This is a genomic window from Aquirufa rosea, from assembly GCF_004118285.1.
Taxonomy (GTDB): Bacteria; Bacteroidota; Bacteroidia; order Cytophagales; family Spirosomataceae; genus Aquirufa; species Aquirufa rosea.
Window position 1 is genome coordinate 173,015 of sequence record NZ_SDHY01000003.1, and the last position, 57,671, is coordinate 230,685.

Below are 57,671 nucleotides of genomic sequence, written 5' to 3' on the forward strand. Positions count from 1 at the left end.
ACCATGGATAGGTCTTTTGCCTCCAATGATTTCAAATAGCGCAACATGCCATGCTCGGAATGATAACGATTGAATACATCATGGGTTAAAAAAGCACTTTGACGAGTCAATTTAGCCGGTATTTTCCAGCTAATACTCATTTCCTCGCCTAAAATACCTTGCATTTTCACGCGTTGGAAGAAACTTAAAATTTCTACCACATCCTCTTCTTGAGTAGTCTCATCTAAGGAGATACTCAATTTGGAGTTGTCGTTTCTAAAGTAACGGAAGTTTCTTTCTGCCGCCTCAGCCATTTCTCTAATCTCTTCCGTGTATTCACCTGTGATAACAGTGATGGTATCAAAGTGCTGGGTATTTTCTAGGTTAAAACCAAGTTTTTGTACACCCGCCGCCAAAAGTTCTGTCAAACCGTAAATTTTGGTGGCTTTCTTTTTCAATTCTTCTGGACCATGATAAATCGCATATGCGGCCGCCATAATCGATAAAAGTACTTGGGCTGTACAAATGTTGGAAGTAGCTTTCTCTCTTCTAATATGTTGTTCACGGGTTTGAAGTGCCATACGTAAAGCCCTATTGCCTTCCGCATCTACGGACACCCCGATGATTCTACCTGGAATATTTCTTTTGTATTTTTCTTTAGTAGCAAAGAAAGCAGCATGTGGACCACCAAAACCCATGGGTACGCCAAAACGTTGAGAGCTTCCCACGACTACATCTGCACCCATCTCGCCCGGAGGAGTCAATAAGGTCAAGGCTAATAAATCTGCCGCCACTACTACCTGAAGTCCATTCTCTTTAGCAGCTTCAATCAGTGATGTATAATCAAATACCTCTCCATTGCTGGCAGGGTACTGTAAAACGATGGCATAGTATTTGGGATCCGTTACGTCCATTTGTGCATGATCTCCTACTACTACTTCTATGCCTAGAGGTTCCGCCCTCGTTTTGATTACATCAATAGTTTGAGGTAAACAAAGTTCAGAAACGAAGATGGATTCTGCCTCATTTTTCTCCGCAGGTCTTTGGCCATGTAGCATGGTCATGGCTTCAGCCGCTGCAGTACCTTCATCTAATAGAGAAGCATTGGCAATTTCCATTCCTGTCAAGTCAATGATCATGGTCTGGTAATTCAATAGCATCTCCAATCTACCCTGAGCAATTTCCGCCTGGTAGGGTGTATAAGCAGTATACCAAGCTGGATTTTCTAGAATATTTCTTAAAATGACAGATGGAACTATCGTATCATAGTATCCTAATCCAATATGGCTTTTGAACAGTTTATTTTGACCCATGATTTGTTTGAAATCGCGTAGAAATTCAAACTCGGTTTTTGGGTTAGGTAAACGTAATCCTTGAGCTAATCGAATTTTTTCAGGAACAGTTTGTTGAATTAAAGTAGGAAGACTGTCTGCGCCAATAGTCTGTAACATGGCAGCAATATCAGCTGGATTTGAATTGTTGTGACGCAATGAAAAATCCTCCCTGTACTTAAAATTGGGGATCATAGGATGAAGGCGAAAATTGTGTAAAAAAACGCTGTAAAATTAATCTTTTTATGGGATTTATTTTTCAATTCTTATCTTGCAAGCTCAATTTTTTCCTCAACAAAATGAAAAAGACTTACTATTCGGTTTTAGCACTTTTTTTGGTCGCTAAACTTATTCCTTTGAGCTTATTAGCTCAGTCTAATCCAGTCCCTTATGCCTATACGATTAAGGCAGAAGAATTAAAAAAACATTTGACATTTATAGCTTCGGATAGTCTGAAGGGTAGAAATACAGGTTCAGCTGAACAAAAAGTGGCTGCCAATTATATCGCGAATCATTTTAAGGCTGTAGGCCTAGCTCCTGTTCAGGGTAGTTATTTCCAAAAAGTGGATTTAGTCAATCGTGCATGGACTACCGTACAAGCACAGATCAAAGGTAAGAGCTATGCTTACATGACGGACTTTATGGCTTATGCCCTTGCCCCAGTAGCCGCTGGTACCAAATCTCCTGCTGTTTTTGCGGGATATGGTGTTCAGCAAGGTGCCTTCAATGATTTTGATAAATTGAAAGCCAAAGGTGCTATGGTGGTGGTATTTGACGGAGAAGTAAAAGACCAAGCAGGCAATTATGTGTTATCTGGTTCTAAAGATCCTTCCGCTTTTGGTAAAGCTACTGGCTGGAGAGAGAAAGTGAAATTGGCTAAAGCAGCTGGAGCCAAAGGTTTAATCGTGATTACTGATAAAGACGAGAAGTCATTCAGCACGCAGCTTAGTCAGCGCCAAGCTATGATGAAGCGTTTTGGAAATGAGCGCATGGTTTTCAAAGAAGATACTCAAAATAAAGATGCTGAATTCCCTGTTTTGTTGGTTTCTGCTTCCATGGCCGCTCAATTATTAGGTACTGATGTAGCGGCTTTAGAAGCTTACAAATTAAAAGTTTCTACTGAGAAAAAGTCGGTAGCTACTAAATTCAAACCAGGCATAATCGACTTGAAAATTGAGAGTACCGAAACTCCAGTGGATACTTACAATGTGGTGGGTTATTTGGAAGGTACTGATAAAAAATCGGAGGTAGTGATTATTACTGCTCACTACGATCACATTGGGGTTTCATCAGATGGCCGAATCAATAATGGAGCGAATGATGATGGTTCAGGTACAGTAATAGTGATGGAATTAGCGGAGGCATTTGGAAAGGCGGCTGCTGAGGGACATCGTCCACGCAGAAGTATTTTGTTTATGACCGTGACTGGTGAAGAAAAAGGATTGTTAGGATCTGAGTATTATTCCAACCATCCTTTATTCCCATTGGAAAACACGGTGTGTGACTTGAATATTGATATGGTGGGTCGTCACGATGATGACCATATTGGCAAGCCTGATTACATTTATGAAATTGGTTCAGATAAATTGTCCTCTCATTTGAGAGCAATTTTGGAAGATCAAAATAAGAAGCACATTGGTTTAGAGTTGGATTATAAATACAATGATCCAAATGATCCTAACCGTTTTTATTATCGTTCTGACCATTACAATTTTGCAAAGCATAAAATTCCGGTGGCATTTTTCTTTAATGGTGTACACGAAGATTACCACCAGCCAGGTGATGATGTAGAGAAAATAGAATTTGATCAAATTCAAAAGGTGGGTCGTTTAGTATTCTATATGGCCTGGGAGATTTCCAACAGAGAGCAACGTTTACCTGTTGATTCAAACAAACCTTAATAAAACTTAGACCATGAAAAAGCCCCGATTTTGGGGCTTTTTTGTTGGCAAGTATTCTTATAGCATATTGGAAATTTTCTCCACAAAGGCCTCATGTTTTTTTTGAGCCTGAAGAATGAAGTCATTTTCTTTCCAATTTCCGATAACCTGCTCCATTTCTTTTTGATTATGGTACATGGCTTGTCGGAATGGATCTTGGAAATCTTTTGCTCTAGATTGGGCAATACCCTCCGAAATCCAAGCCGATACTTCCAGCGCTTTGGATTTCCATGTTTTTATAAATGTAGGTTCCTCCAGATTTTCTGGATGAATCATGCTAAGAGTAGATAAAGCATTTTGGAATTTAAGTTCAGGGTAAAGAATCGCCTGATCTGAATAAAACTGATGCACCTTACTCCAGCTCTTAATTTTACCTTGACGAATCTGATCTTTTAAATCATTGACCGCTTCGGTCGGAATGAGTTGTCCGCCTAGATTTTCCCAGGAAGAAATGCGTTGCTTAGGCATTTGATGAAGTAGCTCCTTTGGAGATTTCTCTGGATTTCTTTCATGAGCAAGTACCCATTCATGGAATGCGTGGTAATAAATCAAATCCTTGAAAATATGGTAAGCACGATAGGTCTTAGCAATTTTACTTTTACGTTTAGAATTTTCGATTCCACTAACCCAAACATCCAATGCGACATGTTCATTCGCAGGATTATTCAACCATATTTTCCCAGCTGCTCTTGTCTTTTCAGGCAATGCATCGCCCACCCAGGTTTCCAACAGGGCTAGAGCATTGATGATTTCATCCATTGTATCAGGTGCTAAGAAATCATATTCCAACAACATGTTTTTGTCGATTCGCTGGTCACGATTGGCAAACTTCCAGGCATTTCGGGCTAAGGCATACATGTTGTAATGAAACCAATAGGCCGCAATGATTAAAAGTCCACCCGAAGTATCATCATTTCCAATCAGAGAAAAGGGGAGGGGATTATGGATTTCTGCCGGATAATTTCCCTTGGAAATCAGGTTGAAACTGGCAAACTTGGAGTTGTGCTTTAAACTAATGGAAAGACCAGGCCAAAAACCCCGACCGGCTTGTAGTTCACCATCTGCCCCCCGGCTGTTATGATTGGAACCAAGGGTTGCACCTGCTGCCATATTGCTTTGGCCTTTGATGATGGCGGCACAGAGGAAGGAATTGTTGTGGTGCTGCTCATGAGCAGGAAATATCAGTGCATTTAGTACTTCACAACAAGAAATAGTGGAATTACTTCCCAAAAATGAGTTAATTAATCGGGCTCCATATTTTAATTGTGAGTGGGAGGCCAAGATAAATCTGACGGCTTTAACCCCGTAAAAAATGCGACATCCTTCATGTATGATTCCATTGACCAATTCACAGCCTTCGCCTATTTGAGTGTTGGCACCTGGGTAGGAGATGATGGTCAGGTTTTTTAGCTTATTAGCTCCTTTGATATAGGTATCGGTGCCCATATTGACATCCTTGATGATGCCAGTATTTTTAATGACGGTTCTATCGCCAATTTGCCCGTAATACCCTCTTTTGGTAGAAAACTCGGCTTGGGTAAGGGCTTTATATTGAGATTGTAGTACTGCATCATCCCTGTCCTGCGTCCATAAATAGGCGTCCGCTGGGCGCATTCCCACAAAGGGGATAACTTTTCTGCCCCCGTTTTCATTGCCTAATTCCAACCAAATTCGAATTCGCTCTTCTTCTCCTTCTTTTACTAGTCCATTACCAAATTTAGCAGTAGGTGTGGTAGCTAGCTCGTTCACCTGTAATATCATGACCTCATTACCTATTTGGTAATGTGATAATAAATTGACTCGGTCAATACTTACATTATCGCCAATATCCGAACTAATGATAGTACTGTTGTAAATACCTACGGGCATTCTCAAGTTTTTGAATTCCAAATAGACATGTTCCAATACCCCAATTCTATTGAGGCCAAAAAAACGGCAGTTTTTAATTAGGTGGGGGTTAAAGCCAGGTTTAACTAGCACATTTTTCCAGTTTTCTGCTTCATTGAAATTGGCTTCTAGAATTTCAATTTCTCGGGTAGTTAAAGATCGATATTCTGCCACATTGATGACTTGATTCCGTAAATCAAATTCGCTTTCCTCGGGGCCTAAATAGGCAGTAGTCACAAATTCGAATCCCAAAGAGGCGATGGGTTTTTTCTCTATTCGATTCATCTTTCGTAAAATTCTATGGGTAGATCATCTGGGTCTGAAGTGAAGGTAAAGCGTTTTTGGGTAAACTCATCTATGCGGATTTCTTCACATTCAAGCCCTCTCTCTCGTAAAATAGCAACAGTTTCATCTAAATTGCTTACTTCAAATGCCAAATGCCTCAATCCACAAGCCTCTGGACGAGAAACTCGGGCAGGAGTTTCAGGGAAGGAAAATAATTCCAAATAGTAAATACCATTAAATTGTAAATCAAGCTTGTAGGAATCCCGCTCCTTGCGATATACTTCTCGAAGGATTTCAAAGCCCAAAATTTCGGTGTAGAATTGTTTGGAATGAGCGTAATTGGAGCAAATTATTGCTACGTGATGTATACCAATTAAGGGGATTTTATTTTGCATTATTTTTGAGGACTAATGGCCACAGCAATCTTGGAATCGGCGGTGCCATAATATAAAAACCATTGAGATCGAAAAGGAACCAAGCCTTCTACAAAACATACTTCATTCACTTCTCCAACCTGCTCATACTCCTTATTGGGCCAAATAAAAGGTTGTTGAGATCGCTGAATGAGCTGATAAGGTTTCTCCAGATGAAATAGCGCCTGAGCTGCGCTATAAGTAAATTTGGGGAATTTGGAATCATTAAAATTTGCCGCATTACTACTATTATAAAGTAGCAAAATACCTGATTTCCGTAGGAGGGCGTAGGGGCCAGGTTCCACTAATCGACTGTCAAAATAGCCTTTTCTTGGATGAAGCACGGAAATCCTTTGTTGGTTTTCAGCATCCTCCAGCACTGTCCAGTGGATCAGGTCTTTGGATTGCGCCATAAATAAATCAGTATCTCCAAAATACAACCAATAATAGCTATTGATTTTCGTAGCAATCAAGGAAGTACCGGATTGTTTCACCACGATAGCCCCTGATTTCGACCAAAGATCTACGTATTTTGGTTCCTTTAACATAGGACCTAATTTTTTCCAATGCAATAAATCACTCGAAATAGCTGAGCATAATCTGGCTGTTTTTCCATCATATGAAGTATAGGTAATGAGATAATGACCATCTTCCGTTTGAACGATTCTAGGATCCTCAATACCACCCGGCCATTCGTATTTTTTAAACTCATCTTGTGCTGGGTAAAGAATAGGTTGAGGCATTTTTTTGAAATGAATACCGTCCTCACTGGTGGCTAAACCAATGCGAGATGTACCTAAAGAGTCTTGAGCCCGATACAGTAGATGCACCTGGCCGTTTTTAACCAAGGCGGTAGGATTCAGTACATTTTTATTTTCCCAAGCCACGGTTTTTCCTTGGATCGGACAAAAAAATGCTTGCTGTAGACTAGGTTTTAGAATAGGATTAACCGCATCTTGTTTAGTGAAAGGTAAGATTTGCCAGGAATCTCTGTTTATATGCTGTCCTTGTGAGCAAAAAGAACTTAAATAAATGGACGAAGCCAAGAGGCAGTGAAAGATTTTTATTTGTAGATTCATGGCGTACGGAACGAGTTTAAATTTACTAAAATGCTTGTGGAAACGCATATCAAATGGTCATTTTCGGCAAATTATTGCCGAATTGTTTATTTGCTATCCCATACTGATTAGTATCCTGCTATAATTTTATCTAAGAATCCTGTATTTGATCAATAGAAAATTTTAAATTGAAACATAATACATCCAAAACAACCTATGGAAAGACGTGATTTTTTACAATCCTCCCTATTGACTTGCCTAGCTGCTGGCGTGCCCAGTATTCAAGAAAAAATAGCTGCACCCCAATTGCAGCCAAAAATCAAATTAAGTGTATCCAGTTATTCGTATTGGCATTTCAAAGGGGACAAGTTTCCGATTGAAAAAGTCATAGATGATGCGGCAGCATTAGGATTGGAAGGGATAGATGTGTTGCATCGACAGATGGAAAGCGAGGACAATGCTTATTTGCAGAAATTGAAGAAGCATGCGTTTGTAAACGGAATAGCCATGACCTGTTTGTCCATTCATCAGGGATTCGTTACTCCAGACAAAGAGGAACTGAAGAAACATGTGGATCATACCATTCATTGCATTGAATTAGCCTATAAAATGGGAATACCTTGCTTGCGACTAAATACGGGTCGTTGGAATACGATTAAGTCATTCGATGATTTGATGAAAAACAGAGGAATTGAGCCTATTTTGCCAGGTTATACAGAGGATGACGGCTATAAATGGTGTGTGGATGGTATTCAACAATGCCTTGCCAAAGCAGAAGAATGCGGGGTTTTATTAGCATTAGAAAATCACTGGGGATTGGGTTCCACGCCTGAAGGTATGTTGCGTATTCATGATACGGTGAATTCTCCTTGGTTGGGTTTACTGATGGATACGGGTAATTTCTTAGAGGATCCTTACGACAAATTAGAGAAAATTGCTCCCAAAGCTAGCTTTGTGCAAGCGAAGACATATTATGGCGGAGGCGAATGGTATTCTTTGGAATTGGACTATAAAAGAATAATCAATATTTTGAAAAAGGTCAATTACCATGGTTATGTCTCCATTGAGTTTGAAGGTAAGGAGAATGCCTATTCTGGGGTAAGAAAAAGTGTGGAATTACTCAGAAAGGCCTTGGCTTAATATCAAATTCTTGGACAACAAATCGTTTTTTAAATCGTTCGCTCAGGTATGACGCAACGCTGTCAAGGTTTTAAACCTTAACAGCGTTAGGCCGGAGCGAGTATTTATTTTTTCGCTACCAAGGCATAAGAATCGCTAATCATCTGTTTTAATTGGGAAAAGGGCAATTGCCCATTGACCACCACGGTGTTCCAATGTTTTTTGTTCATATGATAACCCGGTAAGACACTGTCAGGATATTCTTCCCGCAGCTCTATGGCACGACTTGGGTCACATTTGACATTGAACCGAATAGGAATTTCATCCAAGGAAAGTAACAAATACATCTTGTTGTGAACTTTGAATACTAAATTGTCTGGTCCAAAGGGAAGGCTTTCTTCAGTCTCCGGGAGACTTAAAGCAAAATCACGAATTTCTTCTAGGTTCATGGGATGCATCTGCCGATACCTTGGCATAAGGGAATTGGGCTACTTTATTTAATTGGTAATAGCTGTCCAATCCTCCTGCACTGACACTCTGGGCTTTTTCCAAATCAATATGTCCATCTGGCAGAAGTATGGAATCTTCTACGGAAATATATTGGATTTTGCCCACTATTAAAATGGTTTGGTTGGTTTTGATTACATGTTCTTCCTCCCAAATCAAGCCCATTTTAACCAAACTATTTTTAACAAAGGGTCCCTCAAATTCGGGAATGATTTCCTCTTCAATACCACAAGCCTCAAATTCAGAGGTATTCGATGGGTAGCGCGCCGAAGTCTGGTGGGCTGCTTGCACCATGGACGCAGGTATTTGATTCAGGGTAAAACGTTTGTTTGCTTGAATGTTTTTGTAGCTATGACTGTCGTTTAACACGGGTCTGAATAAAATCCCTATCATGGCAGGGTTGGCTCCTACATGGATCACATTACTGAAAATGGCCAAATTTGACTGACCATGTTTATTAAACGTTCCCAACAAATGCACCGCCTTCCCTCCAGATAAATGATTGATTAAATTCGTTCGGAAGGATTTCTCCATGGACTCAATGTCGGAAAGCGTGGCTATCATCAGCTTAATTTTTAAAAATGGAGGGGTCGATTCCCTGGTTAATTTTATAGTGGCTAAACTTAACCATAATTGTTCCAGTTTTAGCCACGGGTTTTTGACTATCTACCGTTTGGGTTTTGTTGATATCCACCACGACCCCTTTCGGAACTTTGAATTTTTTTACATCCACCGTGAAAATCAATTGTTCTGGTAAACCCCATTTGGCTTCATCGGAATATTGGTATTCAGTACTGACAGTTCCGTTACTGCGAGAAGTAATTTGGGATTTTAAGATCAGGTTATTGCTTTTGTCGACCCATAATTTGGCCAAAATTACATCCTCACTCTCTCCATTGGGTAACAAATTGATAACCTCCGTTTCCTTATTTTTCAACATTTCTTTGCCTGTACTAATGGGATTGAATTGATCTGAATGTGCCAATAATTGAGCTAAATCGCCAAATCCTTTCTTGGGCAAAATGGCAATCCCTTTTGATTTTAAATGAAACTGATCTTTTTGTTTAAAATATAAGGTGGCATTGACGGGAAGAATCTTAATCAATGGAATGTTGGATTTGATATTCAAATCCACCGAATAATCTTTCACTTGACTCCACTTTTGTTGCAGCGACCGCATGATTTTTTCGGCATCTTGTCCGAAAGAGGGGAAAAGACTACTGAGTATAAAAATTAGGGATAGGAGTAATCTCATCAGGCACTAATATCTTTTTTGTTAAACGTATATATGGAAATCCCCAGAAACACCAAGTTATGAACCACCAAGATAACAATTGATTGAATGATGGAGGATTTTGGGATAGGCTCTTCAAAAAAGTTTCTCCAGGAAGCCATGTGGGTAGTAAATAAATAGGGTCTAATGTGGTCAAAAACGGAAACTTCTAAGGTGCCAATGATCGTAAATAGGATGATGATGGACATGGTGGCGACAATTGGTCCAATCGAGTTTTCGGAGAAACAAGACAAGCAAATGGACAATGAAGCGACCGTCAACAGTGCCAAAAAGGCGACTAAAAATCCACTCAGGTAGCGCCATAAAATATCGGGCTCTTGTAAAATCACTAGCCCGTCGGTATTTAATACGATTAAATCACCAGTTCCAAAAAAGATTCGACCGAACACCAAGGCCATGATTCCTAACCAAATGATGATGCAAGCCGTGTATACCGCTCCAGCAATGAATTTAGAAAGCAGTAGGGTAGTTCTGGAAATGGGCTTGGTCATGACCATGCGAATGGTTCCCATGGCAAACTCTCCGGAAATCAGGTCGCCTGTCACAAGTGCTACCAATAATGGGATTTGAACCAACAACATTTGAAGGATGATGAAGGCAATCAGATTGCCGTTTAATAGGTTACCTTCAAAGCTTAATGTCTGTTCGAAGGAGGAGGTGACAAAGGAAAGAATCGACAAGCCATCGGATTTTAATGCGAATAAAATAACGCCCACCAATACCGTGATGGCTCCAATACCTAAATAACTTCTAGGCTTGGCCACGATTTTGATGAACTCATTTATTACGCTTTTAAATAGCATCTTGTTGAACAATTTTGATGAAATAATCTTCTAAACTACGTTTGGCCTCCAGAGAATATATGTCTACTTCCTGGGCGTTTAGGATCTGACTGATTTGTGGAACCAATGACCTATTCAAATGAAACTCCAGTAGGTTTCCGCTTTTTAATTCAATCGCAATATCTGGGAATGCATTGCTCAATACTTGGATGGCTTTTTCCACAGGTTCAGCCTCCAATCGAATCAATAAATGCTCGGTCGACATTAATTCCTTCACAGACCCTTCTACGATGGATTTACCTTGGTTGATGATAACCATTCGATTGGCAATCATTTCAATTTCACTCAAATCATGCGAGGAAAGGATGATGGTCTTTTGCTGCTCTTCTTTGAGTCGGATAATGAGGTTTCTGACGTCTATGATGCCTTGCGGATCTAAGCCCGTGGTAGGTTCATCCAACACAATTAAATCAGGATTGTGCAACAGAGTTTGTGCAATGCCCAGTCGCTGTTTCATTCCGTGCGAGAAATTCCCCACTTTATCATGCTCTCGACCATGCAATCCCACAAAATCCAACATGGCATAGATATCTCTTTTGCTGGAATAGGTTCCTGAAATACGCGCAAAAATATCTAGGTTTCGGTAGGCCGACAGGTATTTGTAAAAATCAGGCTTTTCAATGATACTGCCAGTCCGGCGAAGAATCTCATTCCGATGCGTTTTGATGGGTAGGTCAAATAATCTGATTTCTCCCGCATCTGCTTGAATTAGCGAAAGCATGCAACGCATACTGGTACTTTTACCTGCGCCATTGGGTCCTAAAAAACCGAATACATCTCCTTTATTTACCTGAAAGCTGACATCTTTGACAGCTTGAAAAGAGCCAAAGCTTTTGGAAAGGTGTTGTATGGATATGATGGACTCAGGCATGTCGTATTCGATATGGTTAGCTAACTAGCTATCCCTTCAGATTGTTTTAAGCCTACATGGTGACCACAGCCTTGATCACCGACTGGGCGGGATCCAGGTAGGAGGCAAAGTTGCTCGCCACCTCCTTGAATGGAGTACGATGAGTGATGAAATCTTGCGTATGTATCCATCCCTTTTTCATGCATTCCATCACCCATTCAAAATCCTGTCGAGTGGCATTTCGACTACTCATCAGGGTTCCTTCGCGTTTGTGAAATTCCGGATGGGAAAACTGAATGGAGTCTAATTGTAAACCTACTAATACATATTTTCCCCCATGTGCCATATATTGAAAACTTTGGTCAATGGCCTTTTTATTACCTGTAGCATCGATGATGACTTGGGGCATATCGCCTTGGGTAATCTCCTTTAAACGAGCGAGGATATCTTCTTGGCCTACTTGAATGCCATATTCTATGCCTAAAACCTCCTGACTAAATGCCAATCGTCCGGCATTGACATCCAAAGCAATGACTTGTCCACCCGCTATCCTTGCCATTTCCATGACTCCTAAACCAATGGGACCCGCACCCACGACCAAGACCCAATCATTCTTTTGGATGTCGGCCCGACGAACGCCATGGGCACCAATGGACAAAGGTTCTAAGAGTGTGTATTCATCTAAACTGAGTTGTTCATCATAGATCAAAGCATTTACTGGCACTTGTAAATACTCCCGCATGGCACCATCTTCATGAACGCCTAGCACGCTTAATGTCTGACAACAATTGGTTTTGCCTTGTCGGCAAGCGACACATTTTCCACATGAAAAATAGGGAATGACACTAACCAAGGCTCCAATGGGGATATTTGAACCAGAACTAATTTCAACGATTTCTCCTACAAATTCATGACCAAGGATTCTCGGATAAGAGAAAAAGGGTTGTGTACCTTCAAAGGCGTGCAGATCAGTTCCACAAATACCCACTTGTTTAATCTTAAGAATCGCCATGTCCTCTTGTAAGGAGGGTTTTTCTGATTCTTGGTATTTCCATTCAAATGGGGTGGTACAAACAAGTTCCTGCATGGGATTATTTGATATTGGGTTGATTCCAACGTTTTTCTAACATTTTAATAAAATATCCACCCACGACACTGCGTGCCTGGAAACCCACCTGTTTTCCATTGGTGGTTTCATGCCAGTCACTCAGAGGGACACGAGTCGGACTTTCCTGCATGAATTGGTAGACAGGGTGTACTAAAGCCTTGAAGTCGGAGGCTTTATCGGACAGGGTGGCAGTCCACAAAATCCAATCACTTTTGGTATAGGTTTTTCTACTATCCAACGGCAATCCGTAGGTGTTTTGTTTCTTCAAATAGTAGGCCATTTCCTTTTCGTACACATATCTAGGGAATAAATTAAGACCTAATAATTTATCCCAAACCAAATTGTATTTCTGACTCCAGGTATTGTTTTTGTTAAAAGTTAAGGCATAATGATCGCCTTCATCGGCCATTTCCATCCATTTTAAGGCATATTTTTTGGCAATGTTTTGCATAGAATCTGCTGTGCTCTTTAATCCCATTTGTCGGGCCATCTGCGCATAAGCCCCAATTCCAACGATGGCCTTGATGGAAAGATTCGCATTGCGGTCTAGGTGACCCGCAAAATCATCCGTACACAATTGATTGGCGGGGTCTAGTCCATCTTTCACTAAAAAATCTACCCAGCGAGTGAGTGTCGGCCAATGCGCTTTGGCAAGTTGGTTGCTTTTTTCCGCCTTACATATCGCCGCCGATAAAATAATCATATTGCCCGCTTCTTCTACTGGCATATCTTCCGGATAGGTTTGTCCGTTGGCCAATGGATAGGTGCCAATATCATGCGCCGGAAAAGGCTTTTTCCATTGTCCGCTTTCACTGTAATAAATCAGTGGTTCCACCATCCCGCGAAGTAGTTTAGGGTTATACCTTAAACTCAAAGGAGCCGATGGATAGGTTACATCTACTGTCCAAATGGAGCCATTACTGAAGTTCTCTTTTTGAGGGAAAAGTACCTCATTTTTTTCTCCCCGTACCAATTTATGCGCAGCCAGAGATTGTCGGTAGGCCATAACACAAAGTTCCGCATATTCTTTACCACCAGCTTGTAGCGCCTCTTGATAAAGTTGTTTGTCAAAGTTTTTACATTGACTCAAAATACTTGGATATTCTTGAGCCGCCTTGACTAGTAGATCATCCATGCTGGCAAAATTCTTTTTCCACCAGGCTTGTAGGTTTTTTTGGAAGTATTGTATGGCATATAAATCATCGTAGGCGAGCATGAGACTGGATTGTTGAGGAGCCTTACTGGCATTCATTTCCCAAGAAGCACTGAGGAAATCTTGACTTCCGGATTCAGTAGAAGGTTTTTTGCCTTCAACTAAATTCATGAGTTGTGCTTGGGAAAGAGTTTTTAATTGATGTTTACTCTGGTTAGTAGCTAAGTAAGCATAACCCCAATCGATGCGTACATCGTCACCCACTTTATTCAAGACTTTTTGAGCACTAAGTCCCGTTTTCAAATAGCGGATATTGCCTTTTTTCCCAGCCACTTCATCAACCATTTGTGCTTTTTCATTTTTAGCGATGTCAGTAGAAAGGCCAAAAGTGATTTTTGTTTTATGGATTTTATTGTCGGTAGATTGTATGCCAAAGCTGATATAAGAAACAGGCCTAGAAAGTAGGTCGAGGTTGGAGGCGAGGAGGGGAGAGAGGAAATTCACCTGCAATTTAACAGGACCACAACTAAACTGATAGCTAGTCTGAGTGGCGCTTATTTGAACGGAGTTTTGTATGGCTAGGTTCGATTGCGAGGAACGAGTTTGTTTGGCGAAACCAGCATCTAGCCAAGAATTTCCGACAGGGTTCTGGCAATGCAAGGCCAGGATATTTTTGCCTTTTTTGAGCTTACTTTTAATCAGGTCGGTCAATGGATATTCCTTCAATTGCTTGGTATGGCAGTTTTCGCAGAAATAGACAGGGTAGCCATTAAGGTAGACTTCCACGTCATCATCGTGGCGCAGTTGGAGAATAAGTTGGTCGATGTCCAAGTCCTCCAAATCAAAGGTACGTCTTACCCAGATGTTTTTGCTATTCCAGGCCGTGTTCCATTTGTTGTCCCAGCCTTTCCCAAAGGGCAATTTGCCTTTATTCCAATAGACATCATTGAAATGCGGGACCATCCAATCTTCGGCAGGTTTGGTCTCGGTATATTGTACCTCGATGGGCTGATTATTTTCTGCGTGGGCAACAATGCTAGTGGAGGGGTATTGTAAGGCACCCAGGAATTGATAGGTTTTTCCGTCTACTTCCAATAATCCCACTAAGGATTGTTCCGAGCCTGTCCAGTGCCTCGTGACCGATTGGTTGAGTTGATCCGTAAATGACCAAACACTAAAATAGGGGTCATGTGTGATGAGCGGATAGGCAGGGGCTTTGGTGACTTGAGCCTGGGCAAAATGGCCCATGAGCACTAAGCCTGCGAACAGAAAAAATGATTTCATAGTTTTGGTTTAGTGAATTAAAGATAGGAAGATTCCAAGTATCCACAAAAGACACAGAAATAATCAAGTTACTGATTATTTGCAGTAAGATGATGTAGTTTTAGCCTGAAAAAAGCTAGGTTTACCACTAACGCTGTCAAGGTTTCAAACCTTGACAGCGTTGGGATTTTCAGCGGTTAAAACATATCCTACTCCACCGTCACGCTCTTCGCTAAATTCCTTGGTTTATCCACATCCAAGCCTCGTAATACTCCTATGTAGTAGGACATTAGTTGGGTAGGGATAACCGTTAATAGTGGGGCTAATAATTCGTCCGTTTCTGGAACTTCCATCACATGATCTGATACACCTCGAATAGCACTATCATCTGGGTTCACTATGGCAATTACCTTGCCTTTTCTTGCTTTAATTTCCTGGATATTGCTGACAATCTTATCGTAATATTTGTCCTTGGTAGCTATGAACATCGTCGGTAAGGTCTCGTCCACCAAGGCGATAGGCCCATGTTTTACCTCTCCTGATGGATAACCCGAGCAAGGAATATAACTTACCTCTTTTAGTTTCAAGGCTGCCTCCAAGGCCACAGGGAAATTGTATCCACGGCCTAAAAACAAGAAGTTGTTGGCTTCCGCATAAACTTGGGCCACTTCTCGAATGGATTCATGACCTGATAATATCACCTGCACTTTTTCTGGAATTTGAGATAATTCCGTCAAATAATGCTTATATGCCTCTTCCGAGATACTTTGTTTGGCTTTACCTATTTTCAAGGCCATCATGGCCAATACAGTCAACTGCGCTGTAAAGGCTTTAGTACTAGCTACCCCAATCTCCGGCCCTGCATGGGTATAAGCTCCCGCATGGGATAAGCGTGCGATGGATGAACCCACCGCATTCACCACTCCAAAAATAAAGGCACCCTGTTCTTTGGCTCGTTCAATCGCCACTAAGGTATCTGCCGTTTCCCCACTTTGAGAAATAGCAATAATCACATCGCCTGGGTGAATGATGGGATCACGGTATCGGAATTCAGAGGCATATTCTACTTCTACTGGAATCCGACAAATCGTTTCAATCATGTATTCAGCAATGAGCCCAGCATGCCAACTAGTACCACAGGCTACCATGATGATGCGCTTGGCTTGGGTGAAAACAGATAAATGTTGGTCTACTCCTGCCAGCGTTAGTGTTAAATTAGAAACGTCTAGTCGACCACGTAAACAATCCGTCAAACTAGCAGGCTGATCAAAGATTTCTTTCAACATGAAATGATCAAAACCACCTTTTTCAATTTGGGCCAACTCCATATCCAATTGTTGGATATAGGGTGTTACCGGCTCATTTCCCAGATTCTTTAAGATGATATCATCTTTGGAAATAATAGCCAATTCATAATCGTTGACATAGATGACACTCTTGGTATATTCGATGATCGGGGAGGCGTCAGAGGCTAAAAAGTGTTCCCCTTCTCCCACTCCAATCACCAAAGGACTACCTTTTCGCGCAGCAATTAATCTGTCGGGATAACCCTCTTCCAACACGATGATGACATAGGCCCCCACTACCCTTTTCAAGGCAATGCGCATGGCTTCCTCCAAGGTAGAATTATTATTGATTTGAATGTCTTCGATGAAATTGACTAATACCTCTGTATCGGTCTCAGATTTGAACGTATAGCCTTTTTGAATTAATTCGGCTTTTAAAGAGGCATAATTTTCAATGATTCCATTGTGTACCAAGGTGATTTTTCCACTATTGGATTGGTGTGGATGGGCGTTAGCATCAGTGGGTTCGCCGTGGGTAGCCCAACGAGTATGACCAATTCCAGCATGAGCTTCTTGAAGAATAGGGGAGTCCCAGCTTTCTAATTCACTTACTCTTCCTTTTTTTTTATAGGATTCAATTTGATTACCGTATAAGGCGATTCCCGAGCTGTCATATCCTCTGTATTCTAACCTTTTTAGACCTTTTAAAATAATGGGATAGGCCGCTTGATGACCAATATATGCTACAATTCCACACATGTGCGATTTGATTTAATATTCAATAGATTAGATTGAGATGACAGGATGTTTAATTTTCTGAACGTCCAAATTAGCCAAATTTCGTTTATTTAAATACAATTGCCTGCATTAAATTACCGATTTAGCTTTCTTAGAATCTTTGAAAAGGAGGAAATTGTGTGGTAGTAGAGTGGAATAAAGATTCCTTTTGGAGATGTTTCTTGGATATGTTTTTGAAGAAAACGAATCGGGATGCCTTATTCATCAGGCATCCCGATTGCATTTATTTTTTCTTTTTCCGTTTAAATTGACAAGCCTCAGGTTTAGATTTTACATAATAGGTCTTGTAATTCAAGGCCTCTGGATTCAGACAGCCTTCCAAGTTTAAAATCTCAATGTTCTTGAATTCTACGGGATGACTTTCACTTTGTAATGAAATACTACCTTCTTTAATCAGCTCACCTGATTTTCCGAAAATCACATCTTGACCACTGACATTGCCACCACCTACTTGTGGTTTTTGGTAAGACAATACCTCCTTGCCATTAGAATAATGACGAATCAATGAATCCCCTAAAACGAGCACTTCGGCTTGCACCCATTGGTCGCCATGAAATGTGTCCGACTGTGAATTGATGCAATGCGGAGTGAACAGCTTTCCATTCATTTCTACGTTGGTCCCCGGAGTACATAAATTACAAGTGGTTCTTTTGTCTTTGCCATTGCCCCCCAATAATTGAACCTCAATGGAAACAGGAAAGTCTTGCTTCAAGCCCATGCTTTCAGCCGTTTGTCCATGCACCATGATGCCACTATTTCGAAATGCCCAACCCGGTCCTTTATTGGCCTGTTCTCCCACAAAGCGGTAATTCAAACGAATGCGGTAATAGCCAAATTTCTTTTTATAAAATAGGTGTCCAAATTGCTCGTTGAAAGTTGGATAAGCCGCTGAATCATAGCGCACGACTAACTTACCATCTTCCACCCGAAAGGTATTTCCAAAATTCATTCCGGCAGGATAATTTCGGATTTTCGGTGTCCAATTGGTCAGGTCTTTTCCATTAAACATAGACTCCCATTCCTCTTTTGAGATTTTTTGTGCGATTGCATTTCCGCATAACAGAAATAGCGCAACGATTATGATGTTAATTTTCATGTTTCAATAAGGTTAAAAAGTTTTTTCCAATCATTTGTCCTTGCAGCTGACCAGCTTGAATACCATCCATGTAATGTATACCACCATAAAAGCGAGAAATACTGGCTTCTTGGGCGGCAGCCTCAAATGATTTAAAGGAACGGTCATCTATGCCATATCGTTTCTCCACGGTATCAGTATAGGCAAAATTTGGTCCAAAAAAATGAGTAAGTACTATGGCAGCCGTCGTAGAGACCGTGGAATGGCCACTAGGATATTCGGGGAAAGGGGGAGTTTGTAAAAACGGTTTCCAGCCTGGGTCTATCAATTTTCGAATGGCCGTTTCCGGACGAATCCGATGGCTATGGTATTTTTCCCTCCAACAAATCCAAAAGGCATCCATCAAGCTAGTGGCCAACGCAGTTCGAATGCCCAAGCTATTTCCAAAGCTTATTTTCTTTTGAGCACTGGCAATTCCGGCAATTCCCATCCAGTGGGCACCTGGAGATATTTTTTTCATTCCGATTAACAAATGTCCTTGGTCATTTAAAGCAAAAGGATTGCAATCCCAAAATGCCGCAATTTTTAAGTTTTCTTCGGATTTATTTGCCTCAAAGACCGCCTTACTCAGTTGGTAGAAAGTAGAGTTCTTCGACTCCGAGTAGGGTGCCGGCGCAGGGACTTCCGTAATTTTGTTGGTATCTAAACTGAATGTTCGAATACGGTAAAAATAAGGTTCTACGGCAGGAAAATATCCTGGAGGGGTGCTATACCAAGAGCCTGGACTTTTCTTTGGAGTGTACCTAGGGAAATTACTTAATTTGTTATAGCCATCTGCTTTGGCATAGGCTAATATACCTTTGGCGACCGCTTGGGCTTTTTGAGTGGATGACTGAATGATTTTATCTGATAATCCCTCTTTACGACAGGAATCAATGTAGCGCAATTCAAATGCTTTTATCCTATTTCCCGAAGGCTGCATTTTTTGAGAGACCTCCATCATGGCAAGCATGGCCGTGAACTCGGGGGCTTCGATGGGTGCTCCTTTGTCAAATTTGGGATAATCGTTTAATTTATATTGGAAGGCATCTAAATTGGGATCAGCTTCGGTCATGACCTGATATCCTGCTAGGCTTGCATAAGAAAAAAAGCGCATGGCTAATGGAGGGTTGCTGACATCATGAATCATCATTTCGGTCATTTCTTGAACCACCTTGTCTATTTCTGTTCCAGCAAATTCCAATTTTTTAGCTTCTGGCTTGCAGGCCCAGCATGCTATTACGGAAAATATTAAGACCCATTTTTTCATCGAGAAGACATATTAAACTGAAATACTCCATGTTGATTGATACCTACCAATAATTGCTTTCCTATGATCTGTAAAGAACGGACATCACCTTGTAACCATAGCCCTGTTTTTTGGGGCGAAAGCGCTTCATAGGTTAAACTTCCAATTGATCTTAGAAGTAAGCCTGAATTGGCATCCATGCGACCAATTCTCAATTTGGCATGAATCATATTTCCTGCCAATACGATATCTAAATCATTTTTTCCATCTAGATCGACGATGGCAATGGCGGAGATTGGTGCACTTTGTACCTCCCATGGTAAGTCCCTCGATTCATATTTTCCTTGAGCATTCATCTGGAAAAGCGAAGTTCTCAATTCATTTGCTGTCCAAATTTGTTCCCCTTTCTGTTCTTCATCCGTGATGATGTCAGAAAATTTAGCTTCCGCAAAACTTTGGTAATCCGTGAATCGGGTACGCATGATACTCATCTGGTCGAGCAGCTCATCTCGAGTCATGAACGGGAAAGATTCCCCTTTGACATAAGTACACAAGATTGGGTCAATGGAACCATTTTGATCATAATCTTTAAAATGCAACTCCATGGGCTGTTCCGCAGACGCTTTCCATTGGCTGTTTAATCCCAGATTACCCACTAGAATTTCTTTTTTACCATCCCTATTTAAATCTTCAACTCTAATCTTATTCCATAATCCCTGCGGCGAATGTTCAAAAAACTGGCTGGTGCTTTCCTGTGCACTATTTGCCTGGAAATTAAAAATTTTGATGGGCATAAATTCCCCCACTAAAATCAATTCTTTTTTACCGTCATTATTTAAGTCGTCCCAAGCCGCATCGGTTACCATGCCTGCTTGCTGGATAGCCGGGAACTGTGCACTGACGTCTTTGAATTTACCACCACCTTGGTTTAACAAAACAAAGGATTTTGGACATTCAGGATACCTCCCAGGAATCACTCTACCACCCACAAAGACGTCAGCCAAGCGATCTTGATTGATATCGATGATTTGAATGCACGATTTACTAACACCTTGACTAGGCAAGGGAAGAGACGATTTCTTGAAATTTCCTTTTCCATCATTGAGGTACAGGCGGTCCGCTAGATGAGGGTCATTGGGTTCCATAAGACCATAACCTCCGCTAACTGCCCATAAATCTAAGTCTCCATCTCCATCGGCATCAAAAAAGCGTGCATCATTATCTAAAAAACCTTGTTCTAGTGGTATACCCGAAGAAAGTAACTTAAATTCACCTGAGCTTGTTTGCAGGTAAATACTTCCACCTTTGCCTTGATTTCCTACATAGATATCTTCCAGTTTGTCTCCGTTTATATCTCCTTTGGTAATGATTGGCCCAACCTGTGAAAGTGGAATACTGATTTGCGTTTGACGTTTGAAATCATTGAAATCCTGATTCTGGAAATTACCTGTTTGAAGAGCCTTTTTGGTAACAAAAATGGGTTTTTCATTTAAAGCACTAGGTTTAGAAATGGGTCCTGCTTCTGATTCTTTCAGGATAATTTTAGCGGAATTTATATTTTTTAATCGTTGCCCTTTACCCGAATTCCAAATGATTAAGAGGGAATCTGCCTTGGTTTTACCCAATCCTACATGGAGAATGGGAGAGACAGATGATTGATATCCTCGATACAAGTTTTGTTCTACATATTGACTTTTACCTTGCTGGTATACCCAGATTTTTGCACCTAATCCCAAGGTGTTTAAACCTGTACCTTGGAGTTCAATTTGTAAATTTTTATGCTCTTTTTTTAACTCATTCGATTTATTCTCAAAGATAAAGGCAGGTTTATTGATGTTATTCACAATAATCTCCAAGTCGCCATCTCCATCTAAATCCGCAAAGGCGGCTCCGTTACTATTGGAAGTGTTTTCCATGCCCCAGGCTTGGGTTACCTGGTTGAACAAACCATTTTGTTGGTTTTTAAACATGTAATTACTGATGTTGGAAGCAGGCATTTTTTGAACTAATTCCAATACATTTTGTCTCTGAATGGATGTTTGATTATTCTGTACATAATCACCCATGTATTTTAGGAAATCTAGGTTGGTATAATCCCTCAAATAGCCATTGGTGATGTATAAATCTTTCCAACCGTCATTGTCATAGTCGGCAAACAAAGCACTCCAACTCCAATCCGTATTGGAAATTCCTGCCATTTGACCTAGTTCTTGGAATCTAGGTTCTTGCGTGTTGGGGTCAATGCCCTGGTTCAATTGGAGCATGTTTCGCATGTATTGATGCCCAAATCCCACAGCTACGTTGAAATTAAACTTTTCGTAATTATCGGGAGCCATTAAATTTTTTTGCCTCAAATTATCCTCTGGAAGCATATCTAAGGTAAATACATCGGGCATCCCATCATTATTAACATCCGCAATGTCATTTCCCATAGAGAAGTGGGAGCTATGTCCCATACTTTTCTGAATGACATTTTTGAATTTCTTTCCCTGTTGATTGATGTATAAATAATCTGGAATGGTGTAGTCATTGGACACATAAAAATCCAACCAACCATCCGCATTTACGTCGGATATACCCACAGCTAAGCCGTAGGATAGGGTAGAGCTACTTATTCCTAAGCTGCTGGTTTGGTCTTCAAAGTGGCCTTTTTGTTTATGAATGAAAAAGCGTAAACCGCTGTTCGGGTCTTCCTTACGGAGTAGATCAGCGGTGCTGGATTCATCTAAGATGGGTAGTGATTTAGGGTTATGATTGACCAAAATCATGTCTAAATCTTGGTCTTTGTCATAATCAAAGAATACAGCATGTGTACTGTTGGCAGGGCTATCTAAACCATAACCCGCCGCTTCGTCTTGAAAAATAGGAATACCTGCCGCATCATTTCCTTGATTGATAAATAATTGATTTCTTTTTTTGTCAGGAGGTAAATTTCCTGAATAGCACAAGTAAATATCTAGTTTTTGGTCACCATTAATATCCACCAGAGAAACTCCGGTTTTCCATGGGCCTGGTCTGCCAGTGACCCCTGCTTTTTCGGCTACTTCTTTAAAAACTAAGTTTCCTTGATTTAGGTATAAGTGATTATTTTCCATGTTACTGGAAAAATATAAATCGGTTTTTCCATCCCCGTTTAAGTCGCCCGTGGCCACTCCGCCACCATTATAAAAATACTCATACATGAGTACATTAGTATTGAGACCCTCTACTATTTTGTTTTCGAAGGTGACTTGGCTTTTTTCAGGCCCTAATAGCTGAAATAATTGGGGTTCAGGATTGCTCTCTTTGTCAGTTTTCGCCTGTTGGCAAGAAAAGCTAATGATGATAAGAAGTAGAGCAAAATATTTGTTCACGGTTTAATATAGATAGATAATGAAAAAAGGAAATGGTAAAGCATTTCTACTTTACCATTTCCTTATAAATATACTAGATTAATATCCAGGATTTTGAACCAATTTATTATTTCGGTTCATCTCATCACGGTGAATAGGTAAGAAGTACATCTTATCTAACCAGGTTCTGTTTTCTTTTCCTGGGTCCATTTCCACTACTTTATAAGAATAATCGTAGCTGCTTGGATCGTATTTGTAAAGAGTTACCGTTTTACCCGGTTTTAAAGCTCCAAACACATTGATGATTTTCACTTTGGCTCCTAAAGTGCTTGGAGCAATCATCCAGCGTCTAGCATCATGGTATCGGTGTTCCTCAAAGGCAAGCTCAATGCGGCGTTCATTACGATAACGCTCACGCAAGGCACTTCCACTTTCGGTAATAGCCGGCATACCTGAACGGAAACGGATCTTGTTCAACCAAGCACGTGCTTCTGCATCTTGACCTAATTCAATACAGGCTTCTACGTAGTTCAACACAGCTTCTGTATAACGGAAGAAAGGCCAAGGAATTTGCTGCCAAGTATTTTGGTCAACAATCGCTGGGTTAGGATCAGTGAATTTACGGAAATAATACCCAGTATAACTACCATTCCAGTCCTCTACGGTACTCTTACGTGTATCTAAACCAAAGTAAGAAACTTTTCCAGAACCTGAAGAAAGCTCATATTGTCCTGTTTGAATTTGATTCATTGGGTCTTTAGAAGCTACGTCAGCCGTTCTCGGTTTCCAGTTGGCACCATCATACAACAATGTAGCGTAAAAACGAGGGTCACGGTTTTCATATGGACTAGCTGCATGCGTTGCATTAGACCAAGAAAATTTACTACCGTCCATCATTTCATAATCATCCACAAAGTTTTGAATTGGCGCATTACCTGCCCAGTTGTGGTATCCGTTTGGACCATTGAATAGACCGATACGACCACCATTCTCCTGCTTAGCATTGATGAAATAGCGAGCAAAGATTAATTCTTTTTCACCACCATTTCTAGCTAAAGAGTTGTTCTGGTAATTGGTAATAGCGTCTGTTTTTTCAGCTGGAGCACTTAAGTTAAGGGCATTACCTAAACCTGGTAAATCTAACACCGCTTTAGCAGCATCTTTAGCTTTAGTCCAACGAGCCGCGCGATCAGAAGATGTGTAGGCTAAGATGGCTGGTGTAGCAAATGATGCCATGGCAGTAGATTTAGATTTGGCAGTAGTAGCATCATATAAATCACTGGCTGCATAAAGCAAAATTCGCGATTTAAGTGCTAGACAAGCTGCTCTACTTCCTCTTCCAGAAGCTAAGGACTTACCGTTTAATAATGCAGCTGCCTCATCGCAATCCTTTACAATGAAGTTGATACATTCTTCCATAGTATTTCTTTGAGTCAGGAAGTCTGTATCCGTTAAAGCATAAGCTTTGTCTACAATAGGTACCCCACCATAGTAGCGAACTAATTGGTGGTAGAAATAGGCACGCATGAATTTAGCTTCACCCGTTAAACGCTCTACTAGAGCCGTTGGGAATGTGGTAGCTTTTTTCAAATTAGTCAAGGCTAAGTTACATGCACGAATACGAGTGTACATGTTTTGCCAGCTAAGTGTACCATTTACCCAGCCAATATCCGCTGGATTGGAACGAGATTCCGTGATGGTAGTGATACCACGACCTGGGTGTGTGAATGACGCTTCATCTGTTAGAGAAGCTAACATTTGTTCGTCAAATCCACCATTTCCCAAACCGCCATATAATTCAGTAACGAATGCTTCGGCCAAGTTAGGGTCGGTCCAAACAACTGATTCAGATAGTTGGTCCAGCGGCTTTGTATTAACAAAATCGTCATTGCAGCTGGTGAATATTGTACTAAAAAATGCTAGTGCAATGATTATGTTTCTTTTTTTCATAATAAATACGAGTGTTTATGAGTTAAAAAGTAGCTGTCAAACCTACGTTTACGATTCTAGACTGTGGGTAGTACTGACCGGTAGCGTTGGAAGATTCTGGGTCATACACTTTCAGTTTATCAAAAGTCAATAAGTTCAAACCATTCGTGTAAACTCGGCAGTTTTTCAAACCAATTTTCGATAATACCGAAGAAGGAATGTTGTAGCCAATTTCTAAGTTTTTCAAACGAATGTAATCCGTACTACGTAACCAGTATGTATTGTTACTTGAGTAGTATTGATCACTACGGTTAGCAATTCGAGGGTGTACGCTGCTTGGATTTTCTACCGTCCAACGGTTTTGATAAATATCCAACAAGAAGTTACCAATGTTTCCAGATTCGCCAGCACTTACATATTGTTGTGCACCGGCAGCTCCTTGGAATAAGACAGTTAAATCAAATCCTTTGTATTGGGCTCCTAGGTTAAATCCACCTTGGAATAAAGGCAATTGTGTAAAGTCATTACGTACTTGGTCATCTGGAGTAATTTTTCCGTCACCATTGTAATCCTTGTACTTCATGTCACCAGGACGTAAAGTGTTAACAATCGCTTTGTAGTTGATGGTGTTGGCATCAATCTCAGCTTGGTCTTTGAATACGCCATCATAGATGTAAGCTTGGTAAGTGTACATCGGTCTTCCAGTAGTTCTTTGCCACTCTGGAGCTCCCGGAGCCTCATCCCAGAACAAAATTTTGTTCTTGGCATAACCTCCATTGATACCAACGTTGTAAGTAAGCTCGCCCACTTGGTCACGGAAACCTAAAGTGAAGTCAAAACCTTGGTTAGATACCTCTCCAATATTTTGTGCTGGAAGAGTTAAACCTGTCGACTGTGGTACAGAAGCATTTTTTACCCAAAGGATATCTGTTCTTTTATTGTAGAAATAGTCTAATTCAAAAGTTAATTTATTATTCAATAAAGTACCTTCTAAACCGATATCTGAGTTCGTTGCCACCTCCCATTTGATATTGTTGTTCGGGATTTTGGTTTCGAATAAAGTCTTAGTTTCTACGTTTCCGATGATATAAGATCTAAATCCGTAGGTCGACAAATACTGGTAAGTCGCGATTTGGTCATTACCCATTTGTCCCCAAGAACCTCTTAACTTCAAGTAATTGATGACTGGCAATTCGTTTTTGATAAAATTTTCTTCCGACATCACCCAACCAGCCATTACACCTGGGAAGAAACCATAGCGAGTTTCTGGAGGGAAAATATCAGAACCATCATAACGCCACAAGAATTCCGCTAAATATTTCTCTTTGTAGTTGTAAGCCACACGACCGAAATAGTTCAAACGAGCTCTCTCATAAGCACCACCACCATTGTTTTTCTCTAAGTCACCACCAGCAAACATTTGATCTAGCGCGGTAGAAATAAAGAAACGACGGTAAGCATTGAAGTTGTCCCCGTTGATTGTTTCACGGTTAGTTCCTGCTAAAACAGTTAAACCATGATCAGCGAACTTTCTTTCATAGGTGAAAATACCTCCCAATAAAATGTTTAATTGAGTTTCATTTCCTAGAGTCAAGCGAGGTTCAGCAGGTCCACGTTTACTAGGTACCAAAATAGGTGTTACCCCATCTGCTTCAAATCCTGTTCCTTTTTCATATAAAGTCCAAGGAGTCTCCCAACGTTTAGTATCTCTGAAACGCTTGTCGATAGCGGCAGTTCCTGTAAACTTTAAACCTTTGATGAAAGGAAGTTTAATGTCTAATTGTCCATTAGTTTGGAAATAGCTTTGCTTATCACGGTCATAACCTGTTTGGTTGGTAGTGATTACCACTGGGTTTTCACCGTTTTCAATATCCGGACCTGGGCGACCATCTGGCCAGAATGCTGGCTGGTTCGGCTTACCACGCATTTGCATTCGGAAGATAGCACTTGCTGGTTTAGTTGGGAAGCGACGATTTTCCTCACGTCCTAATACCCCAATTGATAAATTGACATTTTCGTTGATTTTAGCATCTAAATTCAAGCGAAGGTCATATTGTTGATAACCAGTTGCTGAATTTTTGTAGAATGCATCTTGGTTTTGATAACCTAAAGAAGCTAAATACTTAATATTTTCCCCTCCACCACTCATTTGAACATTGTGACGAGATTGAGGAGACCAAGGCTTTAAGGTTGCGCCATACCAATCAGTATTTGGATGTAACCATGGATCTGATCCATCGTTGTACAACTTCATGTCTGTTGGGGAATAAGGAGCTTTACGGCCATTGTATACACCAGTTTCTTTGTATGCTCTGGTAGCATCGGCCCATTGGCTTACGGGTAATTGGTAAATATCCAAGTCGTTCAACATACCTGCGTACTGAGCTGCATTAGCTAATGCCGGTACAACGGTAGGCTGAGAGAAACCTTGGTTAAATGAGTATGATAATTCAGGCTTTCCGGATTTACCTTTTTTGGTGGTAATTAAGATAACCCCATTAGCTGCACGAGCACCATAAATGGCGGCTGAGGCATCTTTCAATACAGAAACTGACTCAATGTCTGCTGGATTCAAACGGTCAAGTCCACCCGCTCTATTGGGAATACCATCTATTACGATAAGAGCATCACTGTTGTTTAAAGTATTAGCACCACGAATACGGATGGAAGACCCGTCATATCCTGGCTCTCCACTTCGGTTAACCGCAACCACACCGGCCATTCTTCCTGCCAGGGAGTTACTCAAGTTAACGCTAGGTGATTTTTGTAATTCATTTCCTTTGACAGAAACAACAGAGCCAGAAACTGTAGCTTTTTTCTGAACACCATAACCTACCACGACTACTTCGGATAAGCTTTTAGCATCAGGTTTTAAGCTGATATTTATAACACTCTGGTTTCCTACGGTTACTTCTTTCGACTCGTAACTCACAAAAGAATAAATTAATTTACTTTGCGCATTGGTTACGCTGATGGAATACTTACCATCAACATTGGTAGTAGTTCCTTTACTTGTTTCTTTGAGGATGATGTTGACACCGATGAGCGGCTCACCTTTTTCATCAGTAACTGTACCAGTTACCGTGGACCCTTTGCCTTGACCCATGGAAATCCATGACATCGAAAGCAAAAATGCCAAAAGCAAAACCGCATTACTGCTAATAAATTTTGTTTTCATACAAACGATGGTTAAAGGGTTAATCGACACAATTAGTCTGATGGTCGACAGAATTATCTCGTAATATAAAGTATCAGTTTGAATTATTTACACACTTTAATCACCCAAAAAACACTTATTTATTTTTCGGAATGGTTTATTTCACGGTATTTCATTGGAATAGTACAATAAAAAAATAAATAAATAATGTATTTAAAATAGTTTGAAATAGGGCTAAGTATCGACTTTTCAAGTACTTAAAACAATTTCGAACGTATGTATATATATGTAAGTCGATTCAGAGCAACTTTAAATTTTTCAAGAATATTAAAGTCTGATTTTTGAGCAAAAAAATAGGTTTAATATGTAAAGATTTTTTAATACCTGTTATGTAAAGTTTAAATTATCATGATATCAAACTTCTTGGTTCTTCAAATTTGGATTTGATTTAACTGGCTATCCCCATTAACGGAGTAGATGGATTTAATAGTATAGGGATATGTCAAGCTTGATTCAAAGTCACTCCATAAAAGTCAAAAAATCATCTCCGTGGATTCTTGCTTGGTAAATAGTCCATTGATCATTTTTCGATTGAATTTTAGCGACCATTATTTAAATTAATTCTAAATAAATAAATAAATCAAATTATTTGGAATTACTCTAAATAAGGAATAGCTTTGTTTGTTATTTATAATTAGTCTACATAAAATTAAACAACATAATTATGCCTATTAAAGCCTATAAACTGTATTTTATTTCCCTTTTTGCCACTGTTTTTGGTCTATTTTCCTGTGAAAATAGTAACGACGTTCAGCCTAACCTTCGTTCAAAAATTGATTATTCTAAGTTAACCGCGACTACACCTTATAAGCAGCTGTTTGTCGATGCCAAAGGTGATACTACTGTAGATTTTACTTCTGGAAATACTCGTCTTAGAATGTTTATGGCCTTGAATTATTATATGGGATCTGCCGTTCGTGATAATAAAGCCTTGGATGCCAATTTAATGAAGGCCATGTATACTAACTCTGCTAGTTCATTTACTGATATTTCTAGTTTAGGAGTTATAGCCAAAGATTTGAACTCATCAGCATTCCAATTGCGCAATATTACTGCTAGTTCTAAGTCAAATACTGAGGCCGAAGCCGCCCGTGCACGAATTGACGCTCTCTTTTTGGATATGGCAACTATCAGTAATTCTGTGGGAAATACGGCCTCCAAAGGTGCAGCGGGAAAACTTGGAACTTATTTAGTGGATGCGAAAGGCATTGAAACAGCCCAGATTATTCAAAAATCATTGATTGGGGCATTACAGATTGACTATATTAACAATGTCCTGTTGAACACGGGGTTGAACGCCAATAATTATGTGGTAGTTGAAGGTAAAAAGTACTCCGCTCTGGAGCATAATTGGGACGAGGCCTATGCCTTATTAACCTTGAATCCTATCTATTTGGCCGGTTCTACTGATGCGACAAGGGGAACATCTGAATCTTTTTTAGGCTCTTACATTTGGGAGTATAATAAAGCCAATTATGCCAATTTTCATTTGGCCTTCTTAAAAGGACGTGCTGCCATTGTAAACAATGATATGACCGAACTGAAAAAGCAAGCCGCATTTATTCGGAGTGAATCTGAGAAGGCTATTGCCTCTGCTGCAGTAGGTTATTTGGCAAAGTGGAAAACCAGTACCACAGATGCCGCAAGGGCACATGCCATTGGGGAAGGACTAGGTTTTATTTATTCTTTACGCTATTGTAATTATTATAATATAGATGCCAAATTTTCCGATGATATTTTAAATGCCTTAATCAATTCGACCAACGGATTTTGGGATTTGACGAATGATAAAATCAATGCGGCCTCTGAAGTCATCAGTACCAAGTTTAAATTATAAAGAGTTCGGGGCCATGGAATGCATTCTATGGCCTTGTTTTGTTTATTCTATCAAGATGAAAAAGTATCTATTAATTGTTTTGACTAGCCTTTTGTGGGCCTGCGGATCGAATGGCACAGGAACTACTGAAATACCTACCCCGATAGAAGATGGAAAGGATCGTAAGCCGATTTTGACCCACTTGGCAGATCAGGTAATTATTCCTTCTTATGCTGACTTTAAAGTCAAATTTGATGCTATGCAACAGCAGTCAGATGTATTTAGCAGTCAGCCTACTCAAGCCAATTTAACATCTTTTAGGTCTGCCTGGGTAGAGGCTTACGTGGCATGGCAAAAAGTCGAATTATTTGATTTTGGCCCGGCAGAAAAACAAACCATTCGTAACTTTTTCAATATCTACCCAGCAAGTGAAAATGGAATTTTGGCCAATATTTCGGATCCCAATGCCAACTTGGAAGTGCCAGCTTCCTATGCACAGCAGGGATTTCCTGCTTTAGATTATTTGATCAACGGCGTAGGTAAAACCGATGCTGAGATTTTGGCATTTTATACTAATCCTACTGAAGGAGTAAAAAGATTAGCCTACATTAAAAGATTAACCACCCGCATGAATACATTGCTTACTAAGGTTATCACGGAATGGAATACTACTTATCGAGATACTTTTATTAGTAAAACCGGATTAGATATTTCTTCCTCTACTTCCTTGATGATTAATGGATTTGTACTTCATTATGAGCGTTTTATTCGTTCTGGGAAATTTGGTATTCCTTCTGGTGCTATGCTAAATGGCGTACCATCACCTGAGAAAGTGGAGGCCTATTATAAAAAAGATATCTCCTTGCTATTGGCGAAAACGGCTCACCAAGCCTATGTCGACTTTTTTAATGGAAAGGCTGTAAAAACAGGTGCCGAGGGGCCATCCATTAAGACCTATTTGAATGCCCTGAAAGCTCAAGATAGTGCCAGTGGTAAAAATTTGAGCGATATCATTAACGCTCAGTTTGAAGCTTCCAAAGTTAAAATAGATGCCCTAAAGCCAAGTTTATATGAGGAGGTTAAAAACAACAACTCGGCTATGATTGCGGTTTATAATGAAATGCAAAAAGCGACTCGATTATTAAAAGTGGATATGACTTCCGCTATGAGCATCACGATTACCTATACCGATAATGATGGAGATTAGTCAATATCTTAAAAAGACCATTTCTCCCGCGCCTTTAGCAGTATTTAGAATCTGCTTTGGCTTAATGCTATTGGGTAGTTTGCTTCGCTTTTGGGCAAAAGGCTGGATAGAATCCCTGTACATAAAGCCTATTTATTTCTTTAACTATTATGGTTTTGAATGGATAAAGCCTTGGGGGGAGTATACCTATGTATTATTTGTTATTTGTATCCTAAGTGCCTTTTTGGTAGCCATTGGGCTGTTTTATCGGATAGCCTCCATCTCTCTTTTTTTGAGTTTTACCTATATTGAATTAATTGATAAAAGTACCTATTTGAACCATTATTATTTCATCAGTTTACTCTGTTTTCTTTTGATTTTTTTGCCGGCTCATACATATTTTTCAATAGATGCTTACCGAAATAAATCACTTAGAGCTATTTTGATACCCCAATGGAATATAGATACCATCAAATTCATGATGGCCATCCTGTATTTCTACGCCGGATTAGCTAAAATAAATAGTGATTGGTTATTACACGCGCAGCCCTTGAGTATATGGTTGCCCGCAAGAAATGACATGCCCATTATCGGCTTTTTATTTAATTTTTCTTGGGTTCCATACTTATTTTCTTGGTTTGGATGTTTGTATGATCTCAGCATACCTTTTTTATTGTGGAATCAGAAAACTCGACCATGGGCCTACTTGGCGGTCATTGTATTTCATTTATTAACCGCCTTACTATTCCCCATAGGTATGTTTCCGCATATCATGATGGTGGCTGCATTGATATTCTTTTCGGTTCAATTTCACGAGAAAATATTGGCTAAGTTGACATGTTTATGGAAGTTACCTATTAGTAAAGACTCTTCCTCTTCGGTGTATAATCCACCAGCTTATGTGTCAAAGTTATTAGGCTTATTTTTTGTGTTTCAATTACTTTTCCCATTTCGTTATTTGGCTTATCCCGGGGAATTATTTTGGACAGAGGAGGGTTATCGTTTCTCCTGGCGAGTGATGTTGATGGAGAAAGCTGGTTATGCACAGTTTACAGTAAAGGACACTTCGGGGCAACAACTCGTAGTCAACAATACACTTCACCTAAGTACTTTGCAGGAAAAGATGATGAGTACCCAACCTGATATGATTTTGCAGTACGCCCATTATTTAAGGGATTATTATGCAAAAATGGGATTTAAGTCGCCCCAGGTTTACGTGGACTCTTATGTTGCATTAAATGGAAGATTAGGGCAAGCATTGATAAATCCCAATACTGACTTAGCCAAAGAACAAGATACTTTTTTACATAAAACTTGGATATTACCCTTTCATGATACGATCAAAGGTTTTTAATACGATTATTTTGTTTTTTGTCAGTTTTGGACTTTGGGCTCAATTTACCATCTCAGGAAAAATTTATAGCAAAAAATTAAACGCTCCATTGTCTGGCTGTCAGGTGTACCTCAACCAAGGTAATCCTCGAACTTCGACAAATACACCGGGCGAATTTCAATTTAAAAATTTGTCCAAGGGTAAGTACGTATTACATACTTTCGCTACCAATTATCAATCCTTTCAACAAGAAATTACCATTCAAAATAAGAATGTGTACTTAGAAATATACCTTGATTCATTAAATGTGACTTTGAATGAGGTAGTGGTCAGTCAAAAGCAAACAGATTTTGGATTCACCCGAATGCGATCAGTGGAGAGTATGGGGATTTATGAGGGCAAAAAGACAGAAGTGATTTTACCTGAACAGCTAGTTGCTAATTTAGCAACGAATAATGCCAGACAAGTATTCTCTCGGGTGGCAGGATTAAATATTTGGGAGAATGATGGAGCAGGATTGCAATTGAGTATTGGAGGACGAGGATTAGATCCAAACAGAACTTCTAATTTCAATGTTCGACAAAACGGATATGATATTAGTGCCGATGCCTTGGGATATCCAGAAAGTTATTACACGCCACCTATTGAGGCAGTGGGTAAAATACAAGTAGTTAGAGGAGCAGCTTCCTTGCAATACGGAACTCAGTTTGGAGGTTTAATCAATTTTGTCATGAAAAAACCTCTAATGGATAAAAAATTGGAACTGCTTATAAGGCAAAGTGGGGGTTCTTTTGGTTTTTATAATGCCTTTACCAGCGCTAGTGGAACTAAGAATAAACTTTCCTATTATACATTTTTTCAATACAAGAGAGCTGATGGCTGGAGGGCCAATTCCGATTTTGAGAGTTATAATTTTTATGCGGATGTTGATTATCGTTTGTCAGATAAAACCAGCATAGGCATTGATATTACTCATATGGATTATTTAGCTCACCAACCTGGAGGATTGACAGACGCCATGTTTGCTCAAAATCCTCGTCAGACAAATCGTGAGCGAAATTGGTTTCAGGTTAACTGGAATTTATGGGCGCTTCATTTTGATCACAAATTTGATGCACTCAATGAAGTCAATTTGCGCGTATTTGGACTTTCTGCTTATAGAAATTCTGTGGGATTTAGACCTAACCGAGTGGCAAGCGTGGATGATAATTCAGAAAGAGATTTGATTACTGGTGATTTCTCTAACTGGGGTGCGGAGGCTCGGTACTTGAAAAGGTTTTTTATGGGGGAAAAATTGTCTGTTTTCTTAGCGGGAACTCGTTATTACCATGGTTTTAATCATAGTATTCAGGGTTTAGGAAGCAAGGATAAATCGGCCAATTTTGAATTTATCAACAATCAGAATGCTATTGCGAATGATTATCGTTTCCCCAATAACAATGCCTCGTTTTTTATTGAGAACATTTTTTACCTGAGTGAAAAATTTTCTGTTACTCCTGGAATTCGTGCCGAATACATTCACACCAGAGCAGATGGATTTTATGGTAATATACAATTTGATTTAGCGGGGAATATTATTTCTGCCACTAGAACAAATGAATCGAGAACCAATGAAAGATCTTTCGTGCTGGGCGGTATTGGTCTAAGTTATAAGCCTAGCACTCATTTGGAATGGTACGGTAATGTATCTCAAAATTACCGATCCATAACTTTTAGCGATATGCGGATAGCCAATCCTTCTCAGGTGATTGATCCTGAAATGAAAGATGAAAAGGGCTTCTCAGTAGACATGGGTCTGAGAACTAATGAAACTAGCTTATACAATTTCGATGTCAGTGCATTTTATTTGAATTATAATAATCGTATTGGTGAGGTTCAGTTTTATGACTCAAATAATCGAGTATTAAGAAGAAGGGGGAATATAGGCCAAGCAGTCATTATGGGAATAGAGTCTTATGGTGAGGTGGATCTATGGCGTTCTTTAGCTCCTGATAATGAGTTTAGCGCTGTGGTATTTGGAAATGTTGCTTGGATTCAATCAGAGTATAAGGCCAGCCAAATCCCAGGAATAGTGGGTAAGCAAGTGGAATTTGTACCTCAATGGAATACCAAGGCAGGTTTACGGGTAGGAAATAAACATTGGAAAGCATCTTTTCAGTATACTAATTTATCCGATCAGTTTACCGAAGCTACCAATGCCCGGGAGGGAGGAGTTTCTGCAGTAGTCGGTTTAATTCCAGCCTATCAAGTGATGGATTTAGGGATTTCCTATCAATTTTCGCGCTATAAAGTAGAAGCTAATATCAATAACCTGGCAAATAACATGTATTTCACCCGTCGCGCAACTGGTTACCCGGGTCCCGGAATTTTACCATCTGATGGTAGAAGTTTTTACTTGACTTTGCAGGCAAAATTTTAACGCTGTTAAGGTTCCAAACCTTGACAGCGTTGGGAAAACGTTTTCCCTTTCAAGTTTATTTTACATGTGATTATGTTTATCAGTTTTTTGATATATGTCAAAGTAACTGTAAGTATTTATCGTAATAAATTATCAGTATGTTGATAAAATCGACTATTGAACTATTAGGGGAGACAAGTACTTGGTTTTATTCAAAAACAACTTAATATTTTTACAAAAATAAACTTGCTACCTATGAGATTTTACTTCATCTTCCCACTTGCTGCATGTTTGGGTATTTCCTGTAAAAATTCATCTGAGACTATAAGTCCTGCTGCATCTGTAGCCGTTCCTGCCGTATATTCTAAGATTTATGGAGCTACCTCGATCACCAATGATGGCACTTATATTACTATTAAAACTACAGGAGTGCCAGATCATAAAAGTGCTTATTTTTCTGGCACCAATGCACTTTATGAGGCATTTACAGGGAAGACTTTTGGAGGAAATAATTTTGCTAAAAATCCGAATTCCATTTCTACCCAATCATATACATTTAAAATTCCTCTTAATCCACAGATGGACCCGGCACATAAAGCAACTCCACTAGGGCCTATAGGTGTAGCCTTAAATGGTGTGCCTCTTTTTAATCAGTATGCAGGTCCGAGTCAACCATTAACGAATGAAATCAATAGTTTTGATCAATATTGGGGGCATCCACAGCAAACAGGTTCCTATCATTATCATGTAGAACCTTTATATCTGACACAAGTAAAAGCTTCCAAATCTGCTCTTTTGGGTTTTTTATTGGATGGTTTTCCCGTATATGGGCCAGAAGAGAATGGTCAAACGGTACAAAATTCCTCTTTAGACGCCTATCACGGCCATTCACATAGTACCACGGAATTCCCCAATGGTATTTATCATTATCACATCACCAGTACGGATCCTTATATCAATGGAAGTGGCTTTTATGGAAGCGCGGGTACTGTTTCTCAATAGTTTTTTGGCTTGGGCTTTGCTTAGCTGCCTACAACCCGAGGAAAAAATGCTCTTAAAAGATCCAATGACCATAAGTTGGGAGGCAGATAGATTGAGAGTAAATCAGAAAATGTATACCGGGGGATTATTTCAACTTTTCCCCAATGGACGTGATACGGCCAGTGTTGAGCATTATGTTCAAGGCTTGGAAGATGGGGTTTGGAGAAAATATTATCCATCTGGTCGACTGTTTGAAATTAGGACATTTCAGAAAGGTAAAAAGATTGGTACATATGAAGCCTGGTGGGAAAATGGCAAGAGGATGAGGGTATTTGAATTTGAAAATGACGAATACCAAGGCTTTTGTAGAGAGTGGAACTCAAGCGGTCAGTTAATAAGAGAAATGCATTATGAAAAAGGACATGAGCAAGGGACTCAAAAAATGTTTTACGATAATGGAAAAATTAAATCAAATTATTGGATGGAGAATGGGAGGCGTTATGGACTTTTGGGGACAAAGAATTGTAGGAATATTTCAGAGAAAATATTTAAAAATTAGTTTCTTGGCACTCCTGTTTTCTTGTCAAGAAGGTGGACAAGTTTCTTCCATTCCTTATTACAATGGTCCTGATTTTAGTCCATATTTTTTAGATAAGCAGGAAGCAAAAGCTCTAATTAATCATCATATTGATCATTTTTATTTAAAGGACCATCATGGGAATACTTATTCGCATGATCAGCTTAAAGGGAAAATACATGTAGCTCAGTTCATTTTCACCCGCTGTGGGAATATTTGTCCAGAAATGATTTCCCAAATGAAGACTGTGGCCCACAAGTTTCGGGCTCATCCTCAGGTGGAATTATTGTCCTTTTCAGTTACTCCATGGATTGATGATGTTCCGACCTTAAATAAATTTGCTCAAGAAAAACGCATAGATGTACCGAATTGGCATTTATTAACAGGTTCAAAGTCAAATATTTATGATTTGGCTCGTAGGTCCTATTTTGCTGAGGAGGAAATAGGGTTCACCAAAGATAGTACTGAGTTTCTGCATACAGAGCATATGATATTGGTGGATAAAGAAGGAAGAATTCGGGGTATATACAATGGGACACTGGCTTTGGAAGCAGAGCAATGTGTGAAAGATATGGAGAAGCTTTTGACTGAAAACTAAATAGGTATTGATTTTATCAAAAATCAGCTCAATAATTAGTTAAATTTTCTTTCCTTTGGGCTTTCAAACCTATTTAATACATGATTGGCCACGACTTTAAAATGGCTTTATACCAAGGAAAGCCGCTTTTTGGAACTCTCATAACTTCGACTTCCCCCAAAAGCTTTGATGTAGTTGTAAGCTTGAAATTAGATTTTGTCTTTTTTTGTGCAGAGCATGTCGCCTACAATCCCGAAACCTTAAGTTGGATGTGTCGAGCATTTAAGGCCGCTGGAATTAACCCCGTAGTTCGTATTTTAGAGCCTAGTCCCTACTTGGCCACTCAAGCTTTGGATGCTGGGGCAGGTGCGGTGCTTGTGCCTTATGTAGAGGATGTAGAGGAAGTGCTAGCATTGGTAGGTGCTGTAAAATACCGTCCCTTGAAAGGGAAAAAGTTAGATAGAATTTTACACGGAGAGGAAAAGCCCGATGCGGAATTTACTAATTACCTTCAAAAACATAACCAGCATCATTCGCTTTTATTAAATATTGAGAGTCAATCTGCTGTTGAAAATCTGGAAAAATTTGCTAGTATTTCCACGGTGAGTGGTCCAGGGGTAGATGGATTTGTGATAGGGCCTCATGACTTGTCTACCTCGTACGAGATGCCTGAAAAATATCAATCCACGGAATTCATTGAATTAAGTACATCTGTTATACGAAAGGCTAAATCATTAGGCGTTTCGGTGGGAGGACATACCGGTTACCGGGGAAGTTTGGCTTTGCAGAAGCAGTGGCTTGAGGCTGGGTCCAATATTTTATTGCATTGCTCTGATATGTTGTTGTTTGCTGATAAGTTGCAATCTGATTTTAACGAATTGAAAGCTATTCAAGGTCTTGATCAGCACATAGAAGTGAAGTCTGAAAGTATTTAATTCCAATTTTACCTAAATATCTAAACCTTTTACCTTTTAACAACATGAAAATGAATCATTTTCGTTACCTACTTTTGGCCCTAGTCTTATGCTTTCAATATGGATTACATGGGCAGTTAATTGATTTTTCCAAGGCAAGTATTTTGGCTTCGTCCGACATAGCCTCTCCATTTAAAGAAAAAATGCTCGCAGTATTGCAAGAGGAAATCACCTTGAAAACGTCCCTTAAATTACCCATAAGTACCCCAGGAAAAACATCCTTCATAATATTAGCAAATAAGAGCAGTCGGGAAGTTAATGGTTTTCCTTTACCCACATTAAGCCCATCAGATCAGACTTCAGTTCAAAAAGAGGGCTTCAGATTGGTGCATCAGCAAGTAGCTGGTAAAGATATTCTTTGGATGATTGGAGCGGATCAAAGAGGGATTTTGTTTGCCATTGGGGAATTTTTGCGGATAGCTGAGTTGACCAAACAAAAAATTGCCTTTGACAAAAAGTACGAAAAATCAAGCGCTCCGATGTACCCTATTCGAGGGCATCAAATCGGTTATAGAAACACGGCCAATTCCTGGGATGCTTGGGACTTTAAACAGTTTGAACGCTATTTCCGTGAGCTAGCTTTTTTTGGAACTAATGCCATTGAGAATATTCCTTTTCAAGATGGCGCGGCCAGTCCACACATGAAAATAGATCGTGAACTGATGCATGTAAAAATGAGTCAGATGTGCCAGGAATATGATTTAGACTATTGGGTGTGGACTCCTGCAGATGTTGATTTAGCAGATCCTAAAAAATTTCAAGAGGAATTGAAAGCCCATGTCGAATTTTATAAGGCATGCCCTAGATTAGATGGAGTCTTTTTTCCGGGCGGTGATCCTGGGGAGAATCACCCAAAATACGTATTACCTTTTTTGAAGGCGGTAGCTGCGGAATTGAAAAAATATCATCCCAAGGCTGGAGTTTGGTTATCCTTGCAAGGCTTTACAGATGAGCAGGTGAACTATTTTTATGAGTATTTGGAACAAAATAAACCCGATTGGTTTACGGGGTTGGTTACAGGTCCAAGTAGTCCAGATTTAGCCAGCACTCGTTTTAGATTGGATAAGAAATACCAACATCGTCATTACCCTGATTTAACCCATACGGTTCGCTGCCAATACCCAACGGAGAATTGGGATCAGGCTTTTGCGCTTACTGAAGGCAGAGAAGTGACCAATCCACAACCCTCTTATTATGCCAAAATTCATAACCGCTTTGCGCCTTTTACGGACGGATTTATTTCTTATTCCGATGGGGTTCATGATGATGTGAACAAGGTAATTTGGAGTCAAATGGCATGGAATACAGAGAAAGAGGTGCGACAGGTTATGGTGGAATATGCTAGGTACTTTTTTGGAAATGGGGTGGCGGAAGCTGCTGCTGATGGAATATTGGCATTAGAAAGGAACTGGGTAGGACCTGTAGAAGAAAATGGAGGGATTGAAACCACCTTTGTATTTTGGCAAAATCTAGAAAAATCTCATCCAGAATTACAAGGAAATTGGCGTTGGCAGCAATTGTTGATGCGTGCCTATTATGATACTTTCATCAAGAGAAGAAAGGCATATGAGCAGGGGCTAGAAAGAGATGCTAATGCTATTTTGAATCAAGCTAAATCTCTAGGTGCAGACCAGGCAATGTCCTTAGCACTAGATAAAGTCAATCAGGCAGATCGTAAACCTGCTTCACCGGAATTAAAACAGAAAATCGTTGATTATTGTGAAGCCCTATTTCAATCCATCGGATTACAAACTAGTGTGCCCAAATATAAGGCTAGTGGTTATGAACGTGGAGCCATCTTGGATTTTATCGATTATCCATTGAACAATCGTTGGTGGTTACAAGATGAATTTGAAAAGGTTAAAAAAATGAAGGATGATGCTGAAAAACTAGCGCGTATAGAGGTGATTGCCAAATGGGAAAATCCAGGTGCTGGAAGCTATTATGATAATATTTCCGATCCATTGAAAGGTCCTAGAGTGAAAACTCGTACAGAAGATGCCACCGATGTAGCTTGGTGGGATAATGGGCTTAGTAGGCGCCGATTGTCTACGCAATTATTCCAAAATTTTCCTCAATTGGAATATACCGATTTAGACCCTAAAGGATCTTATATGATTCGGATTTCTGGACAAGGAGATGCTTTATTGCGAGTGGATGGAGAGCGTATCAAACCGACCTTATACAATAAAGGTGTGGAGGAATTCAAAGAATTTCCCCTGAATCCTAAGTTTGTAAGTGATGGAAAAATATCGGTTTCATTTGATGAGCCAGAGGAATCACATTTAAACTGGAGGCAACATTCGAAGGTATTTGATATTTGGTTGCTGAAAAAATAACGGGTAAGGGCTTCCCTTGTTAATATTAAAATAAAAAGACCCTCCATAAGAGGGTCTTTTTTGGTAATAAGGAGTACACTTTAAATAAATAATTGAAATTGTAAACTCAAGCTGCTCATTCGATTGCCCGAACCAAGCTCTCCTTGATTGATTTGATAAGTCGGTCTATTTTGATAGTCTAAGCTTAGTTTAGATTTATGTCCTTGAATGAAATAGTTGATGCCCACATTAAAAGTATGAGTAGCATGATTTCCTAATCGGTCATATTGTGCCAAAGTAGCGGCTAAATATGGCATCCAGCGATTAGCTAAATCCGCTCGAATAGACGGTAGCAAATATCCTATTTGAGTATAGACCACAGCTCCAGTTCCAAACATGGGAAGGCTATTTCCATATATAGACCCTTGCCCAGAAATGGAATTGGACGCACTTAAATTACTACTTGTGCCTGGATTCATGATACCATTATAGCGTAAATAATTTGTCCCATAATTCGTATTAAAATAACCTAAATAGGCAGACAGGGCAGCATGCTTGGGTAATGGAATATCTACAAAACTTTCCACCGCAAGGTGTTTCATGTCTTGATAGAGCGTATCTCCTTGAGCTGATTTTAGCCACATGGCATTAGGCTGAAAGGCCCCACCAATACCAATATTGACTATTTTCTTACTTCCCAAATAGGTTCCTGTCATGTAAGGAGTAGTATGATTCTCATGATCAAAAAATTGATAGATCAAATATCCTTGCTGCTGTAAGGAGTGACCTTTTTGAGAAAAATTGGCAAAGTTGGAACTGATGGCAGGAGCTGTCTGTCCGTTCGAAGTAATTGGGAAAGGGTCACTCAAAATAAATCTATAATCCCATTGCCCTACCTGACCACGGGCATAAATACTTAGTTTTCTGGAAAATTGATCAATCTGGTCCACGGTGGTCTGCGCAAATACCGGTACATCCATAGTCATGATGGTGCCTATACTGGGCTGTGAAAATCGAGAGATACCGGAAATGATACTTAAACCCCCACCGATTTTCAATTGATTTCCCGAGGATAGTCGGTATTCCCCCAAGGCATCGTGAAAGAATGGAGCTATTTTTCGGTTACCATTGGCATTATACTGGGCATTGAAATTATTTTGTCCAAACTGAAAGTATAAAAATGTACGGTCGGTAATTTGGCCGAATAATTGCATTCTTGTTCTTCTAAGGCCTATATCAAAGGATTGATTTTGAGGACTACCATTGACTAAAGTTCCTGGATTGTTTTCGTTGAAACGGAACCAAGCTTGGTTTAAAAAAGTAACCTGAAAATATCTGGATCCAGATTCATTGAGCTTTATTTTGAGCGCTTCAGTATCTGATGTTTTTTGAGCGAATGCGCACAAGGAATGGCATAAGGAAAATAATAAAATGAGTTTTTTTCTCATAAAATGAATGAATTAGTAGAGAGCGATCTCTATCAAAAGTGGAAAGAAAAATAAATGGAATTGTATTATTGGGCGATCAGAACAGTCTATATTCGCCAATTTCCATGAACCTCAAATAAGGCTGGGAAATGAGATTTAATGTAGCAAAAGTTGTTGCAACTATCACTTTGACTTACTTGTTGTGAGTCTTGAAAGTTAGCGTAAAAACGGCTTGCAGAAATTTGATCAATTTCATGAATACGCTCCGTTTGAGCATCCTCTGAAGATTCTTCCTCTTCAAAGGCATTAATAAAGCTAAGTCGATAAGAGACTTGTTGTCTAAATTTTTGCTTGGTAGTGGAGGTGGAGTTATGTTCTAGGGTGTTTTTTCCAATGATCGTCAGTACAATCGAGCAAAAAAGAAAAAATAAAACCCTTAGACGCTTGGAATACATACCCAAAATTGCATTGGGAATTTGAATTAACCAATTAATCCTGCATTTTTATGTAAATAGAAGTATCGTGTTTGAAAAAGATCAGGACAAAGGACTCCCCTGAGACCTGATCGTCATTTTTTCTAATATGCGCTCCAACCACCATCGACTGTCAAAATATGTGCATTCACAAAGCTGGAATCATCGCTGGCTAAAAATAAGGCAGCTTGTGCAATTTCCGACGATTCTCCTGCACGAGGATTGATGGCCATACCTGTCATGATTCGATCATTCACCAAAGGTGTAATTTTAGTCATATCAATGGTTTCACTGATGCTTGTATTAACTGCACCAGGAGCAATTCCATTGCAACGAATCCCCGACTTGCTGTACATATAACCTGTGTTTTTGGTTAATCCAACTAGGGCATGTTTACTGGCCGTATAGACGGCACCAGCTGCACCTCCTTTTAGTCCACCTATAGAGCAAACATTGATGATATTCCCTTTTCCTTTTGCCAAAAACAGGGGTATAGCTTTTCTCATGGCTTTAAATGGCCCTTCAAAATTGATTTTCATGACCTTCTCTAACATCGAATTTTCTACTTCTCCTACAGGTTGAAAATGGTCCATGATCCCTGCGTTATTAACTAATATATCTAAGCTACCATAGGTATCTACAGCGGTTTGGATTAATTGGTTTATGTCTGACTCCTCTCCCATATTGGCGGTAATGGTTGTTATTTCTCCACCCGAGGCTTTCACTTCTTGGGACAATTCCACTAATCGACTTGGGTTTATATCCCCAGCCACGACTTTGGCTCCTTCCAGAGCGAATAATGAAGCAATGGCTTTTCCCATGCCTGCACCCGCTCCTGTAACGATGGCAACTTTATTTTCTAGCTTTTTCATGTGATTTGATTTTCAGAAAATTACCAAATAATTGATAGTTCTAAGTTTTTCAAAGGATGATTTTGATTAGGATTTTTTCAACGCTGTTAAGGTTTCAAACCTTGACAGCGTTACAACGATTAGCGATTTAAATATGTTGTCCAATATCTTGATAATGAATTAATTTAATATTTTCGTAATCTCTGTTTAACCAATTTCATTTGAAACCGATGTCAGAAGAGCAAATATTGTTTACAGAAACGCAAAGATTTAGAAAATGGTGGATTTGGCTTATACTATTGGGGGTATTTAGCTCAGTTGCTTTGGGAGCCTACCGGCAAATTCAAATGGGAATTAAGATGGGTGACCGACCGATGAGTGATGAGGGGATAGTATCTTTAGTCATTTCAATAATATTCATCATCGTTTTATTTTATGTAATTAAGTTGGAGACCAAGATTACATCTGATGGTATTTACCTTCGCTTTTTTCCATTTCATTGGCAGTTCAAGTATTACCCTTTTGAGAATATGGAAAAAGTATATGTCAGAAAATATTCCGCACTTCTAGAATATGGGGGGTGGGGAATTAGATACGGGATTTTTGGTAGTGGAAAAGCTTTTAATGTATCTGGAAATCAAGGCTTACAAATGGAAATGAAGCAAGGTCGCAAAGTCTTAATTGGGACTAATAAGCCGGAAGAGTTATCCCAAATATTGTCAACTGTTTGGAAGAAATAGATATTTATTTACCTCTGAATCATCATAATCCTTTAAGCATGGTTCCAGTAAATTTTGGTGCATGCCTTTTTCTTTCGTAAACTTAAACTATGAAAACTTTTATCAACAAAACTAAATTAGGTCTAAGTAAGCTAGCGCTTGGCTTAAGCCTTTTGTCCACTCCGATGTGGGCACAACAAAATCAAAAAAGCACGGTAGATGCTATTGTGAAGGAAGCAACAGAAAATTCGCAGTTGAAACGAATGGCTCATGAACTCTTGGACGGAATTGGACCACGTTTGGTGGGGTCTACTAAAATGGTTCAAGCAAGTGATTATCTATTGGGACAATACAAAGAATGGGGAATTGAGGCAAAAAGACAAAATTATGGTACTTGGAGAGGTTGGGATCGTGGTATTTCCTCCATTGACATGGTTGCCCCATGGGTTAAATCATTGGAAGGAACACAATTGGCATTTAGTCCTGCTACCCAAAAACCTAAAACTGGTGAAACAATTATTTTGGCAGAAGTAGCCGATTCCATTGCTTTTAAAGCTTGGTTGCCACAAGTAAAAGGCAAATTTGTGCTTATTTCCATGCCACAAATTACAGGAAGACCCGATTATAATTGGCAAGAGTTTGCTCTCAAAGAGTCTTTTGAAGCTATGAAAAAGGAGCGGGCTGAACAGACAGAGGCATGGAGAAAAAGGCTGGCTAAAACGGGTTTAACAAATGCAAAATTAGCTATGGCATTGGAAGAAGCAGGTGCTTTGGGCATCGTTTCCTGTTTGTGGTCTAACGGCTTTGGCGTCAATAAAATTTTTGCTGCTTCCACTAAAAAAATCCCTACCGTCAGTGTGGCTTTGGAAGACTATGGCCTATTGTATCGCTTGACTGAATCGGGAAGACTGCCAAAAATTACTGTGAATACCCAATCGAAAGAGTTGGGCATAGTACCTACTTTCAATACCCTAGCAGAAATCAAGGGCCTTGAAAAACCTCAAGAGTATGTAATGCTTTCAGCGCATTTAGATTCATGGGATGGAGCCACAGGAGCAACTGACAATGGAACAGGTACTTTGGTGATGATGGAAGCCATGCGTATCCTCAAAAAAGTATATCCTAATCCCAAGAGAACCATTTTAGTGGGCCATTGGGGAAGCGAAGAACAAGGATTGAATGGATCTAGGGCATTTGTGGAGGATCATCCAGAGGTGGTTTCTAATTTGCAGGCTTTATTTAATCAAGACAATGGAACAGGACGTGTGGTGAATTTGGGTGGATCAGGTTTTGCCAAAGCCAAGGATTATCTCACAAAATGGTTATCCGCTGCGCCAGATTCCATCAAAAATCGTATCAAAACTAATTTTCCTGGGACACCTGGGGGAGGTGGTTCCGATTTTGCTTCTTTTGTGGCAGTGGGAGCAACAGGCTTTAATTTAAGTGCATTGAGCTGGTCATATGGAAATTATACTTGGCATACCAATCGGGATACATACGATAAAATTGTATTCGATGATGTGCAAAGTAATGCTATTTTAACGGCTATTATGGTATACATGGCTTGTGAAGAGCCAGAAAAAATGTCTACGGAAAAGGCTGAATTGCCTGCTGGTCAAAAATGGCCAGCTCCTGTTAAATCGAAACGTACAAGTGGGACGCTCTAGTTTCCCATCATAACATAAACTTAAATACAAATGAAAAAATCCTGGTTGCTTTTATTGTGGTTAATTTCCATGCATACCCTGTTGGCACAGCCCACAGAAAAGCAGATTAAAGTTCAAGTTTCAGCCGATCATTCAGATTGGTTATATAAGCCAGGAGAAAAAGTCAATTTTTCAGTGTTAGTGACAAAAAATGGAAGTCCTATTCCTCAGGTTAAGATTCGTTATGAAATCGGACCCGAGAAGTTGGAAGCCTTGAAAAAGGAAAGTGCCATTTTACCTCAAGGTGCCATTCAACTGAATGGAGGAACTTTGTCAGCCGCAGGTTTTTTGCGTTGTGTGGTTATTGCCGAGGTAGAGGGGAAAGAATATAGGAATTTAGCAACGGTAGGTTTTTCTCCTCTATCGATTCAACCTACTGTCAATAATCCTCAAGATTTTGATGCTTTTTGGACTAAAGCCAAAGAAGATCTAGCTAAAATTCCTATGGATGCCAAGATGACGCTTCTGCCAGAAAGATGTACGGAGAAAACTAATGTGTATCAGGTGAATATCCAAAACTATCGTGTGGGAGCTAGGCTATATGGTATATTATGTGTGCCCAAGAAACCTGGGAAATATCCTGCATTGCTACATGTACCCGGAGCTGGAGTTAGACCTTATGCAGGAGATATAGCCAATGCAGAAAAAGGAATTATTACCCTGCAAATTGGTATACATGGAATCCCAGTTACCATGGATCCTTCCGTTTATACAGATTTGGGAGCAGGTATTTTGAACGGATATCCCAATTATAATATGGATGACAAGGATCGCTTTTTTTATAAAAGAGTGTATTTAGGATGTGTTCGTGCCAATGATTTTTTGACCTCACTTCCTCAATTTGATGGTCAAAATCTAGGAGTAACCGGAGGTAGTCAAGGGGGTGCTTTGTCCATCGTGACCGCTGCTTTAGACGAACGAGTAAAATTCTTGGGAGCTTATTATCCGGCCCTCTCTGATGTGACAGGATATTTATTTAATAGAGCTGGTGGTTGGCCTCATTATTTTGATAAGAATAACCGGGCAATTAATGAAACAAAAGCGAAATTGGAAACCATAGCCTATTATGATGTGGTCAATTTCGCACGAAGATTGAAAGTACCAGGATTTTACTCTTGGGGTTTTAACGATGAAACATGTCCTCCTACCTCCATGTACGCGGCATATAATGTAATTTCTGCTCCTAAAGAATTATACTTGGCACTGGATACCGGTCATTGGAATTATCCAGAGCAGGTAGAAAAGATGAACAATTGGCTAGGTGCAAATCTTCTCAAATAAGTTTAAGGAGCAGGGCTCTTAACTTTGAAAGTCCAGCTGAATAGAAATTCAGCTACTATCATACCTTCTTGGTTGGTTCCAACTGACTTACAAATGATTTTAGTACTTTCTCCACTTTCAATGGCCTTTTCAATGGTCTCTCGGATGGCATCACCGTCTTCACATGTGAATAAAATAGTACCGGTGGCTTTCTTCACAAAGGAAGCTTCCATTTTTTCTATCAGCATGCTGATGGATGGTTTCCTTTCGTAAACTTGTGCGAATGCCAACATGCCGCAACTCATTTCGGCGGCCATAGCTTCTACCGCAAAATACATGGAGCGGAATGGATTTTGATTGAACCAAGATTTTTTGACACGTACTATGGAGGTTTTGGCATCAAAATGATGCATGTTTAATCCTGCCCAAAAGGAGGCAGATAATCGTTGGAAAATAAAAAACTTAAATAAAATTGGGTTTAGAATTATTTTTTGAAACTTATGGAATGATGGATTCATGGTATGTTCTGATGAAGGGTCGTTAATTTTTCAGTTCTCCAACTATAGGATGCACTGAGCTAAATCAAATATAAATAATTTAGTTTGGTATCAAATGAAAGATAGAATTCGATAAATAAAATGTTAAAGTATAAATGATCAATAAATTGCAATGAAAAAAGTATTTAAAATTATCGCTTGGACGCTTTTTGGGCTAGTATTGAGTCTTTTTGGGTTAGGTGCTTTGTTTATGTACAAAGTTCAACATGGTTTCCCTGTTACTTATGAGACAGAAAAACCGGAGCTTTCCTTAGCAGCAGCTAAGCCTGCAATTTTATTGTTTTCTAAAACTACGGGTTTCCGACATGGAGAATCCATAGAGGCCTCAAAACCTGTTATTCAGGCCTTGGCAACTAAAAACAATTGGGTTATTTATGAGACAGAAGAGGGTGGGGTATTTAATCAGGAACAATTGTCCCAATTCAAATTAGTAATTTTTAATAATTCTACAGGCCGAGTGTTGAATGACAATCAACAGTTGGCTTTGGAAAAGTATGTTGAAAAGGGTGGAGCATTGATGGGGATACATGGAGCTGGGGATAATTCCCATCATTGGGATTGGTATGTCAATAATTTACTAGGAACAACATTCTCACACCATCCATTAAATCCACAATTTCAGCGAGCTTTAGTACAGATGGAGCCAAGTGCGGATTCTGTTTTGAAAGCTAATTTATCTGCAAGTTGGGAGGGGAATGACGAGTGGTATGTTTTTTTTGAAAAACCTAAAAATGCACGAGTAGTGTACTATATTGACGGTGAAAAAATATTACCCAGTGGCAATATGCTATGGATGAAGGACAAAAACTTTGGTATGGGAAAATATCATCCAGTGGCTTGGCATAAAAATGCAGGAAAAGGACGGACCTTTTATACTTCCATGGGGCATTCCAAAGATGCTTGGGCTAATCCTGCTTATGTGAAGTTAATCGAACAGGGGATTTCTTGGTCTATTCAATAAAGAATTCTTGTAAATAAAACGGGTCAATCATTGATTGACCCGTTTATTGAAATCATTAACCTACAAATATTTTATTGACCCATTTGCATAGCATCATTATTTTGATTGTTGTTTCTCTTCATGCTACTCATGTTAAATTGTCCGAAACGAATGGACAAAGTAAGACGAATCATTTGAGGGTTTGATAATCGGTAATATTTTTGAGAGAAACCTTCTCCGTAGGAATATCTATTGTTTCCACGAGTTCTGAAGATGTCATTAGCTGCTAAAGTCAAAGAAGCCAAGTCGTTTTTCAAGAAGGTTTTCTTGATAGCTAAATCAAAACCATAGAACGGCTCAATATACCCTTGAGATGAACTTTGTGCTTGCATCATTGGGCCACCGCCACCACCTTGTCCTTGGTTCTGAGAAATCGGCATATTGGTTTTGCCTTGGTAATCCATGGATAATTGGATAGACCATTTTTTAGGTAATTGGAAGGTATTGTTTATTTTTCCAAATACGGTCCAGATACCATCCGTAATTTGAGCATTCTCAATATTTGATGTATTAATTTTCGAGTTGTATGTGTTTAAATTAAGAGTTAAATCCCACCAGTTTTGAAGCTTGTTGGTATAGGTTCCTTCTATACCATAATTCACACTAGAATTCGCATTGACGAAAGTGTTAATCAAATCCAACTTACCGCTGATTGGGTTGATTTCTTGACTAAGGAAGCGAGTAATTAAGTTGTTGGTATATTTATAATAACCTGACAACAAGAAGGTAGCAGATCCTTTGGTTTTGCTGTAAGAAAGCTCTCCAGAAGAAGTGAATTCAGGAACCAAATTGGCATTTCCTCTCGTGATATTTAAACTATCGCTGTAATCAACGAAAGGAATGATTTGGAAGAAGTTCGGACGGTTAACACGTCTGGTGATGCTCAATTGCAACTGATCTGTAGGAGTTAAATCCTTCTTTAAGAAAATAGAAGGGAAAAGGCTCAAAGGATAGTTATTGCCAAATATTTGGTTGGTGTTAAGCAATTTACCATCATAGCTAGAGCTCTCAGCTCTTAAACCTAATTTATAGGAAACTTTGCTAGCTGTTTTACCTGAGAAGGAAACATAAGCAGCATATACTCTATTTTGGTTTTCGTAATTTGTGGAAGCTGAGGGGATGGTTTTATATACATCTGAACCTACGGGCTTCAAGGTATTGTTGTTTTCATTCTTCAAATCAAAAAGCTGAGCTCTTACTCCCAATTCTAGGGTACCTTCATTTTTTATAGGCTTCACATAGTCCGTTTGAAAGGTCATGAAATTATTGCTTCCAGAACCAATGTTTCTCTGAATTTGTGTGCCAGTAATGTTACCATTGTTTAAATAATTGGTCGTGTAAGTCGCATCATTTTTGTTGGTTCCACCAAAGTAATTGAAGTCCATAGTCAACTCTTCTCCTGCTTTAGGATATGCGTGTTTAAATCCTAATTGCAACCCACTTGGATTGAACTCTCTGTATGAGTCAGAAAGACGATTGCTTAAGGTTGTAAAGTTGTTTACAGTACTTGTAATCTTGATGTCTTCTGTTGGGGAGAATTTACCACCTCCGCCAAAAAATCCAGCTAAAGACAAGGTAGTTCTATTCGTAACTGCATAGTCAACACTCAAGCGAGGGAAAAACATCGATCCTCTAGTTTTGGAGTTGATGTCTTGATAAACGCTGGACTCAACGCCTCCGATGCTGCTATTTCTTAAGCTGTTACCCTCAGTGACATTTCTCATGTTCATTTTCATGCCCATCAAGGTTAAACTCCACTTGTTTTGTTGGTAACTAAAATTCCCCATGATGCTAGATCCTCCAAAACGGTCAGCACTTAAATTCACCATGCCATTATATCCATTCTTTTTGTTTTTCTTCAAAATGATGTTGATGATACCGGCCATACTTCCTGATGCATCGTATTTAGCAGAGGGGTTTGTGATTACTTCTACCTTCTCAATAATGTCAGCTGGGATTTGATCCATGGTTAAGCTAGTGGGTCTTCCGTCAATAAAAAGAGTTGGATTAGCATTTCTCACCTTAACATTGCCATCGATATCTACTTGTACAGATGGGATATTTCTCATCACATCCACAGCTGTACCACCAGAGGTCACTAGGTTTTGACTTACATTAAATGATTTTTTGTCAATGTCCATTTCCAACAAAGCCTTGGTAGAAGTAACTACCACTGCTTCTAATTCTTTGGAATCAGCAGCTAATTTGATATTTCCTAAATCCTTTTCAAATGCAGCCATCATTTTCGCGATTACCGCTGGATCAGGAGCTTGACCTGGTTTAGGCGCCATACTCGGATCCATTTTAGGCATAGCAAATTGGATAGGGGCTTCGTAGTTTTTATAGCCTACGAAACTAATTTTAATTTTAAGTCGAACATTTACAGGGATTTCTTTAAAGTTAAAATCACCATTCAGTTCTGCTTGTTGAGCTTTTACTAAGATGTCTTTGTTTTGTTTGGTTGCTGGATCTACCACAGTTTTTAATAGAACAACCGAGGCAAATTCTACAGGCTTACCTTGCTCATCTACTACCTTACCAAATATATGTCCGCGATTTAAATTGGCGGCATTGGCACCTCCTGCACCTGCAGCAGGACCTTGCGCCCAACTAAAAAATGAGCTGATTGCCAAGAAGAATGTTAAAAATTGATTTTTCATGGGTTGATTGTTTTGTCTACTTAGAAGAAATGATGTTATTCAAGGATCAGGGTAGAACTGGTTTAATTGCTAAATTTTCAATGGGTAAATCAGGGTTTAATCTAGTTTTTTGTTCACTTATTATTGTATCACAAAGATACATCATGCTTTTTCGTTTAATTTTTTATTCTTCACAGCTGGGAAATGTATAGATGAAAGTTGAAATTCTTGAGAAAAGCGGATTGAGTAAATGAGGCTTCATTGGTTTTGTACTAATTTTTTCAAATAGATGAACAAGCAAGATTCTATCTTTCAGTATTTAATCTATTCGGCAATACTGCCAAGAATTTCATGCTGATTCACTTTATAATAGTACAAAGATAAATATCAAAAATTGAACATTTTCTGGTAATTATAAAATTGTGTTTAATGGATCAAATGTTATGTAGAAGTGGGGAATTCATATGCGAAGAAACAAAAGTAGCTTTAAAAGTTTATTTTAGATATTTTTTGTAGGTGTTCCTCACTTATTTTTAGATTTCCTGAAAGCTTGATAATACATTGATATTTTTTATACTTCTTAATTATTTTGGATATTCCAAAGGAGGTTGTTTGAGGAATTTGGTAGACTAATTCTTAAGTTTTGTCGCAATTAAAGGATTCATTAACAAGTATTAACATGAAATATTTGCTTTAAATTATGAAGGTTGACTTGGAAAAGTTATAAATAAATGAATTTATTTGAAACTGGTTTTTCAGGTTTTATGGGATGCTATCCAGAACCCTATAAATAAAAAAACCGACTCCATGGGAGTCGGCTTTTTCATTCACTCAAATCTATATAAACCTATTTTTTGTATGTAATATCAAAGCGGTCTAAGTTCATCACTTTGGTCCAAGCATTAACAAAATCTTTAACGAATTTTGTTTGCGAATCTTTTGTAGCATAGACCTCAGCCAATGCCCTTAACTCAGAATTAGAACCAAAAATTAAGTCGGCGCGTGTAGCTGTCGCTTTCACGGCTCCTGTTTGACTATCTGTGCCAATAAATTCTTCTTTGGTATCTGAGCTAGGTTTCCAAATAGTACCCATTTCCAATAAATTAACAAAGAAGTCATTGCTTAAAACATCCTTTTTATTGGTAAAAATACCATGCTTAGAGCCATCATAATTTGTGTTTAAAGCTCGCATACCGCCCACCAACACAGTCATTTCAGGTGCTGTTAAGGTTAGCAACTGTGCTTTGTCAATCAAAAGCTCCTCTGTTGAAATAGTATATCTTGTTTTTAAGTAATTTCTGAATCCGTCTGCCATTGGCTCTAGCACGGCAAATGAATTTACATCTGTTTGCTCTTGGCTTGCATCCATTCTACCTGGTGTAAATGGAACTTGGATGTTGTGTCCTCCATTTTTAGCTGCTTTTTCTATGGCAGCATTACCACCTAATACTATTAAATCAGCCATAGAAACTTTCTTTTTACCTGCGCTGGCGTTGAATTCTTTTTGGATTTTCTCCAATACAGACAATACTTTCTCCAATTGTTTTGGATTATTCACCTCCCAATTTCGCTGAGGCAATAGGCGAATTCGAGCGCCATTGGCACCTCCTCTACGGTCTGAACCACGGTAAGTAGAGGCAGAAGCCCAAGCGGTACTTACTAACTCGCTAATGGATAATCCTGAGTTTAGTAATTTGGTTTTTAATAGGGCGATATCCTGTTGATTAATTAATGGATGATTAACCGCAGGAATGGGATCTTGCCATATAAGCGCTTCCTTAGGAGCTTCAGGTCCCAAGTAGGTTGTGCTTGGTCCCATGTCACGGTGAGTTAATTTGAACCAAGCTTTGGCGAAAGCTTTAGCAAACTCCTCTGGGTTTTCTAGATATCTTCTAGAAATTTTTTCATATGCGGGATCCATGCGCAATGAAAGATCTGTGGTTAGCATGGTTGGCAATTGCTTTTTGTCAGGGTCAAATGCATCAGGAATGATAGCTTTTCCATTTTTAGCTACCCATTGATTCGCTCCTGCTGGGCTTTTCGTTAATTCCCACTCATGGTTAAATAAGATTTTTAAAAATCCAATTCCCCATTTGATAGGAGTGGATGTCCAGGTAACCTCTAGTCCTGAAGTAATGGCATCTTTTCCTTTTCCGGATTTGTAAGTGCTTTTCCAGCCTAAACCTTGCTCTTCGATGCCAGCAGCCTCAGGCTCTGGTCCCACATGGCTTGCTGGTCCTTTTCCATGAGTTTTACCAAAGGTATGCCCACCTGCAATCAGGGCAACAGTTTCTTCGTCATTCATACCCATTCTTCCAAAAGTTTCGCGAATATCTTTGGCTGCTGCCACTGGATCTGGTACACCTTTAGGTCCTTCTGGGTTCACATAAATGAGACCCATTTGTACAGCAGCAAGCGGATTTTCTAGTTTTCTATCACCCGAGTAACGATTTTTATCATCCAACCATTTTTTCTCCGATCCCCAATACACATTTGACTCTGGCTCCCATACATCTGTCCTTCCTCCCGCAAATCCGAAAGTTTTAAATCCCATTTGTTCCAATGCCACATTACCTGTCAATACCATTAAGTCTGCCCAGGAGATTTTGTCGCCATATTTTTGTTTGATAGGCCATAATAATCGACGAGCTTTGTCCAAATTAGCATTGTCTGGCCAGCTATTTAAAGGGGCAAAGCGTTGTTGACCTGCCCGAGAACCTCCACGTCCATCTCCAGTGCGATACGTACCTGCACTATGCCAAGCCATACGTATAAATAAAGGACCATAGTTACCAAAGTCTGCTGGCCACCAGTCTTGTGATTTGGTTAAGATGTCTCCGATATCTTTTTTAAGTGCAAAGTAGTCTAGGCTATTAAAAGCTTTTTTATAATCGAAATTCGAACCCATGGGGTTCGATTTTTCTGAGTTTTGACGTAACATGCCTACGTTTAATAAGCTAGGCCACCAATCTTTATTGCTGGTGCCTGCTTCCTTGGGAGCGCCTGGATGTGCTCCGCCAGATCCATGATGTGGATTATATTCCTGAGCCTGTGCTAAAGAGGAAAATAATAGGCCACTTAATAAGAGCAGTTTTTTCATGTTGAATGGATTTTGTGATGTTAGTTTAAAGTGCTTTCGACGTGAAATTAGTTCGTATACTTTAATAGATAAAACTGAAATTTTCTATATTTGTCATAGATAAAATCTATATCAATGAATATTCATCAATTGGAGTATATTTTGGCTGTTGACCAGTTTAAAAGTTTTAGCAAAGCGGCCGACTATTGTCATGTGACGCAGGCTACTTTGAGTGCTATGGTGAAGAAATTGGAGGAACAGTTAGACATTGTCATCTTTGATAGGAAAGCTAATCCCATAGTAGTGACTGAAAATGGTCGGGAGATTCTTATTCAAGCTCAACAAGTAGTAGCGCATGCACATGCACTTTTGGCCTCTTCCAAATCTATTCAAAATAAGATAGAGGGACGGGTGAAATTAGGCATTATTCCTACGGTAGCTAATTCTTTGATGCCAATCATTTTGAAGCCTATTTTGGAGAAATATCCGCAATTGGTTTTGGAGATCTATGAGGTGACTACCAGTCAATTGATGAAAAACTTAAGGGAGGGTAAACTTGATTTGGGGATTTTGAGTACACCCATTGCTACAGGTGATTTGGAAACAACCTTGTTGTATGAGGAACCATTACACGTGTACGGATACCTGGAAAATGGAAATAAGTCTATTCGAATGGAGGAATTATCCAAGCAGCGAATATTCTTACTTCAGGAGGGACATTGCTTGCGAGACCAGATTATAGAATGGTGTGATTTGAAAAAAAGTAAACATTTACCTGCGAATTTGATTTTTGAATCAAATACCTTTGATACTTTAATAAATCTAGTGGATGAATTTCAAGGAATGACCTTACTTCCAGCCCTATATTTGCGACATCTGAATGAATACCGTCAATCTCAAATATTGACCATGGAGGGAGGGGATATAAGTCGGGAAGTTAGTTTATGCTTTTACCGCCCTTATGCCAAATGGAATATTGTCAAGCAGTTTTCGCAGGATATAGCCCAATTAGTGGCAAAGCACTTGAATAAAAATTCCGTCCAATAACGGAATACTTAAGTAGATGAAAAAGAAAAAATACCTCCTCGTATTGGGGAGGGAGGCCTTGGATCGGGATAGTTTGCTGTATCAGGAATTGTTAACGAATCTAGAGCTAAGTGGATTTGAGATTATTTTTGATCCAATGGATCGAATCCGTTTTTCCTATCAAAAGGTTGTTGGAACAAAACCTTTCCCTGGTAAATACTTTTTGCTTCCCATATTTAGAGCTATGTACGTACTTTTTCGACAAGGCCAGTGGAGGGACTTTATCTGCTACCTTACAGGGCAAATATCAGCTTTGGAATTTAGAACTCGCGTGGTTAACCGATTTATTGAAACAATCCAACCTCATGTTTCTCGTTTGGTCGTATTAACTCGTTCGGCAGGATCTTTGGTCATCAGCAAGATCGCAAATCAGTTGCCTGTAGATCAAATCATTTGCTTAGGATATCCATTTAAACATCCGGAAGAGGGTGATGCGGATTTTAGAACGATACACCTGGCAAAGATTCAAATACCTATGTTGATATTTCAAGGCCTAAGAGATCCTTATGGTGGAAAAGAAGTGAGAGATCGATATGTCTTATCTGATTTTATTCAATTTAAATTTCTAGATGTAGACCATGATTTTGTGATGAGTGAGATGGAATTGAAGTTAATTCAAAGGGAGATGGAAGAAATCTTAACAAGTTTGAAATAAATGCTTTGTGGTCTGCTAATGAGTGTCGGATTACCTTGTGATTCATGACATTTGGAATGGACTGCCCTTTTAAATACTTGCCAAATATTCTTTTGGAACCATTCCTGTTCTTTTTTTTACGGCTGCTATGAAGGATGTTCTGGATGAAAAACCAATCATATTTCCAATGTGCTCTATGGAATATTTTTCAAAATTGGGGTCCTTCATTTTAAATGTCTTCAAATAACTGATTCGAGCATCGTTTATAAATTCATTGAAGTTTTTTCCGAATTCCTGATTGATTAAAGGTGAAATCAGGTATACAGGTATTTTAACTTCATTCGATAAATCGGTAATAGTATAACCAACTTTTAAATAAGGATGCTTTTTCTGAAAATGTTTATTTATACTACTAAGAATATTCCTTCCTTGGTATACACTGATGTAATCCATATTTTCAAAATCCTCAGAATCTGAGGAATCATTCAATGATAGAACAGGTTCTATAATTTGAATCCAGCCAATCATTCCATACAATATTTTTGGTTGAGCCAGTAAATAGACACTTATCAATAATATCTCAATTAATAAAGTAGCAATGGTTACTTCGCCCACCAATATCCCTGATTGACTACTGGTATTACCGGAACGAATTTGTGAAATGATGAAGGAATATACGACTAAAGTGCCAATCAGTAAAAACAAAATAATCACCCACAAGAAAAGATAAATTTGAATATTCCTTTTGATAATGATTTTTGCATTTAGGATTTTTTTTCTCCAGGAAAGCAAGAGAAAAATTGCGCTAATTAAGAAAAACAATAAAGTACTGATTCTGAAAATGGCCATCCAGCCTGCGGGAAACCATCCATCAGGCTCTAAGACATAAAGTCGATTATCAATTAAAGTCTGTTTGACAAAATTTAATTTTTTCTCATAACTCAATAGATAGAAAGGTATTCGATTCAAAACATATATCACTAATGGAATAATGAGGAAAGCGTCCCTCTTTTGAAACCTGTAAGACTGATGCAAAATGGATTTTACATATAAATAAGCAAAAGGACCCATGCAGAATGGAGCCCAAGCATGGATTCGGTAATATTCTGGATAATTGATATAAAATTGGGTCAGTGGAATGATATTGCCAAGTGCAGTAATAACTAAACTTAGTATTAATCCTGACAAAATCTTAGAACTAAATGAAGAAACGGATTGGCCAAATAAAAGTAACAGACCGACCACCAAACCAATGGTCGATATGACAAGCGTAATGACTAAAAAGGTTAAATTATCCAATATGTTCAAATTAATATACACCATCACCCTACGACCTTTAATCCGTAGAGTTTTTACTTATTAATTATAGAACCAGGTAGTTTAAACCTTACTAAAAATCAGCTTTTTGATGCTTTATTTTTAGCAATTTATTGATTTTAAAATTACAAATAATTTGAAAGAGCTCATTTAAAAAGTACTCTAATTATTAAGTGGCTCCCAATATTTTGTTCATAATCACTTAATCTGAACAACTTAAATTCGGGCAATTGGCACTCTATATGCTAATATTGCAAGTTATTTCAAAGTCTTTAGAAGAAAGAGAGCTAAAGAGTAGAAATATTTAGTACACAGAGATTTAAAAATCCTTTGACCTAATCGTCAGAGGATTTTTTGTTTAGCATTATACCTATACAATTGATTAACGAGAGAAAATTCTTAGCTGAATAATATTCTATTGTTAAAAGAAGTTAAAGAATTTAGGAAAGAATTCGCTTGAGCAATGTCTGTCAATGAAATAGTTTAATTTCGATCTATTCTTGTTTTTAATTCCCCAAGAAATGAAACTGCGGATTATTTCAGCCATACTGATTTTCTTTTATTTGGCCTTTCTTATGCAAGTTTTAGTCATGAAAGATGTATCATTAATTCGGATAGGACATTTGAAGCTAAACTTTGGAGGAACTCATGACGGGCCTGCCAATTTTATGCCATTTAAAACGATTAGATTGTACTTGAGTGGCGAAAAGGGCTGGTTAATAAGTGGAATAAATATTTTAGGTAATATTTTTATTTTAGTTCCAATCGGCTTTTTGTCCAGCCTGCTAATTTCATCAATTAGTCGTAAG

42 protein-coding genes (2 of these 42 running past the window's edge) are annotated in these 57,671 nt (G+C 39.1%); 18 read left to right on the forward strand and 24 right to left on the reverse strand.

All coding sequences use genetic code 11. From position 1 onward, the window contains the following. A protein-coding gene (gcvP, locus tag ESB04_RS05910; RefSeq protein ID WP_129026806.1) for an aminomethyl-transferring glycine dehydrogenase crosses the window boundary here: on the reverse strand, positions 1-1,505 show its 5' portion. 1,378 nt of this gene lie to the left of the window's left edge; 1,505 of the gene's 2,883 nt are visible here — the first part of the coding sequence; it begins with the start codon at positions 1,503-1,505; the stop codon falls past the left edge of the window. A gap of 104 nt (positions 1,506-1,609) precedes the next feature. Here gcvP and ESB04_RS05915 point away from each other — a divergent pair, with 104 nt between their 5' ends. Next, entirely contained in the window at positions 1,610-3,211 is a 1,602-nt protein-coding gene (locus ESB04_RS05915) for a M28 family peptidase (protein ID WP_129026807.1), read from the forward strand. A gap of 57 nt (positions 3,212-3,268) precedes the next feature. Here ESB04_RS05915 and ESB04_RS05920 read toward each other — a convergent pair whose 3' ends face one another. Genes ESB04_RS05920 through ESB04_RS05930 form a run of 3 tightly spaced genes read right to left on the reverse strand, consistent with a single transcriptional unit; the run spans position 3,269 to position 6,914 of the window. Next, entirely contained in the window at positions 3,269-5,422 is a 2,154-nt protein-coding gene (locus ESB04_RS05920; RefSeq protein WP_129026808.1) for a DUF4954 family protein, read from the reverse strand. Further along, the gene (gene gloA2 / locus ESB04_RS05925) at positions 5,419-5,817 is read right to left on the reverse strand and encodes an SMU1112c/YaeR family gloxylase I-like metalloprotein (protein ID WP_129026809.1); all 399 of its coding nucleotides are present in this window, start codon (positions 5,815-5,817) and stop codon (positions 5,419-5,421) included. Before gloA2 ends, ESB04_RS05920 begins: the two co-directional genes overlap by 4 nt. Beyond that, positions 5,817-6,914 (reverse strand): glycoside hydrolase family 130 protein, encoded by a 1,098-nt coding sequence (locus ESB04_RS05930; RefSeq protein WP_129026810.1) that lies wholly within the window; start codon positions 6,912-6,914, stop codon positions 5,817-5,819. Before ESB04_RS05930 ends, gloA2 begins: the two co-directional genes overlap by 1 nt. A 195-nt stretch (positions 6,915-7,109) precedes the next feature. Here ESB04_RS05930 and ESB04_RS05935 point away from each other — a divergent pair, with 195 nt between their 5' ends. After that, the gene (locus ESB04_RS05935; RefSeq protein WP_129026811.1) at positions 7,110-8,033 is read left to right on the forward strand and encodes a sugar phosphate isomerase/epimerase family protein; all 924 of its coding nucleotides are present in this window, start codon (positions 7,110-7,112) and stop codon (positions 8,031-8,033) included. A gap of 104 nt (positions 8,034-8,137) precedes the next feature. Here the strand turns inward: ESB04_RS05935 and ESB04_RS05940 are convergent, their stop codons facing one another. The 13 genes from ESB04_RS05940 to ESB04_RS06000 form a co-directional block, all read right to left on the reverse strand. After that, a complete protein-coding gene (locus ESB04_RS05940) occupies positions 8,138-8,461 on the reverse strand; it encodes an MmcQ/YjbR family DNA-binding protein (protein ID WP_129026812.1) in 324 nt (107 codons plus the stop codon). Next, positions 8,439-9,083: a flavin reductase family protein gene (locus tag ESB04_RS05945; RefSeq protein ID WP_129026813.1), complete on the reverse strand. Its 645-nt coding sequence runs from the start codon at positions 9,081-9,083 to the stop codon at positions 8,439-8,441. The genes ESB04_RS05940 and ESB04_RS05945 overlap by 23 nt, the downstream gene beginning before the upstream one ends. Positions 9,084-9,087: 4 nt before the next feature. Continuing rightward, positions 9,088-9,774 (reverse strand): hypothetical protein, encoded by a 687-nt coding sequence (locus ESB04_RS05950; RefSeq protein ID WP_129026814.1) that lies wholly within the window; start codon positions 9,772-9,774, stop codon positions 9,088-9,090. Next, the gene (locus tag ESB04_RS05955) at positions 9,774-10,616 is read right to left on the reverse strand and encodes an ABC transporter permease (RefSeq protein ID WP_129026815.1); all 843 of its coding nucleotides are present in this window, start codon (positions 10,614-10,616) and stop codon (positions 9,774-9,776) included. Before ESB04_RS05955 ends, ESB04_RS05950 begins: the two co-directional genes overlap by 1 nt. Then, the gene (locus tag ESB04_RS05960) at positions 10,606-11,526 is read right to left on the reverse strand and encodes an ABC transporter ATP-binding protein (RefSeq protein WP_129026816.1); all 921 of its coding nucleotides are present in this window, start codon (positions 11,524-11,526) and stop codon (positions 10,606-10,608) included. Before ESB04_RS05960 ends, ESB04_RS05955 begins: the two co-directional genes overlap by 11 nt. 52 nt (positions 11,527-11,578) lie before the next feature. Further along, a complete protein-coding gene (locus ESB04_RS05965; protein ID WP_129026817.1) occupies positions 11,579-12,592 on the reverse strand; it encodes a zinc-binding alcohol dehydrogenase family protein in 1,014 nt (337 codons plus the stop codon). A 4-nt stretch (positions 12,593-12,596) separates the two neighbouring features. After that, positions 12,597-15,050, reverse strand: coding sequence for a glutaminase family protein (locus tag ESB04_RS05970; RefSeq protein WP_129026818.1), 2,454 nt, complete (start codon positions 15,048-15,050; stop codon positions 12,597-12,599). A 188-nt stretch (positions 15,051-15,238) separates the two neighbouring features. Next, complete coding sequence (gene glmS / locus ESB04_RS05975; RefSeq protein ID WP_129026819.1) at positions 15,239-17,074, reverse strand: glutamine--fructose-6-phosphate transaminase (isomerizing); 1,836 nt, start codon at positions 17,072-17,074, stop codon at positions 15,239-15,241. 262 nt (positions 17,075-17,336) lie between these two features. After that, positions 17,337-18,209 (reverse strand): 3-keto-disaccharide hydrolase, encoded by an 873-nt coding sequence (locus tag ESB04_RS05980; RefSeq protein WP_129026820.1) that lies wholly within the window; start codon positions 18,207-18,209, stop codon positions 17,337-17,339. After that, positions 18,199-19,497, reverse strand: coding sequence for a vanadium-dependent haloperoxidase (locus ESB04_RS05985; RefSeq protein ID WP_129026821.1), 1,299 nt, complete (start codon positions 19,495-19,497; stop codon positions 18,199-18,201). The genes ESB04_RS05980 and ESB04_RS05985 overlap by 11 nt, the downstream gene beginning before the upstream one ends. After that, positions 19,494-22,829 (reverse strand): VCBS repeat-containing protein, encoded by a 3,336-nt coding sequence (locus ESB04_RS05990; RefSeq protein ID WP_129026822.1) that lies wholly within the window; start codon positions 22,827-22,829, stop codon positions 19,494-19,496. Before ESB04_RS05990 ends, ESB04_RS05985 begins: the two co-directional genes overlap by 4 nt. 78 nt (positions 22,830-22,907) lie before the next feature. Beyond that, positions 22,908-24,758 carry a RagB/SusD family nutrient uptake outer membrane protein gene (locus ESB04_RS05995; RefSeq protein ID WP_129026823.1) on the reverse strand — a complete coding sequence of 617 codons (1,851 nt, stop codon included), beginning with the start codon at positions 24,756-24,758 and terminating at the stop codon, positions 22,908-22,910. A gap of 22 nt (positions 24,759-24,780) precedes the next feature. Further along, on the reverse strand, positions 24,781-27,915 hold the full coding sequence (locus ESB04_RS06000; RefSeq protein WP_394343739.1) for a SusC/RagA family TonB-linked outer membrane protein: 3,135 nt from the start codon (positions 27,913-27,915) through the stop codon (positions 24,781-24,783). 703 nt (positions 27,916-28,618) lie between these two features. Here ESB04_RS06000 and ESB04_RS06005 point away from each other — a divergent pair. From ESB04_RS06005 to ESB04_RS06045, 9 genes are all read left to right on the forward strand, one after another. After that, complete coding sequence (locus ESB04_RS06005) at positions 28,619-29,791, forward strand: DUF4856 domain-containing protein (RefSeq protein ID WP_129026824.1); 1,173 nt, start codon at positions 28,619-28,621, stop codon at positions 29,789-29,791. Positions 29,792-29,846: 55 nt separating this feature from the next. Next, complete coding sequence (locus tag ESB04_RS06010) at positions 29,847-30,977, forward strand: imelysin family protein (RefSeq protein WP_129026825.1); 1,131 nt, start codon at positions 29,847-29,849, stop codon at positions 30,975-30,977. After that, positions 30,964-32,310 carry an HTTM domain-containing protein gene (locus ESB04_RS06015; RefSeq protein WP_129026826.1) on the forward strand — a complete coding sequence of 449 codons (1,347 nt, stop codon included), beginning with the start codon at positions 30,964-30,966 and terminating at the stop codon, positions 32,308-32,310. Before ESB04_RS06010 ends, ESB04_RS06015 begins: the two co-directional genes overlap by 14 nt. Further along, on the forward strand, positions 32,288-34,708 hold the full coding sequence (locus ESB04_RS06020) for a TonB-dependent receptor (RefSeq protein ID WP_129026827.1): 2,421 nt from the start codon (positions 32,288-32,290) through the stop codon (positions 34,706-34,708). Before ESB04_RS06015 ends, ESB04_RS06020 begins: the two co-directional genes overlap by 23 nt. A 234-nt stretch (positions 34,709-34,942) precedes the next feature. Further along, on the forward strand, positions 34,943-35,689 hold the full coding sequence (locus ESB04_RS06025) for a YHYH protein (protein ID WP_129026828.1): 747 nt from the start codon (positions 34,943-34,945) through the stop codon (positions 35,687-35,689). Further along, positions 35,661-36,227 (forward strand): toxin-antitoxin system YwqK family antitoxin, encoded by a 567-nt coding sequence (locus ESB04_RS06030; protein ID WP_205749479.1) that lies wholly within the window; start codon positions 35,661-35,663, stop codon positions 36,225-36,227. The genes ESB04_RS06025 and ESB04_RS06030 overlap by 29 nt, the downstream gene beginning before the upstream one ends. After that, positions 36,124-36,843 carry an SCO family protein gene (locus tag ESB04_RS06035; protein WP_235832183.1) on the forward strand — a complete coding sequence of 240 codons (720 nt, stop codon included), beginning with the start codon at positions 36,124-36,126 and terminating at the stop codon, positions 36,841-36,843. Before ESB04_RS06030 ends, ESB04_RS06035 begins: the two co-directional genes overlap by 104 nt. 80 nt (positions 36,844-36,923) lie before the next feature. Beyond that, positions 36,924-37,757: an HpcH/HpaI aldolase family protein gene (locus ESB04_RS06040; protein ID WP_129026830.1), complete on the forward strand. Its 834-nt coding sequence runs from the start codon at positions 36,924-36,926 to the stop codon at positions 37,755-37,757. 50 nt (positions 37,758-37,807) lie between these two features. Further along, positions 37,808-40,135, forward strand: coding sequence for a hypothetical protein (locus tag ESB04_RS06045; RefSeq protein ID WP_129026831.1), 2,328 nt, complete (start codon positions 37,808-37,810; stop codon positions 40,133-40,135). 80 nt (positions 40,136-40,215) lie between these two features. Here the strand turns inward: ESB04_RS06045 and ESB04_RS06050 are convergent, their stop codons facing one another. The 3 genes from ESB04_RS06050 to ESB04_RS06060 form a co-directional block, all read right to left on the reverse strand. Then, positions 40,216-41,562, reverse strand: coding sequence for a hypothetical protein (locus ESB04_RS06050; RefSeq protein ID WP_129026832.1), 1,347 nt, complete (start codon positions 41,560-41,562; stop codon positions 40,216-40,218). An 86-nt stretch (positions 41,563-41,648) separates the two neighbouring features. Beyond that, complete coding sequence (locus tag ESB04_RS06055) at positions 41,649-41,996, reverse strand: hypothetical protein (protein WP_129026833.1); 348 nt, start codon at positions 41,994-41,996, stop codon at positions 41,649-41,651. Positions 41,997-42,118: 122 nt separating this feature from the next. Continuing rightward, positions 42,119-42,886 carry a glucose 1-dehydrogenase gene (locus ESB04_RS06060; protein ID WP_129026834.1) on the reverse strand — a complete coding sequence of 256 codons (768 nt, stop codon included), beginning with the start codon at positions 42,884-42,886 and terminating at the stop codon, positions 42,119-42,121. A gap of 209 nt (positions 42,887-43,095) precedes the next feature. On the opposite strand from ESB04_RS06060, the gene ESB04_RS06065 reads away from it, so the two are divergent. From ESB04_RS06065 to ESB04_RS06075, 3 genes are all read left to right on the forward strand, one after another. Beyond that, on the forward strand, positions 43,096-43,605 hold the full coding sequence (locus tag ESB04_RS06065; RefSeq protein WP_129026835.1) for a DUF6141 family protein: 510 nt from the start codon (positions 43,096-43,098) through the stop codon (positions 43,603-43,605). Positions 43,606-43,694: 89 nt separating this feature from the next. Next, positions 43,695-45,251 carry a M20/M25/M40 family metallo-hydrolase gene (locus ESB04_RS06070; RefSeq protein ID WP_205749480.1) on the forward strand — a complete coding sequence of 519 codons (1,557 nt, stop codon included), beginning with the start codon at positions 43,695-43,697 and terminating at the stop codon, positions 45,249-45,251. A gap of 30 nt (positions 45,252-45,281) precedes the next feature. Continuing rightward, complete coding sequence (locus tag ESB04_RS06075; RefSeq protein WP_129026836.1) at positions 45,282-46,571, forward strand: acetylxylan esterase; 1,290 nt, start codon at positions 45,282-45,284, stop codon at positions 46,569-46,571. A gap of 2 nt (positions 46,572-46,573) precedes the next feature. Here ESB04_RS06075 and ESB04_RS06080 read toward each other — a convergent pair whose 3' ends face one another. Then, entirely contained in the window at positions 46,574-47,068 is a 495-nt protein-coding gene (locus ESB04_RS06080; protein WP_129026837.1) for a DUF4442 domain-containing protein, read from the reverse strand. 151 nt (positions 47,069-47,219) lie between these two features. Between ESB04_RS06080 and ESB04_RS06085 the strand changes: the two genes are divergently transcribed. After that, a complete protein-coding gene (locus ESB04_RS06085) occupies positions 47,220-48,068 on the forward strand; it encodes a ThuA domain-containing protein (RefSeq protein WP_129026838.1) in 849 nt (282 codons plus the stop codon). A 71-nt stretch (positions 48,069-48,139) separates the two neighbouring features. Here ESB04_RS06085 and ESB04_RS06090 read toward each other — a convergent pair whose 3' ends face one another. Both ESB04_RS06090 and katG read right to left on the reverse strand, forming a co-directional pair. Further along, the gene (locus ESB04_RS06090) at positions 48,140-50,767 is read right to left on the reverse strand and encodes an outer membrane beta-barrel family protein (RefSeq protein WP_129026839.1); all 2,628 of its coding nucleotides are present in this window, start codon (positions 50,765-50,767) and stop codon (positions 48,140-48,142) included. Between the two features lie 826 nt (positions 50,768-51,593). Next, a complete protein-coding gene (gene katG / locus ESB04_RS06095; protein WP_129026840.1) occupies positions 51,594-53,846 on the reverse strand; it encodes a catalase/peroxidase HPI in 2,253 nt (750 codons plus the stop codon). A gap of 114 nt (positions 53,847-53,960) precedes the next feature. Between katG and ESB04_RS06100 the strand changes: the two genes are divergently transcribed. Together ESB04_RS06100 and ESB04_RS06105 are read left to right on the forward strand one after the other, a co-directional pair. Then, positions 53,961-54,872: a hydrogen peroxide-inducible genes activator gene (locus ESB04_RS06100; protein ID WP_129026841.1), complete on the forward strand. Its 912-nt coding sequence runs from the start codon at positions 53,961-53,963 to the stop codon at positions 54,870-54,872. 16 nt (positions 54,873-54,888) lie between these two features. Continuing rightward, complete coding sequence (locus ESB04_RS06105; protein ID WP_129026842.1) at positions 54,889-55,566, forward strand: alpha/beta family hydrolase; 678 nt, start codon at positions 54,889-54,891, stop codon at positions 55,564-55,566. Positions 55,567-55,635: 69 nt separating this feature from the next. Here ESB04_RS06105 and ESB04_RS06110 read toward each other — a convergent pair whose 3' ends face one another. Next, complete coding sequence (locus ESB04_RS06110; RefSeq protein WP_129026843.1) at positions 55,636-56,868, reverse strand: helix-turn-helix domain-containing protein; 1,233 nt, start codon at positions 56,866-56,868, stop codon at positions 55,636-55,638. A gap of 515 nt (positions 56,869-57,383) precedes the next feature. On the opposite strand from ESB04_RS06110, the gene ESB04_RS06115 reads away from it, so the two are divergent. Next, on the forward strand, positions 57,384-57,671 hold the beginning of the coding sequence (locus tag ESB04_RS06115) for a VanZ family protein (RefSeq protein ID WP_129026844.1). The gene runs 549 nt beyond the window's last position; only the first 288 of its 837 coding nucleotides appear in the window; the start codon lies at positions 57,384-57,386; the stop codon falls past the right edge of the window.

Coding starts and splice junctions, on each gene's coding strand:
- ESB04_RS05915 (WP_129026807.1), top strand. CDS start 1,610: ATGAAAAAGACTTACTATTCGGTTTTAGCACTTTTTTTGGTCGCTAAA.
- ESB04_RS05920 (WP_129026808.1), bottom strand. CDS start 5,422: ATGAATCGAATAGAGAAAAAACCCATCGCCTCTTTGGGATTCGAATTT.
- gloA2 (WP_129026809.1), bottom strand. CDS start 5,817: ATGCAAAATAAAATCCCCTTAATTGGTATACATCACGTAGCAATAATT.
- ESB04_RS05930 (WP_129026810.1), bottom strand. CDS start 6,914: ATGAATCTACAAATAAAAATCTTTCACTGCCTCTTGGCTTCGTCCATT.
- ESB04_RS05935 (WP_129026811.1), top strand. CDS start 7,110: ATGGAAAGACGTGATTTTTTACAATCCTCCCTATTGACTTGCCTAGCT.
- ESB04_RS05940 (WP_129026812.1), bottom strand. CDS start 8,461: ATGAACCTAGAAGAAATTCGTGATTTTGCTTTAAGTCTCCCGGAGACT.
- ESB04_RS05945 (WP_129026813.1), bottom strand. CDS start 9,083: ATGATAGCCACGCTTTCCGACATTGAGTCCATGGAGAAATCCTTCCGA.
- ESB04_RS05950 (WP_129026814.1), bottom strand. CDS start 9,774: ATGAGATTACTCCTATCCCTAATTTTTATACTCAGTAGTCTTTTCCCC.
- ESB04_RS05955 (WP_129026815.1), bottom strand. CDS start 10,616: ATGCTATTTAAAAGCGTAATAAATGAGTTCATCAAAATCGTGGCCAAG.
- ESB04_RS05960 (WP_129026816.1), bottom strand. CDS start 11,526: ATGCCTGAGTCCATCATATCCATACAACACCTTTCCAAAAGCTTTGGC.
- ESB04_RS05965 (WP_129026817.1), bottom strand. CDS start 12,592: ATGCAGGAACTTGTTTGTACCACCCCATTTGAATGGAAATACCAAGAA.
- ESB04_RS05970 (WP_129026818.1), bottom strand. CDS start 15,050: ATGAAATCATTTTTTCTGTTCGCAGGCTTAGTGCTCATGGGCCATTTT.
- glmS (WP_129026819.1), bottom strand. CDS start 17,074: ATGTGTGGAATTGTAGCATATATTGGTCATCAAGCGGCCTATCCCATT.
- ESB04_RS05980 (WP_129026820.1), bottom strand. CDS start 18,209: ATGAAAATTAACATCATAATCGTTGCGCTATTTCTGTTATGCGGAAAT.
- ESB04_RS05985 (WP_129026821.1), bottom strand. CDS start 19,497: ATGAAAAAATGGGTCTTAATATTTTCCGTAATAGCATGCTGGGCCTGC.
- ESB04_RS05995 (WP_129026823.1), bottom strand. CDS start 24,758: ATGAAAAAAAGAAACATAATCATTGCACTAGCATTTTTTAGTACAATA.
- ESB04_RS06000 (WP_394343739.1), bottom strand. CDS start 27,915: ATGAAAACAAAATTTATTAGCAGTAATGCGGTTTTGCTTTTGGCATTT.
- ESB04_RS06005 (WP_129026824.1), top strand. CDS start 28,619: ATGCCTATTAAAGCCTATAAACTGTATTTTATTTCCCTTTTTGCCACT.
- ESB04_RS06010 (WP_129026825.1), top strand. CDS start 29,847: ATGAAAAAGTATCTATTAATTGTTTTGACTAGCCTTTTGTGGGCCTGC.
- ESB04_RS06015 (WP_129026826.1), top strand. CDS start 30,964: ATGATGGAGATTAGTCAATATCTTAAAAAGACCATTTCTCCCGCGCCT.
- ESB04_RS06020 (WP_129026827.1), top strand. CDS start 32,288: ATGATACGATCAAAGGTTTTTAATACGATTATTTTGTTTTTTGTCAGT.
- ESB04_RS06025 (WP_129026828.1), top strand. CDS start 34,943: ATGAGATTTTACTTCATCTTCCCACTTGCTGCATGTTTGGGTATTTCC.
- ESB04_RS06030 (WP_205749479.1), top strand. CDS start 35,661: ATGGAAGCGCGGGTACTGTTTCTCAATAGTTTTTTGGCTTGGGCTTTG.
- ESB04_RS06035 (WP_235832183.1), top strand. CDS start 36,124: ATGGAAAAATTAAATCAAATTATTGGATGGAGAATGGGAGGCGTTATG.
- ESB04_RS06040 (WP_129026830.1), top strand. CDS start 36,924: ATGATTGGCCACGACTTTAAAATGGCTTTATACCAAGGAAAGCCGCTT.
- ESB04_RS06045 (WP_129026831.1), top strand. CDS start 37,808: ATGAATCATTTTCGTTACCTACTTTTGGCCCTAGTCTTATGCTTTCAA.
- ESB04_RS06050 (WP_129026832.1), bottom strand. CDS start 41,562: ATGAGAAAAAAACTCATTTTATTATTTTCCTTATGCCATTCCTTGTGC.
- ESB04_RS06055 (WP_129026833.1), bottom strand. CDS start 41,996: ATGTATTCCAAGCGTCTAAGGGTTTTATTTTTTCTTTTTTGCTCGATT.
- ESB04_RS06060 (WP_129026834.1), bottom strand. CDS start 42,886: ATGAAAAAGCTAGAAAATAAAGTTGCCATCGTTACAGGAGCGGGTGCA.
- ESB04_RS06065 (WP_129026835.1), top strand. CDS start 43,096: ATGTCAGAAGAGCAAATATTGTTTACAGAAACGCAAAGATTTAGAAAA.
- ESB04_RS06070 (WP_205749480.1), top strand. CDS start 43,695: ATGAAAACTTTTATCAACAAAACTAAATTAGGTCTAAGTAAGCTAGCG.
- ESB04_RS06075 (WP_129026836.1), top strand. CDS start 45,282: ATGAAAAAATCCTGGTTGCTTTTATTGTGGTTAATTTCCATGCATACC.
- ESB04_RS06080 (WP_129026837.1), bottom strand. CDS start 47,068: ATGAATCCATCATTCCATAAGTTTCAAAAAATAATTCTAAACCCAATT.
- ESB04_RS06085 (WP_129026838.1), top strand. CDS start 47,220: ATGAAAAAAGTATTTAAAATTATCGCTTGGACGCTTTTTGGGCTAGTA.
- ESB04_RS06090 (WP_129026839.1), bottom strand. CDS start 50,767: ATGAAAAATCAATTTTTAACATTCTTCTTGGCAATCAGCTCATTTTTT.
- katG (WP_129026840.1), bottom strand. CDS start 53,846: ATGAAAAAACTGCTCTTATTAAGTGGCCTATTATTTTCCTCTTTAGCA.
- ESB04_RS06100 (WP_129026841.1), top strand. CDS start 53,961: ATGAATATTCATCAATTGGAGTATATTTTGGCTGTTGACCAGTTTAAA.
- ESB04_RS06105 (WP_129026842.1), top strand. CDS start 54,889: ATGAAAAAGAAAAAATACCTCCTCGTATTGGGGAGGGAGGCCTTGGAT.
- ESB04_RS06110 (WP_129026843.1), bottom strand. CDS start 56,868: ATGGTGTATATTAATTTGAACATATTGGATAATTTAACCTTTTTAGTC.